Below are 55,397 nucleotides of genomic sequence, written 5' to 3'. Positions count from 1 at the left end.
ACCGTCGTCCATGGTGCTGCCGACGATGATGTTCGCATCGGCGTCCACTTCCTCGCGGATGCGGTTTGCGGCTTCGTCCAATTCGAACAGGGTCAGGTCGTGACCACCTGTGATGTTGATCAGGACACCCTTCGCACCCTTGAGGCTGATTTCGTCCAGCAGCGGGTTCGCGATGGCCTTTTCCGCGGCCTGTGTGGCGCGATCTTCGCCCTCGGCTTCGCCTGTGCCCATCATCGCCTTGCCCATTTCGTCCATGACGGCGCGAACGTCGGCAAAGTCGAGGTTGATCAGGCCCGGACGAACCATCAGGTCCGTTACACCCTTAACGCCCTGGTACAGAACGTCGTCGGCCATCGAGAAGGCCTCGGTAAAGGTGGTTTTCTCGTTGGCGAGGCGGAACAGGTTCTGGTTCGGAATAATGATCAGCGTATCAACGACCTTTTGCAGTGCCTCGACACCGTCTTCGGCCTGGCGCATGCGCTTGCCACCTTCGAACTGGAAGGGCTTGGTCACGACGCCAACAGTCAGAACGCCAAGTTCGCGTGCGGCCTGTGCGATGATTGGCGCAGCACCTGTACCGGTGCCGCCGCCCATGCCCGCGGTGATAAAGCACATGTGTGCGCCCGCGAGGTGATCAACGATCTGTTCAATGCTCTCTTCGGCAGCCGCAGCGCCGACCGTGGCCCGGGCTCCGGCGCCCAGTCCTTCGGTGACTTTCACGCCCAGCTGCACGCGGCTCTGAGCGAGGCTCTGCTGAAGGGCTTGGGCGTCCGTGTTGGCGACGACAAAGTCGACACCTTCCAACGCCTTTTCAATCATGTTGTTGACCGCGTTACCGCCAGCGCCGCCGACACCAAAAACGGTGATACGGGGCTTCAACTCTTCCTGGCCGGGCATCGAAAGGTTCAATGTCATTACTAGTTCCGCCTGTGTTGTGTCAGGCCGCGTCCCCGGCCTTTTCATACCTATCCGCTGTAATTCTTAACCAGCGCAGGCCTGATCGTCACGCAAAAAACACTAAAAAGCCCCAAAATATGGGCGATTACTTGCCAAATTCACGCTGATTTTGGTGGTTTGGCAAGATGTGGGGGAAATCATGGCCGCATGCCACAAGTGCGGTGCCAAGACAGGGGCAAGGATTCGCCAAGTCCGCCGCACCGCGCGGCTGTGCCGATCTCGGTGCAATTCAGACGGGTAGCGGGCCTGATGCGCGGTCGGTCAGTTCTGATATTGAGGATACCTGCTCGATCCTCTGCGCATGTTTTCGCGCTTTTGTATAGGGCAATACTCTACGGGATCTGCCCGGGCTTGTCACCGGGCAAATCGCGAATTTCATGGATTTGTTTGGGTTACCAGTTGTCGCGGAACCACTGCACTGCGCGCTTGAGGCTGCGCGCCGGGTAACGGTCGACCGGAATCTCGAAATCCCACCATTCGTCCTGCGGGTGCGCTGCGTGCAGGCATAGGCCAACGGCGCTTGCAAATCCGGGGCCTGTTGCCGCTTGGGGCAGGCCGTTGACGCGCAGTGGGCGCCCGAGACGAACCTGATGCCCCAGAATTTTGGAAGCCAGACCATCAAGCCCGGGGATCTGAGAGGCGCCGCCGGTCAGAACGATTTGCTGACTTGGCAGGTGTTCAAACCCTGCCGCGTCAAGGCGGGCGTGAACCTCTTCCAGGATTTCTTCGACGCGGGGGCGCATGATACCGATCAGTTCAGCCCGGCTCACAGTGCGGCGGTCATGTTCCCAATCGCCGGTTTCGCCGCCGATTTCGATCATTTCGCGGTCATCCATGCCGGTGGCATGTACGCCACCGTAAAAGGTTTTAATCCGTTCGGCTGTCGCCATGGGAACCTGCAGGCCCATCGAGATGTCCGAGGTGACGTGATCGCCGCCCATGCGCACGGCATCTGCATAGATCATGTGCTTCTTGATGAAGATGGACACACCGGTGGCGCCACCACCCATGTCGATGCAGGCTGCGCCCAGTTCTTGTTCGTCTTCAACAAGCGCCGATGCGCCTGACGCGTAAGATGAGGATGCAATGCCGGCGAGTTCGAGATCACAACGTTTGACACAGTAGGCGAGGTTTTGGATGGCCTGCGCATCGACGGTCAGCATGTGCATATCACAGGACAGTTCATTGCCGATCTGGCCGCGCGGATCGATCAGGCCGGACCGGTGATCGAGAGCAAAGTTTACGGGCTGCGCGTGCAGGACTTCGCGCCCATGTCCGAAATCGGGCACGTCGCAGGCGGACAGAACGCGCGCCACATCCTGTTCGTCGACTGTGGTGCTGTAGACTTCGGATGAGCCGGCAAGCCCGTAGCTGCGCGGCTCGGCCCCTGCAAAGCAGGCAATCACATGATCGACGCGAATGCCTGCCATCTTCTGCGCGGCCTGTACGGCGGTGCGAATGGCGCGCTCGGTTTCACCCATCGAGGAAATCTCGCCGAAACGAACCCCGCGCGACCGCGTCGTCGCGGCGCCAATGACCCGAAAGCCGGACTGCCCCGCCAGAGATCCGATCCCTTCTTCGGCCGGATCGGTGCCGTCAAACCGCAGGACAAGGCAGGCAATCTTGGAGCTGCCAACGTCCAGAATGGCAATAACGCCCCGTTGCATGGCAGCGCGTCGCATATTCCGCATTGCGCGTTGGGATTCGTAAAGCTCGATCATTGTTGTTGTTCCCCGCCGGCCTCAATTGCCTTGAATTGCCACATCGCTTGTGTGGCTTGTTCTGTCATTCTGACCGTCGGGCGCTGCGGCAATCGCAGGTCGACGGCAATCAAATCGCGATCCAGCATCTGGACCGCCTGTTGCATCGCGATGGTGCGTTCGAGCGCGCGCACAGCGCCGTCTTCGGGCAGCATGATCCGCTGGCCCCGATCCAGAACCACATCCCATCGGCGTGCGCCCATGCGCTCAAAGCCGCGAACACGCCCGCTGAGCGGCCCGGCAACGGCATGCAGGGCCAAGGCTTCGGGCACGGCGCGTTCAGCGCCATCGCCTGCAATAACGGGCAAATCCGCGTGGTGGGCGCGTGCGTGTGCGTCGGCAACCCTGTTGCCTTTGCCATCCAGCAATTCCAGCGCGTCTTCGCGCCGCCAAAGCACCTTGGGAATGCGTTCGGTCACGTCGACCTGAAGAACGCCGCCTTGTTTGATGCGAAGATGTGCCTTGCGCACGGCATCCAGACCGACCACGGATTGCTGCATCTCATCGAGATTGAGGTCAAAGGACGAAATCGGGAATTCGACTGGCAAAATGGTTCGAATATCGGCAGCCACCGCATCGCTTGCTCCGTCGATGGCCATCAGTTTGACCTGAAACTCGGGCCGGCTTTCGACCTGGGTGCGCAGATCGGCGATCATCGTGTTGAAGGCGTTGCGGTTATCATCGACCGAAAACCACCATGTTCCCAGGCCGAATGTCAGCGCCAGAGGCACACCTACGCGCAAAGCGCCGCGGAACAGCGGCGTCAGCATCAAACGTTCGATCCGGTATTTCAGCCGCGAGCCCGACGGATCGAGCCGCGCCATCTGAGGATCGTTGGCCTCTATCTGTCGCATGACGCGTCCTCCACCATCCATGCGCAGAACTGGCCAAAGCTCAGTCCGATCAATTGAGCGTGCTCGGGGGACAGCGATGTTGGTGTCATCCCCGGCTGGGTGTTGGTTTCAAGCAGGATCAGCCCGTCCAGACCCTTGTCTTCGTCCCAACGAAAATCTGTTCGTGTCACGCCGCGGCACCCCAGCGCCTGATGGGCGCGCAGCGCATAGTCGAGACAGGCCGCCGTAATTTCTCCCGGAACATCGGCAGGGCAAACATGGCGTGAGCCACCGGCCTTGTACTTGGCGTCATAGTCGTACCAGCCATCGGTCAGGATTTCCGTCACGCCTAGCGCACGATCGCCCATGACCGTGCAGGTCAGCTCGCGGCCCGGGATGAAGGCTTCGACCATGACGGTCTGCGGCATGTCCTTATTCAGGACCGGAGGACCGTTTGCAGCCTCATCCACAAGGTAGACGCCGACCGATGAGCCTTCGTTGTATGGCTTGACCACATAGGGTGGGGCCATCACGTGGCTGGCCTGAACATCGACCTTGTCCGCCAGCTGGCTGTCCGCCACCGGCAGGCCAGCTTCGCGATAAATCTCTTTGGTGCGCTCTTTGTCCATCGCCATCGACGAGGCCATCACCCCAGAGTGCGTATAGGGCAGGCGCATCCATTCCAGCAGGCCTTGAATGCAGCCATCTTCGCCCCAGCGACCATGCAGGGCGTTGAAGACCGCGTCAGGCGCGGCTTCTTGAAGGCGGGCCACCACATCGGCCCCCGCATCAATCTCGGTAACTTCAAAACCTTCGCCCCGTAGAGCGGCAGCACATTCCTGCCCGGAACTCAGCGAAACCTCTCGTTCAGCCGAGGGACCGCCTTTCAGTACCACCACTTTTCGGGATGTCCTGCTCGACATACCCAAACCGCCTATCTGCCTCTGGGGTCGTTGCCCCATGTTGTTTTTCGCGACGTTTATGCGCCGCAGAGCCTTTGTGGCCCTTTAGTCTGCCGCCGGTTCTCCGACGCGCATGATTTCCCATTGTAACTCTATTCCGCTATGCGAGGAAACCCTTTTTCGCACTTCTTCGCCCAGCCCTTCGAGGTCTGCAGCTGTCGCGCCGCCGGTGTTGACCAGAAAGTTGCTGTGCTTGGGGCTCATTTGCGCGCCGCCCCGTGTCGCACCGCGCATTCCGGCGTCGTCGATAACCTTCCATGCCTTTAATTCATGTGTGTCATCGTCTTTCCCGGTGCTGGAAAACCCTGCTGGGTTGCGAAAGGTGCTGCCTGCCGTGCGGTCCTTGGTCGGCTGGGTTTCGTCGCGCTTTGCCAGTTGGGCGGTCATCCGCGCATCCAAGGCTTCTGGATCGCCGGGAATGCCTTCAAAAGTGGCCTCGACGATCACCCAGCCTTCGGGCAGATCGCTTTGCCGGTACTGAAAGTTCAGATCGTCCGGCCCCAGTGTGACGGTCTTGCCCTCGCGGGTGATGGCGCGGGCGCTGACAAAATGATCGGCGACATAAGAGCCATAGCAGCCCGCATTCATCCGAACAGCTCCGCCGATCGCACCGGGAATTGTACGCAGGAATGTCAGATCGACGCCAGCCTGTGCGGCCCGGCGGGCTACATGAGCGTCCAGTGCTGCAACACCGGCTGTCACCCGAGTGCCGTCAACGGTGATCTGGTTAAAGCCGCGACCCATCTGGATGACGACCGCACGAATGCCCCCATCCCGCACGATCAGGTTCGATCCGACCCCCATGGGAAACACGGCAATCTCTGAGGGCAGGGCCGCCAGAAACGCAGCCAGATCGGCTTCGTCCGCCGGGCGGAAATACCAATCGGCAGGGCCGCCAACACGCAGCCATGTAAGATCATCGAGGGGGCGGTCAGCGGTCAGCGTGCCGCGTGGAGTGGGTATCATGCTCATGGCCTGCGCTTACACAGCCTAGGTCTTGGCGACAAGCCCGCGCAGCCAGCGCATCAGGTAACGCACGGGCCAGCGCAGCACGCTCATACCGGCGGCCAGCGCCAGCAATCCGATCCATGGTCCGTTCTGCCAGAACACCCAGATCAACAGAGGCAGGCCAAGCGCGATCAGGAAATATGCGCGCCGCCAGTGGTTGTCATTCGATGGCAGCATCGCCAGCACGTTGGCCAGTACCAGCCAAGCAAATGTAGCAATCAGCGAAAGTGTCATGTGTCCTTGCCCCTGAAACGACGCCAAAAATACCGAAGCGGATTGCGGTACATCGACACAAAAGCAAAGAGCCCCAGCGCCGTCCAGAGCCAACCATGTGCAAAACCGATCCATAGGATCAGAAGTGGCGCAAGTGCCAGCAAGGCCACACCGGGCGCGTATTGGCGCTGCATCGGCAACATCGCCACGATGGCCGAGGCCACCACCCACAAAGAGCCCAGAACAAGAGGGATGCTCATCCGATCACTCCCAGAGCCAAAGCGCCCAGTGGGAGAACCAGACCAATCCAGGGCACCCAGTCTGGCACGGTAAAGGGCGCGCTGCTGCCTGTCCGTTTGACTGCGATCAGCGCGGCGTTCACCAGAACGAACACGATCAGCAACACGGTCGAGGTCGCCTCGGCCAACACCGCAACGGGCAGGACCAGCGCCGCCGCGATGACTGCCAGACCGACAAGGACCGTGGCCAAGACTGGCGTGCCAAACCGAGGATGGGCATGGTGAAAGATCGCCAGAGATCCGCCGTTTTTACCCAGACCAAACAGGACGCGTGAGGCCATGACGATTTGCGCCAGTACGCCGTTCAGGGCGGCAAAGACTGCGATTGCGGATAAAAAGGCTGCGTTGCCGCCACGCGCCTGTTGCCATACCAGCGCAAGCGGTTGTTCGGATGCGGCCAGATCTGCGGCAGGCACGACCCGCACCGCAGCCCAGCTGACCAGTGCATAAAGAACCGAGGTGATGGCCAGAGAAATCAGGATCGCACGTGGCAGGGTTCGCAGCGGATTGCGCACCTCTTCTGCCATGTTCACGATGTCTTCGAACCCGATAAAGGCAAAGAACGCCAGCACTGCTGCGGCTCCGATCCCGGCGACGGGCATGATCTCGGGGGGCGGATTGACGGCAATCGCGTCGGGCTGAAGGCCGAAGCTCGCACCGGCCCAGATAATCAGGCCCAGCCCGGCAATTTCGATCACTGTAAAGACGGCGGCAAGGGCGAGGCTTTCCATTGCCCCCCAGATGGCCACGCCGGTCAGCAAGATACCCATCATGCAGGCCGTCGGGCCAAAGGGAAGATCGATGATGCCCAGCAGGTATCCGGTGCCACCACGCAGCACTGCGGCGGCAGAAATGGTCCCGGCTGCAACAATGGCCAGCCCGACCAGCGTGCCGATCCAGTCATGCCCGAACCCGCGCCGGACATATGCCGCTTCGCCCGCAGCTTCGGGCACACGGGTTGAAAACTCGGCGTAGGACAAGGCCGTGGGCGCTGCCACAAGCCCAGCCAGCAGGAAAGCAAAGGGAGCCCAGATGCCAGCCAGACCGGCCACGGCGCCAGTCAAAACGTAAATGCCTGCGCCGACCATCACGCCGACACCATAGGTGGTCAAAAGGCCGAGGCCGATCGTACGCTTCAATGGGTCAGTCATGAGAATGCTCTGCGTCTTGGGTAATTGGCGGACAGGCTAGGCCCCGTCTGTCGATCGCACAAGATGACATCCGGGCGCGGGTTCAGCCCCTGTCGATCTTGGTTGTGAGATGGATCAGGCTTTCTGAACTACGAACGCCCTTGGCTTCGCCGATCAGGTCAAGCGTTTTGTCCAGTGCTTCGGTGCTGTCGGCACTAAGCGTTACGATCAGGTCGAAACGCCCCGATGTGGTGTGGACCGCCTCGACAACGGGCAGGGTGCGCAGGCGGGCAACAACAGCGGCGCCTGCTCGCGGTTCAATGCCCACCAAGATGGTCGCCCGGATCGGGGATCGCAGGCCCGGACCGCGTCGAAGTGTGTATCCGGCAATCAATCCGCGGGATTCCAACCGCTCCATGCGCGCCTGAACTGTTGTCCGTGCAATGCCAAGCCTTCTGGCCAGATCAGCCACTGGCAAACGCGCGTTTTCAGCGAGCAATGCGATCAATTCGCGGTCTGTTTCGTCTATCTGCATCAGTGCCTCGTCATTTTGAATGAAACATAAAGACGATATGTCTATTTTGCCAATCGTATTTGATGATCTCAGCCCGCAAGCTGAGCAAGACAGGTGATTTTCAATATCAAGGCAGGTCTGATGCTTGAGCAACGCTTTCTTTCTGATCCGGTGGACTGGCTTTTGCGGAACAACCCGGACGAGCCGGTGTTCTTTTTTGATCCGCGGGTGCTGCGCCGAACCGCCGAACAGTTCCGCCGCGATTTCCCGGGGCTCGTGACCTACGCGGTCAAGGCAAACCCGGAGCCAGAAGTGCTGGCGACCTTGGTGCAGGCCGGCATGCAGACTTTTGACATCGCCTCGCCAGCAGAGATGGCTCTGGTGCGGGCGGTCTGTCCAGGTGCGGTTCTGCATTATCACAACCCGATCCGGTCTCTGGCAGAGATCGAGCAGGGACGCAGCTTTGAGGTGGCATCGTGGTCCATCGATCGCAAGAGCGAGCTGGACAAGCTTGGAAACATCACTGGCTGCGAAATCGCTGTCCGGCTCAAGCTGCCACTAAAAGGCGCGGCTTATGATTTTGGGGAAAAGTTTGGTGCCGAACCCGATAGGGTGACGGGCTTGTTGCAGGACGTGGTTGCGCGCGGTGGATTGCCGTCGGTCACCTTTCACCCCGGTACGCAATGCGAAGCACCGAAAGTCTGGGCCGCCTACATCGCCGAGGCCGCACAAGCGGCGGCGCGCGCAGGCGTGACCCTGCACCGGTTAAACGTCGGCGGCGGATTTGCGGCGCATCGCAAAGGCGCGGCGCCGGATATTCCGGCGGTGTTCCGAACGATCCAGCAGGCCACAGCCCATCACTTCGATGTTCCGCCGCCATTGGTGTGCGAGCCGGGGCGCGCCATGGTCGCTGAGGCCTTCAAGCTGGCGGTTCGCATCAAGGCCAAAGTGCCCGGGGCGGTCTATCTGAATGACGGAATCTACGGTGGTCTGTCTGAATGGCGTGATTTGCTACCCGGCTCGCGTCTGCGCGTGATTTCTGCCGATGGGGTCGAACGCACAGGCCGCTCAGAGCCGACAACGATCTTCGGGCCAACCTGTGACAGCCTCGACAAGCTGCCCAGCCCGGTTGCATTGCCCGGCGATTGCGCGGATGGCGATCATGTTCTGCTCGAGGGCATGGGCGCTTATGCGGCGGCCATTACCACAGGCTTTAACGGCTACGGCGCGCGGCGTGTCGTTACGCTGACGCACCCGACTGGCGACGGCGGATAGGCACGCCCCCACTGGACAACCCGGTGATCCCCGCTAGTGTCCGGCTAAGTCACAGAGGGGACAGCAGATGGATAAATTCGGGAAAAGTCAGCCAGTCAAACGCGTTGAAGACACGCGGTTCCTGACCGGTCAGGGCCGCTACATTGACGACATCGCACCCGAAGGCAGTTTGCGGGCCTTTGTGTTTCGCTCGCCTGTGGCGCATGCGCAGATCACCACGCTGGATGTTGAAGAGGCCCGAAATGCAGACGGGGTCGAATTGGTTCTTACCGGACAGGATTTGCTGGACGCGGGCCTGAACACCGGCATGTATGGCGCGCTTGTAAAAAACCGTGATGGCAGTGACGGCGCCGCGCCCAAGCGGCCTTTGTTGGCAGAGGGCCGTGTGCGTTATGTCGGCGAAGCGGTGGCCTTGGTGGTTGCCGAAACACTGGAGCAGGCACGCGACGCTGCCGAACTGATAGAATTCGACTACGAAGATCTGCCCGTGCATCTTGGCCTTGGGGCCGGAGGAGAGGCGATCCATCCCGAAGCGCCTGACAATCGTGCCTTTGACTTTGGCCTCGGGCTGGAAGACGAGACCGCGGCGGCATTCGAAGCAGCCGCGCGCACCGTAACGCTGGATATCGAAGACAACCGTGTGATCGTAAACTCAATGGAGCCGCGCGGCTGTTATACAGAATGGGATGGCGAACGGCTGCATCTTGCATTCAGTGGACAGGGCGTGTGGGGCATCATCCCCCAAATGGTCGAAGCTCTGAAACTGTCCGAAGACAAAATTCGTGTGACCAACCCGGATGTGGGCGGCGGTTTCGGTATGAAAGGCATGCCCTATCCCGAATATTTCGTAATGAGCCATGCCGCTATGGTTTTGGGGCGTCCTGTCCATTGGATGTCGGACCGGACCGAAGCCATGCTGTCTGATCACCATGGCCGCGATCTGGTGACCAAGGCACAGCTGGCATTTGATGAAAACAACCGGATCACCGGATACCGGGCGCATACCGTCTGCAACCTTGGCGCTTACAACAGTCAGTTCGGCCAGCCGATCCAGACCAATTTGTTCACCCGCATTCTGACGGGCGTGTATGACATTCCGGCGGCCTATTACACTTGCGAGGGCATCTATACGAACACCACACAGGTGGACGCCTACCGCGGCGCGGGCCGACCCGAAGCGATTTACGTTCTGGAACGGGTCATGGATCGGGCCGCGCGCGAGTTGGGGTTGGACCCATGGGAATTGCGCCGCATCAACTTCATCAAGCCGGATCAGTTTCCCTACAAGACCATCCCGGGCGAGACTTATGATGTCGGCGATTTTGATCGGGTTCTGGATCATGTGGCCCAGTCTGCGGATTTGACTGGCTATGCCGCGCGCAAGTCGGCGTCAGAGGCGCAAGGCAAACTGCGCGGGCAGGGGCTTTGTTACTACATCGAGAGCATTCTTGGTCAGCCACATGAAGACGTGAAGGTTGAGTTCACCGAAGACGGCGGTGCGTTGATCTATGTGGGCACACAGAGCAATGGTCAGGGCCATGAAACGGTCTTTGCGCAGTTCCTGTCGGATCAGACCGGTATCCCGGCCGATCAGATTTCGGTGGTGCAGGGCGACTCTGACCGTATCCGGACTGGTGGCGGCACTGGCGGTTCGCGCTCTGTCACGGTTCAGGCAAATGTCACATTGGTGGCTGTCGCGGATATGATTCAGGGCTTTTCCGAGTTCCTTGCCGCTGAAATGGGTGTTTCACCGGATGACGTGCGCTTTGATGACGAACGGTTCCGGGCCGAAGGTTCCAATCTGACGCCGACCATGCTCGAAGCGGCCAAACTGGCCCGCGATGCGGGGCGTGAGGATTTGCTCAGCTGGGCGGCGCAGGCGAAACTGCCGGGCCGTTCGTTCCCCAATGGTGCGCATGTGGCCGAGGTCGAAATCGACCCTGAAACTGGCAGCGTCGTTGTTGATCGCTACAACGTGGTGGATGACTTCGGCAACCTGATCAATCCGATGCTGGCAGAAGGTCAGGTCCATGGCGGCATTGCGCAGGGTATCGGGCAGGCTTTGACCGAACGGGTTGTGCATGACGAAGACGGACAGCTGCTCACGGCGACGTTCATGGACTATGCTATGCCAAGGGCCGATGATGTTCCCATGATTGGCTTCGAAACCGAAGTTGTTCCATCCACCGCCAACCCGCTCGGCATGAAAGGCTGCGGAGAGGCGGGAACCGTTGGCGCGCTCGCGGCTGTGTCGAATGCGGTTCAGGATGCGCTTTGGGATCGGGGTGTGCGGCAAGTGGATATGCCATTCACACCGCAGCGTGTGTGGGAGCTGTTAAAGGATGTTGCGATCGCTGCTGAGTGACCGGGTTGTTGGGTGGTTCCGGAGGCGTTTTGCCTCTGGCCATTCCACCTACAGTCGGCATCGCGGTCCCGTCGATCATGTCATCATTCTGGATGGAACGATGTCGTCGCTCGAGCCGGGGCGGGAAACGAATGCCGGATTGACCTACAAGCTGCTGTCCGAAAACGGCCATGCATCGCTGTTCTATGAATCCGGTGTGCAATGGCCGGACTGGCGAACCACTCCGGACGTGATGATGGGGCGGGGCATCAATCGGCAGATCCGCCGGGCCTATGGTTACCTGGCATCACGCTACCGCGAAGGCGACCGCATCTTCTTGTTGGGGTATTCGCGCGGGGCCTATGCCGTTCGATCTCTGGCGGGGGTGATCGACCGGGTCGGTCTGCTGCGGGCGGAATGCGCGACAGAGCGCAATATTCGCCAGATTTATCGCCTGTACCGCTATGATCCGGATGGAACATCAGCGCAGGAATTTGCCACGGCAAATTGCCATGATGCGTCTCCTATCGAGATGGTCGGCGTCTGGGATACGGTCAAAGCGCTGGGCCTGCGGTTTCCGGTGTTGTGGCGGATGACCGAAACGGAACATGCCTTTCACAGCCACGAATTGGGCCGGACCATCAAGCATGGTTTTCACGCCCTGGCCCATGATGAACGGCGTCTGGCCTATGCGCCGGTGCTGTGGTCTTGCCCGCCGGGTTTTGACGGCAAGGTCGAACAGGTCTGGTTTCGTGGCACGCATGGCGACGTGGGTGGACAGCTCAGCGGCTATGAAGCGGCCCGACCCTTGGCCAATATTCCACTGGTCTGGATGCTTGAGAAACTGGTGGCCTGCGGTATCGACTGCCCCGAGGACTGGCGTTCCCGATTTCCACAAGATGTCGAAGCCCCGTCGATTGGGGGCTGGGCCGGCCTGAGTAAACTGTTTCTGCTTCGAAAAGCACGGCTAGTGGGTTCAGATCGTTCAGAAAGTCTTCATCCGACCCTCGCGCAAAGCCTGCCTGACAAGGCTGTGGCGCAATTTGCGCGATAATCTGCCGATCCGGGCTTTGGATTTGTCAACTTTTTAGTTCACGAAAGCTTTAGACCCCTACAAACTGTGTCTTTCGAGCCTATCTTTTTATCAGGATCGCGGGGCCGGAACCCCCGTGAGACCTTCACTGTCCCTCGTTCCGTAACTGACGCCCGAGCCCCCCGCTCGGGCGTTTTTTCTTGTCAGTTCTGTTGTGGGTGCTGGCCCGTGGCAAAACAGGTGACGGACCGGCCCTGCGATCAGACGGCGCGTGCCAGACTGTGCAGAAGATCGGTAACCAATGCAGCGGGATCGACATTCACCGCGCGGGCATGCCGGGCCCGGTCTCCGGTCTTTTGGGCTGCTTCTGCCCAAAGGCGGGCGGACCTCTGATCCGGGGCAAGGCGAAGCAGTGTTTCCGCTTCGCCGGGCGCAATCTGTGCGGCGGGCGGCTGGCCGGTGGCCCCGGTTCTGGCAATGCGGGCAGCAAGCTGGTCCGCCAGTGTCAGCAGCAGATCCAGCCGGTCTTCGCGCCCTTTGCCTGCGCAGCTGTCCGACAAGGCCAACAGTCGCGGGCGATCCAGTCTGGGCAGGCTGCCCAAGACAGAAAGCAAATCGCGATAGAGCGCGAGACCATCCAGATTGAGCAAACGGACCGCTGCACCAACGGATCCGTTTGCAAGCGCGGCCAAAGCTTCGGTTTCGCCTTCAGGCACTTCAATGTCGGCTTGTTGCAGAGCGCTTTGCATGTCCTGCTGGCCCAGCGGATCCAGACGCAATTCGCGGCAGCGTGACCGAATGGTTGGCAACAATCCGGCAGGCTGATGAGCGATCAGCAACAAGGTGGTGCGGGCAGGGGGCTCTTCAAGCATCTTAAGGATCGCATTGGCGGCCTGAACATTCAGTTCATCGGCGGAATCCACGATCACGACCCGCCGTCCGCCATCGGCGGCCGACAATCCGAAAAAGCCCTGCAGCTTGCGCACTTCGGTGACGCGAATGTCCGTGGCCAGTTTATCGCCTTTTTCATTCGGACCACGCCGCAAAAGGAACAGCCCCGGCTCGGACAATGCCTGCATGCGCCGGGCCACCGGGTGCTCGGGGTCAACGGACAAAGTGGATGGCGGTGGCGGCGCTCCGAACAATCCGTCACCTTCGTCGTCTGGCGTCGACAGAAGGAACCGCGCAATGGACCACGCCAATGTCGCCTTTCCAACGCCGCGCGGGCCGGTCAGCAGCCAGCCGTGGTGCAGACGCCCTGAATTATAGGCTGTCAGAAAATCGGCTTCGGCCTTGGCCTGACCAAACAATTGCGCGGTCATACGGGGATGGGGTGCGCCGGGAACGCAATCCGGCTCTGGCAGCGTGTCGTCGCTCATGCTGGTGTGCGCTCCAGGTGCGGATCAAGCGTTGCGCGCACGTCGGTTGAGACAGCTTCCAGTGTCCGGTTGCCGTCAATCACCCGGAACCGGTCTGCATATTCGTTTGCCAGTTCGAGAAAACCTGCGCGCATCTTTTCCTGCAAATCCACGCCGAAATCTTCGAACCGTTCTTCTTCGGTGGCCCGGGCTTTGGCGCGGGCGAGCCCTGCGGCCGGGTCCATGTCGATCAGAAGGGTCAGATCTGGTTCAATTCCGATCATCAGTTGGTGCAATGTGTCCACCGCCCCACGCAGATCACCGCGCGACAGCCCCTGATACATGCGTGTGCTGTCTGCAAAACGATCGCAAATTACGATCTTTCCGGCGTCCAGCGCAGGCTGGATCGTGCGTTCCAGATGATCGCGGCGCGCGGCGGTAAAGAGCAGCAGTTCTGCCTCTGCAGACCAGCGATCAGGATCACCTTGCAAAACCAACGCCCGGATTTCCTCGGCGCCGGGGCTGCCGCCGGGCTCGCGGGTCAGGATCACGTCAAAGCCTTCGGCGCGCAGCTGTTCTGCCAGCATTTGCGCTTGCGTGGATTTGCCAGAGCCGTCGATGCCTTCAAAGCTGATGAAAAGCCCGCGGCCCATTACATCGCATCTCCGGAACGATCTTGCAGTCGCTTGAGCAAAACCTGACTGACCACTGTCATGCGATCCAGAAATCCGCCAGCGTCAACGGTGCTTTCGGCAAACAATGGCACGCGTGTTTCCTCCAGTCCTTCGGGCTGGATGATCAGTTCAGCAAGGCGCTGGCCTTCGGTAACTGGTGCTTCGATTGGGCCAGTGTAGACGACTTCGGCTTTCAGACCTTCGGGACGGGCCACCGGAAGCAACAGAGTCACATCGTCCTTCGCAACCAGTCCCACGCTTTCTTCTGCGCCCATGAAGACATCGGCCTGTGCCAGAGCATTGCCCGATTTCACGATGGTTTGTTCGGCGAACTGGCGGAAAGCCCAGTTCACGATGGCTTCGGACTCTTCGGCGCGCGCTGCGGAACTGTCGAGGCCGGTAATGGCAAAGATCACCCGGCGATCACCTTGCTTGGCCGAGCCGACAAGCCCGTAACCGGCTTCTCTTGTGTGACCGGTTTTCAGCCCGTCCGCACCGATGCCTAGCCCAAGCAATGGGTTCCGATTGAACCGGTTCTGGCTTTCCTTGCTGTCAAACAAGAACTCTTTTTGCGCGAACATCGGGTAGAATTCGGGGAATTCCTCGATCAGCAACCGTGCCAACAAAGCCAGATCGCGCATCGACATCACATGTCCCTGAGCAGGCCAGCCGTTGGAGTTTTTGAAAACCGAAGAGGTCATGCCCAATTGCTGCGCCCGTTGGGTCATCATGCGTGAAAAGCCTGCTTCGGTCCCGTCGGGTGACAGGGCCTCGGCGATCACGGCACAGGCATCGTTGCCTGACAGCACGATAATCCCGCGGATCAGGTCTTCGACGGACACTCGTTCGCCTGCTTTCAAAAACAGGGTCGAGCCCCCGTAATCCATTGCATGCTGAGAGACCCGCAGTTGTTCGTCCAGTCGCAGACGCCCATCGCGTACGGCCTCAAACGCCAGATAGAGCGTCATCAGCTTGGACATGGAGGCGGGCGGCAATGCATCATCAGCACGTTTGGCGAGCAGCACGGTTCCGGTTGTCTGATCCAGCACAAAGGCAGCTTTTGCCCTTGTGTCAAAAGCAAATGAACTGGTCGCCATCAGCGCCAGAGTCATGGCGCCAGCCAAAACGCGAAAGGTCTTGCGGATCATTGTGCTGCTCCTGAACTTGCCTAATGCCCGCCATGTCTGCGCGGGCCGAGTCACCGACGTATATCTATATTGCGCAATCCGGGCGAGGTGTCACCCTAGCGGGGCATGCGAACACCCGCCGTCGGCGGCGGCTTGCGTGTCGCGAAGACGAAAAAGCCGGGCACTGCATCTGTTGCAGACCCGGCTTTGTGCCTTGAACGAGGTGTCAGAAGCCTCAGCCGCTGACGGCGTAGGCGTCTTCAAAGCCTTGCGCTTTGATTTTCTTGAGCAGCGCACTCATGTCCGACTTGGTGGTCGCTGGGCCAACCACGACGCGCCAGAAGGTCTTGCCCTTCGAGTTGTGCTTTTTGACTGTTGGCACCATGCCGGCCTGACGCATGGCTGTCGCTGTGTTCTTGGCGTTCTGTTCGACGCTGAAGATACCGATCTGGATGAATGGCTTGGACAGTTTGCTAGCCGCCTGCGGCGCTGGCGGCTTGGCGGCGGCCGGGGTAGGGGATGCGGCTGGCGCTGCCGGTTTCAACGGCGCGGCAGATGCGGTTTCGATCGCAGCAGCGGCACCGGATACAACGGGATCAAGCGCGCCGGATGTGACGTCCGGTGCTGCGGGCACTGCCTCGGCCAGATTGACTGGCGCCGGCGTCTGAGGCGGCTCTGCGGCCACTTCTTCGCGCTTCAGTGCGACTACATTGAGGTTGGATGGCGCGCCTGCCAGCATACCCAGAGCGGCCGCCGCGTCGGACGACACCTGCACTCTGGGGCCGGGGCTTTGGCGTTCACGGCGGAAGAGGGCGCCAATCACGAACTGACCGTTCTGTTCGTTGCGAATAATCACGCGTCCCGGTTCGCTTACATCGGGATGTGCGACCCAAACGCCACCAAGCGATGGACGACCGTCCCAAAGGCCTGCTTCGGTTGCCTGAAAGATTTCCGGTGCTTCGATGTCGCGTTCGGTTGTCGCGCCACCACCTGTCGCAGCCCGTGCTACGATCTCTTCGCCGCCGTCTGCCTTGGCCTGAAGGAACGCTGGCATCTGGCCGTCAGCACAGGCGGACAGCACGAAATATCCGAGCAAAAGCACGGAGTTACGCAGTATCCTGCTTCTACGGGCCGGGGACTGTGCCTGGAAAACCTTGCTCATGTTCTGCCTCTTGCCTCTGTATTCCGCAATTGCGGATAACCGGGATCATTAAGCGCCCCGGTGTTTTGAAATTCTGCCTCGTGTTGGGCTCATCTCGGCCCATTACCTGTAACTGTACCCTTTTGAAGCCGTTCTGAAAAGCCTGCTGTTCTGCAATTGGCAGTTTTTCCCCGAAGCATGCTTTTAGAATCGCATTCATCGGTTTATCTGATGCCAGACGGAGGTTTGGCAGAGTGGTCGAATGCACCGGTCTTGAAAACCGGCGGGCGTGAAAGCGTCCCCAGGGTTCGAATCCCTGAGCCTCCGCCATACAGTCCAGCCTCGGACTGCCGCATCGATCCCTTTTCATTCGGCTTTTGCTCTGTCACTAATCTGTGACGATGGTTGCTTTGTTTACCCTTCCACGCCGGATTGCGGCCCGTACGGTGGGCCATGCGCTGGCCTTTGTCGCGCGGTTCATAACCGCTGTTCGTGCGGATTGGCGCGGGATCGAACCGGTCGCTGTTCAGCGGGTTTACTACGCCAACCACGTCAGCAATGCGGATATGCCGATGATCTGGACGGTGCTTCCACCGCATATGCGGCGGCAGACCCGCCCTGTGGCGGCGGCGGACTACTGGCTCAAGAACAAGCTGCGGGCATTTGTGGGGCCAGAGGTGTTCAATTGCGTCCTGATCGATCGCAGGCCGGATGCGAGAACCGAAGATCCCATGGAAAAGATCATCGAAGCCATCGATGAAGGCGCGTCGCTGATCATCTTTCCGGAAGGCAACCGGAACATGACAGAGGACCCTTTGCTGCCATTTCGTGCGGGTCTGTACAACATTGCCAAGGCACGGCCCGATGTTGATCTGGTGCCAACTTGGGTCGCAAACCTCAATGAAATCATGCCCAAGGGCGAAGTGATCCCCTTGCCTTTGATTTGCACGGTCACCTTTGGTGCGCCCGTGCATGTGCGCGATGGCGAAGACAAAGACAGCTTTTTGCGCCGTGCGGCCGACGCGCTCGTGGATCTTGCCCCCGAACGGCCCGGTGCGCGCGCATCCGGCGGGGATGGCCCATGAACAACCAGACCACATTGGATATTCTTGGGCTGTCGCTCGGGGTCTTTGGAATCCTGATCGGTTTGACCCTTGTGGGTGAGTTCCTGCGTGCCCGCCAGCCCAGCGGCAAGGCCAATCCGGTGGTCGAAGCCTTTGTCATGCGCGTGCATACGTGGTGGGGGCTGGTGATCCTGACCTCTCTGGCCGTGCTGAGCGGGCGAACGGGAGTGTTGCTGCTCTTTGCTTTTGCCAGTTTTGCAGCGCTGCGTGAGTTTCTGACGTTTGCGCGCAAGCACCGGGCGGACCATCTATCGCTGGCTTTGGGCTGTTTCGTGATCCTGCCGTTGCAGTATCTGTTTGTTGCCTTTGACTGGACGGCCCTGTTTACCGTTTTCATTCCGGTCTACGCGTTTTTGCTGCTGCCGATAGTCAGCGCACTGCGTGGGGACCCCAGCAACTTTCTCACACGCGTCGCTGAAATGCAGTGGGGCCTGATGATATGCGTTTTTTGCATCAGCCATGTTCCGGCTCTGATCACCTATGACATGCCCGACGGGTCGGACAGATCAATCCTGCTGATCGTCTTCTTTGCCATGGTGGTGCAATTTGGGGATCTGTTCGAATATTACGCCGGCAGGCGGTTCGGGCGCCGCCGTATCGCGCCCAGCCTGTCGCCCAAGACAATCGAAGGCATGATTGTGGGCGTCCTGTGTGCGATGGCCATCGGGGCCGGGCTGGCATGGGCCACGCCCTTTGGACTTGTCGGGGCAACTTTGATGGCCGGGCTGGCATCCGTGACCGGGATGTTCGGCAGTCTGGTTTTCGCGGCGATCAAACGCGACAAGGGCGTGAAAGACTGGTCACATCTGATCCCGGGGCAGGGCGGGTTCCTCGACCAGTTGGACAGCGTTATTTTTGCCGCTCCGGTTTTCTATCATATGACCCATCTGATTTGGGGATAGGGACTTGGCGGCTGGATATCTGGCCCCTAGGGTGCTGGAATGAATGACATCGACCGCCGCCTCAGAGACATCCTGAAACGCACCCGCGAGATTGCGGTGGTGGGCGTTTCGACAAACCCCGTCAGAGCCAGCTATTTCGTGGCGCGTTATCTCAGTCTTCGTGGCTTTACGGTCTATCCGGTCAATCCCGGGCATGCCGGTAAGGAGCTCTTTGGCCAGACGATTCTGGCTGATCTGTCCGAATGCCCGGACACGGTGGACATGGTGGATATTTTCCGGCGCTCGGAACATGTGCCACCGATCGTCGGGCAGGCGCTGGAGGTGTTTCCCGATCTGAAAACGGTCTGGATGCAGATTGGCGTGGAAAACCATGAAGCCGCCGCCGCGGCTGAGGCGCGCGGTGTGGACGTGGTGCAGAATCGCTGCCCCAAGATCGAGTATCAGCGGCTCTTTGGTGAGTTGCGCATGGGCGGTTTCAACACCGGCGTCATTTCATCCAAACTGTGACGGCCTGCGGCGCTGTTTGCGCGAGGCGCAAAGGCGCCCCGCCCGCCGTCCCATCCGCCAGCCGAGCCTTAACGAGCCGGATTTCAGTCGCCGCGAGCGGCTTTTTCAGCCAAGCCGGATTGGGTTTGCCTGCGCTCCAGCTCGGCCATCACCGCGCTGATCTCGACGTTGCGGGCGCGTAGCATGACCAGCAGGTGAAAGAGCACATCAGCCGCTTCACTGGTCAAGCGGGCCTTGTCGCCTTTGACCGCTTCGATCACGGCTTCGATGGCCTCTTCGCCGAATTTCTCGGCGCATTTCTCCGGGCCCTTGGCCAGCAGCTTGGCTGTCCAGCTTTCGTCCGGTGATGCATTGGCGCGGCGTGCGACGATGGTTTCCAGTTCTTCAAGGGTCATAGTCTTACCGGGATGCCTGCGGCGGCCATATGCGCCTTGGCCTGCGCAATGGTGTATTCGCCAAAGTGAAAGATCGAGGCGGCCAGAACCGCGCTGGCGTGGCCCTCTGTGACGCCTTCGACGAGGTGATCGAGCGTGCCAACGCCGCCCGAAGCAATCACGGGGATGTCCACCGCGTCCGCGATTGCACGGGTCAGCGGCAGATTGAAGCCGGATTTGGTGCCGTCGCGGTCCATGGACGTCAGCAGGATTTCACCAGCGCCTTTCGCCGCGATCATGCGTGCGAATTCAACCGCATCAATGCCGGTCGGTTTCCGTCCGCCATGTGTAAAGAGTTCCCAACGTCCAGGCTCGACGGTTTTGGCATCGATGGCGCAGACAATACACTGGCTGCCAAACTGATCGGCGGCCTGCGCAACCACATCGGGATTGGCAACCGCAGCGGAATTGAAGCTGACCTTGTCGGCCCCGGCCAGCAGCAGGGCGCGCACATCGGCAACGGTCCGCACCCCGCCACCGACGGTCAGCGGGATAAAGCATTGCTCGGCGGTGCGTGTCACCACGTCGAACATGGTGCCGCGGTTTTCATGCGTTGCGTGGATGTCCAGAAAACAAATTTCGTCTGCGCCCGCGGCATCATAGGCGCGGGCTGCATCGACCGGATCGCCTGCATCGCGCAGATCGACAAAATTCACGCCTTTGACGACGCGGCCGTCGGCGACATCGAGGCAGGGGATGATACGTGTCTTGAGCATGGGTTCTGCCCTAGCGCGAAGCCTTGCCCTTGTGAAGGGGCGCTGTGCCGGGTTAGGCGTATTTACCAACACAAAATCATGAGGCTTTGGCAATGACACAATGGGCGCAATACCCCAGCCTGCAAGGAAAAACTGTCGTAATCACCGGTGGTGCATCCGGCATCGGGGCCGATATGGTGCGTGCCTTTGCAGCGCAGGGCAGCCGGGTGGGCGTGATTGATATGGACGAAGCGGGCGCACGGGCCGTTCTGGACGAGGTGCCAGGTGAACACGCCTTTGCCAAGGCTGATCTGCGTGACATTGAACAGCTGCGGGCTGCGGTTGCTTCGCTCCGCGAAGCCTTGGGCGGTGCGCATGTTCTGGTGAACAATGCGGCGCGTGATGACCGCCACGGATGGCAAGACGTGACACCCGAGTATTGGGACGAACGGCAGGCCACCAACCTGCGCCACATGTTTTTCGCGATCCAGGCCGTGGCGCCCGACATGATCGAAGCGGGAGGCGGGTCGATCATCAACATGGGGTCCAACAGCTGGTGGGAAGCAGGGGGGAACATGCCATCCTACACAACCGCCAAAGCCGCCGTGCATGGAATGACCCGGACGATGGCCCGCGATTTAGGGGATCACCGCATTCGGGTGAACACGGTCGTGCCGGGCTGGATCATGACACAGCGCCAAAAAGATCTGTGGGTGACCGAAGACGCTATTGAAAAGCACCGCGCACGTCAGTGCCTTCCTGATCTGATCGAGCCGCACTACGTGGCGCGGATGGTGCTGTTTCTGGCGTCCGACGATTCAGCGATGTGCACGGCCAACAACTATATGGTGGAAGCTGGTTCAATCTGAGCCAGCTTCGCTCGTCTGGTCAGCTGTGCAGGACGGCGATCGCCTCTTCGAGGTTGATCGCCCCGTCATAAAGCGCGCGACCCGAAATTGCGCCGTTCAACTGCGCACCGCAATCCCGAAGGGCGATCAGGTCCTTTATGGACGAAACGCCGCCTGATGCGATGACAGGAATGGTGACGGAAGCCGCCAGTTCAGCCGTGGCCTGAACATTGGGTCCCTGCATAGCACCGTCGCGATTGATATCAGTGTAGATGATTGCGGCGACACCGGCATCTTCAAAGCTTTTCGCGAGCTCTGTGGCCTGAACATCGGTGACCTCGGCCCAGCCTTTCGTTGCGACTCGGCCATCCTTGGCGTCGATCCCGACGGCAATCTTGCCCGGAAATGCCCGGGCGGCCTCACGGACCAGATCCGGGTTCTCAACCGCAACTGTTCCGAGGATCACGCGCGCGAGCCCCTTGGACAGCCATGCTTCGATCGTGGCCATGTCGCGAATGCCGCCACCGAGCTGCGCCGGCGTGCCGGTTTGCGCAAGGATTGCCTCAACAGCAGCCGCATTGACCGGCTCGCCAGCGAAAGCGCCATTGAGATCAACGAGATGCAGCCATTCGCAACCTGCCGCCACGAATTCCAACGCCTGTGCTGCCGGATCGTCATTGAACACAGTTGCCTTGTCCATGTCGCCGCGCAGAAGGCGAACCGCTTTGCCATCTTTCAGGTCGATCGCTGGATAGAGGATCATCGCAGATTTCCTTTGAAATGTTGCCCGTCGCTTAATGTGACGTGAGGACATATGCAAGCGGACCGAACGTCAATCTTGATTGACAGGGGGTGTGGCGGGCAGTCTGTAGGCACGATTTCGGGAGGAGATGAAAAAATGAAAACTTTGGCATTGGCAGCAGCCTTTGTTCTGGGCGCGGGGGCTGCAATGGCCGATCCCGTTCAGGGTGTGTGGAAAACTCAGGTGGATGATGGCGCCTATGCGCATGTCACGATGTCTGCCTGCGGTTCGAAAATCTGCGGCGTGATCAGCCGCACGTTCAATTCCAGCGGTGAGTACAAATCGGCCAACCTCGGCAAGCGCCTTGTGTGGGACATGGTTCCCTCGGGCAGCGGCAGCTACAAGTCGGGCAAAATCTGGCAGCCTTCGACAGGCAAGACCTACAAATCCAAAATGGCGCTTTCGGGCAATACACTCAAAGTGTCCGGCTGCGTTGGTCCGATCTGCAAAAAGCAGACCTGGAGCCGCGTCAAATAAAACAAAAAACCTTGGGGATTTGGGTCGTGCACAGTGGCCTGATCTGGTTTTCTATGCCGCGCCTGACACAGGCGCGGCATTTTTGTGTGCGCAGACTAACCGCAAATCCAGCGCGTCAGGGCATCCAACGCAGGAAGTTGGCAATCATGCGCAGGCCGGTGGCGGCACTTTTTTCCGGGTGGAATTGCAGGCCAATTCGGGTGCCCGTTCCGACAATTGCCGTGACATCGCCGCCATAGTCCACATGGGCCAACCGCTGTTCCGGACTGTGCATGCGCATCTGGTAGGAATGAACAAAATAGGCGTGATCACCGGTCTCGATGCCTTCGAGCACTGGATGCGGGGTGTCGATAACCAGATCATTCCAGCCCATATGCGGCACTTTGAGCGAAGCGTTGTCCGGTTCGATCCGACCCACTGTTCCGTTGATCCAGCCCAGCCCGTCGGTCTGTTGGTATTCCAGCCCTTCATCCGCCATCAGCTGCATGCCGACGCAGATGCCCAGAAACGGGCGGCCCCGCTCTTCGACGGCCTCGACCATTGCGGCAAAGCAACCGGAACCGCGCAGAGCTTCGGCGCAGGCCGGGAATGCCCCGTCGCCGGGCAGAACCAGACGATCAGCTTTGCTGACCACATCCGGATCTGAGGTCACAACGACGCTGCCGCCAACCTCGGCAGCCATCTTCTGAAAGGCTTTTTCCGCCGAATGCAGGTTCCCGCTTTCGTAGTCGATGATGGCTGTCAGCATGGTCGCCCGCGGCCTTGTCTAGGTGGTTAACTATCTTGAATCATTTCAGAATACCGTGCAGGCATCTGCAGGGCGCGTATCACAGCGCCCCTTTGGTTGATGGAATCGTATCGCTTTTTCGCGGATCGTGTTCCAGAGCATCGCGCAGCGACCGGGCTACGGCCTTGAAGGCGGCTTCTGCGATGTGGTGGCTGTTAAAGCCATGGATCTGGTCGACGTGCAGCGTTATGCCCCCATGCGTGCTGAAGGCCTGAAAGAATTCCCGCACCAGTTCGGTATCAAAGCTGCCGATCTTCTGGGTTGGCATTTCGACATTCCAGATCAGGTAGGGGCGGCCAGACAGGTCCAGCGCACAGGAAACCTGTGCGTCGTCCATCGGCAACTGGCAGGCACCGTAACGGCGGATGCCGCGTTTGTCGCCCATGGCCTGGCTCAGGGCCTGTCCCAGCGTGATACCGGTATCCTCGACCGTGTGGTGATCGTCGATGTGCAGATCGCCTTTGGCGGTGATGCGCATGTCGATCAGCGCGTGGCGCGCCAGTTGATCCAGCATATGATCAAAGAACCCGACACCGGTCTGGTTGTCATACTGGCCTGTTCCGTCAAGGTCGATGTCGACCGTGATCTCGGTTTCTGCCGTTTTTCTGGATACTTGCGCGCGGCGCATGGCACACTCCTCAGTCGCTTGACGGCCTTATAGGCAGCCGGTGGGTCTGCGCCAAGAGTACAAAAACACTTGCGCACGCTGCGTGGCGGCCATGCGTCATTCCGGTGTCTGGATCAAGTGGACTGTTGGAGCGGGCGAGGCGATTCGAACGCCCGACCCTAACCTTGGCAAGGTTATGCTCTACCCCTGAGCTACGCCCGCAAACCAACCAGTCAGACCATCCTGGAGCGGGCGAGGCGATTCGAACGCCCGACCCTAACCTTGGCAAGGTTATGCTCTACCCCTGAGCTACGCCCGCACCTGAATGGTGCGCTGGATTTAAAAGGAAGAGCGGCGCCGTGCAAGGGGTAAATTGCAAATTTTCCAAGGGTTCGCGCAATGGGACGAACATATCGGTCAGGACCCGTCCGGGTGTTTGCGCCCCAGCCCGCGCACCAGCCCGACAAAGGGATCATCCGGAAAGCGGGTCTTCCTGCGTTGCGCCTGCGATGGCAAAGTCTTCGGTGTGGATTACAAGGCCGGCATTCGTGGCCAAAGCGATCCCATAGGCGCCCGGTTCATCGACCGAAAGGGCGCTGCTGCCCGGGCCCAATATCATCGGCATCTGGTGACAGGGACTTTTGAGGGTAGTGAAGGCAACGCCGCCCGCATGCCCCGAGATCGTTCGATGAATGTGGCCACAGAGCAAATGCAGTGGCCCCGGATAGTCCCGCAATCGCATCAGCAGAGCATCGCCATTGATCAGATTGATGGCATCCATGCCATCAAACCCCGTTGCAAAGGGTGGGTGATGACAGGCCACCAACAGCGGTCTTTGACCGGCGAGAGCCAGCTGTATGTCCAGCCACCGCAACCGGCGCTCGCACAGCCAGCCTGCGTGCTGCTGAACTGCGCCTTGGTGATCGTGGGTGTCCAGGATCAGCACACGCAGCGGCCCCAGATCAAAGGCATGCTGAGCAAATCCATCTGTATCCACCTGATCGGGAAAGGTCTGAACAAAGTTCTTGGCCGAGTCGTGATTGCCAAGGGTGGCATAAAGGGGCAGGCGGTTACTGCTCAGAGCCTTTTGTAGCCGCGCATATTGGTCACGCTTCCCGTGGTGGGTGAGATCCCCCAGCAAGACCAGCGCTTGCGCATCTTCGTGATGGGCCAAAGCGTGCGTCAGGCCTTCTTCAAATCGCGCCAAGGGGTCCAGCCCGATGATGGACCGTCCGTCGCTTTCAATGTGCAGGTCGGTAAAAATCAGCAGTTTGTCTGGCATGTCGGAACGCCGGCCGGGGCCCAATCGTCGTTGTGTCGCGGAGTGTCTTCGGGCAGGGCGGCCTGTTTGGCCATTGCATACCAGAGATCGGGAACCGCCTTTGGTACCAGAATGGCTTCGACCTCACGTGCCTCGGCATCCGACATGTATTTAAGCGAAACGCGCGTGGTAAAATAGCCGTAGTACCGCCCGTCTTCCGCCTGCACGGCCCAATCGGCGATCTGCGGGTGCAGGAACGTGACCTTGGAGCCCATGCGCTTGCCCGGCATTTTCTGAGGATGACTGGCGAGCCGACCCTCAAACCCATTGCCCCGCCGCCTGAGATTGTCGACCCAGACCAATTCCACGTCGGTGGGATCGTCGCTGACATGAAGCGCAACACGGAATGACAGCGAAGGACTGAACCAACCCCGCCGCTTTTGCATCGCGCCGATAACCGTATTCAGGGTGCCGCGCGCTTCGGCAAAAGCCTCTGCCAATGCATGATCATAGGTCACCACCTTGATCACCCGCATCTCCGCCTGAACGCTTGGCACGGCCAGCAGGGCCAGATGGCCCGCCAGAACGGCACAAGACAACAGACGCAGCACGGACATCGGCAGGATCCTTCCCCCAAAGGACGCAATACACTTGCTAAGTCTCTACCCTAGGCAGGAAAACCCGTCGCGACAATGCCTTGATCGCCGGTTGCCTTGCATCTTTGTGCCAGAAATATCCCGGGGGGTCTGGGGGGCTGGCCCCCCAGGCGGGGGGGGGGGGGGCCCCCCCCCCCCCGCATCGGTCGGCTTGCCGCAGGCAAGTCGAAACCCGCAGGAGAGAAACATGCAGATTCATCGCGCAGGCGCCCGCCCCTCCGTTGATCCGAATCCGGATTACTTCACAGGCAAGGTTCGTTTTGACCCGGTCATCTCCGCCCCTGAGCCCGCGCGCACGCACGCCCTGATCGTGACCTTTGAACCGGCTGCGCGCACGGCATGGCACACGCATCCCTATGGCCAGACGATCCATATCCTGTCCGGGCTGTGCCTTGCCCAGAAAGACGGGGAGCCAGTGCAGGAATTGCGGCCCGGTGACACCTGTTGGTTCGAGCCCGGTGAAAAACACTGGCACGGCGCAGCGCCGGACGTCGGCATGGCGCATCTGGCCATTCAGGAAATGAAAGACGGGTCCGCCGCGGACTGGCTCGAAAAGGTATCAGACGAGGATTATTCAGGCCCGCGTACCGGATAAAACGAAAAGCCCGGGCATCCAACCCGGGCTTTTTTGTTGCCTGTTTTCCAGAACGATCAGTCGTCCCCTTTCAGCGCATCTTCCAACAGTTTTTCGTTTCTCGCCTCTTCGATGCGGCGCAGACGATCTTCAGAGAATTTGAAGTCGAAGCGGTATTTGACAACGTTAATCAAAGACAGCGTCAGCAAGACGATCCCCATGCCCCAATAGCCCTTGGTGGACAAAGGCACATCCGGCGAAAGATACAGCGACAGCGCCAGTAACCCGTAGGCCAGCAGCACACCGCAAAAATTCACAAAGATAATCAATCCGTTTTCATTCTGGTCGTTAAACATCGGTTTCTCCTCTCGGGGTAAGTGGTGGTCTGCCTGTTTCTTCAGGACTGTGCTTTCAAACGTATCAGCACGTCTGAAGCGGTGGATTTGGTTGCGGGCCCGAAACCGGCCTCTGCCATGCGATCGGCAATGTCGGACTTGTCCAAGCCTTGCTCGATCTCGCTCAGGATTTGGGATTGCTCGAACGGATCATCGCGATTCAGAACGCGCCGGATCAAATCATCGGCCTCTTCAAATGCGCCGTTTTGCGCGGCCTGCTGGCCGAGCCGCTTTTGAATGTCCTGCTCGCGTTTGACTGCCCGTGCGGCCACCGCGCCCTGTTTCAGATCAATGATCCGGGCATTGGCCGTTTCAACAGATTGGCGCAGCTGCAGAACGCGGGTTTCGAGCCGTTGCAGGGTCTCCCGGCGCAATGTCTGTTCGTTTTCCATCTGAGCAATCGCATGTGCAGCTTCCTGCGCAAGATCCTCTCGCTGTTGCTCCAACGCCTTGTGCGCCCGGACAGACAGATCATTGATCCGTTTTTCCAAAGTTTCCAACTGACGGGCTTCGGCACGTTGGCGCTGGATCAATCCTGCCAGTGCAAACTTCGCTGACTTCAGACTGGCATCTGCCTCACGGATTTTCTGATCAATCAGTTCAATGGCATAAACATCCCGGACGCGCGTCTCATTCTGAGCGCTGGCTCCGAGCATCAAAGTTTTTAGTGTTCCAAACATCTTCTCTCCTCATGAACGACGTTCAAGTGAAGATGTGACAATCACCGGGCTGGATATCAAGAAGAGATTTGAACGACGTTCAGAAACGTAACGTCAACCGATTTGTGTCAGAACTTGTCCGATCATCTTTTCGATCTGATCGTCCGGTACACCTGAAATTCGGCGTTCCAGCCCCAGCAGAACAATGCCGTGCACCGACGAAAACAACGCGCGGGTCATCAAATCGAGTTCATGTTCGTGCATGTCGGGGAAGATTTCTGAAAGCGGCTCGGCGATGTTGGAAAACAGCCCACCCAGCGCATCCAGATACCATTGGGGCACCGGACCATCTGCCGACATCTCGACATCAAAAAGCGCGCGCCACAGATTCGTGTTTTCCGAGGCAAAATGCAGATAGGCATGGCTCATCGCGATCAGCCGTTGGGTCGGCGTGTCCTGCCGCGCGGTTTCAACCGCTTTGGTGACGGCCGCGCCCAACCGTTGAAAGGTGCGCCCATTCACCTGCAAGACCAAAGCAGTCATATCGTCGTAGACGTTGTAGATTGCGCCGACGGCACATCCGGCGTCTTGGGCCAACGGCCGGGCCTTGAGCGACGCCAAACCACCCAACTGGATTTGCCGCTCTGCCAGTTCCACCAGCTTTTCTGCCAGCGCCGCTTTACGTGCCTTTGTCTTTTCGGACATCTTCAACCCCTGAACACCGTTCAGTTCGGTAAACCACAACCCTATCCAAAGGAAAAGTGCCCGCTTGGCATCAGTAGAAAAAAGCCTTCGAAAACAGGATCAAAGGCAACAGTTTGTGCAGACGCAAGTTGCGTTCTACTTGAACGGTTTCATGCCTTCGCGCGCCAGTTCGTCCGCGCGTTCGTTTTCAGGATGGCCTGCGTGCCCTTTGACCCATTCCCAGGTCACATCATGACGCGCTTGCGCCTCTTCGAGACGTTGCCAAAGCTCGACATTTTTGACGGGCTTTTTCGCAGCGGTTTTCCAACCATTGCGCTTCCAGCCAAATATCCAGCTGGTCACGCCATTTTTCACATAGGCGCTGTCTGTGACAACAGTGATCGATGACGCCCGGGACAAGGATTCCAACGCGCTGATGGCTGCCATCAATTCCATACGATTGTTTGTTGTTTCAGCCTCGCCACCATTCAGTGTGCGTTCTTTCACAACGGTGTCGCCATCCATTGCGCGCAGCAGCACGCCCCATCCGCCTGGTCCGGGATTCCCGGAACACGCTCCGTCGGTGTAGGCAAACAGGTCAGGCATGGGCAAGTGTCGCAATCCAGGGGTCAATTTTTCCGCTCAGACCTTTGTCACGACCTGATTTCCAGGGACCGGGCGTCAGACCGGCCTGGTTCAGCAAATCGGACAGGCTGTCACGCGTGAAATAGCTGTAACGGCGACCGATTGCATCCCGGTTTTCGCCCTCGCCCTCCTTGACGGCGATGTGAAAAAGACCCCCCGATTTCAGCGCTCGTTTGATGGCAGTCAAGTGCGATGGGATCTCGGCCAGAGGAGCGTGCAGAAGCGAAAAATTTGCCCAGACTGCATCGTATTCACCGATCGCATCCAGATCATCAAATCGTGCCTGCCGCGCGGAGACCCCAGGAATTTTTGAGGCGAGTTCGACCATGGCTGCTGACGCATCCCATGCATCGACCTGAAAACCGGCCTTCGCCATATGTGCAGAGGCACCACCCGGCCCGCAGCCCAAATCAAGAACCCTTGCGGCATCCGGCAGCGCTGCCATGAATGCCCTAAGAGTTTCGTCCGGCTCTTCGGTTCCAGTCAACGTGGCATAGTCCTGCGCACGCGCGTCATAGACGCCAATTGTTTTTGGATCGCTCATGCCAAAGGCTTGGCCCGATTGAGCTGCAGGTTCAAGGGCCGCGGTTGGATTTTACGGGAAATGAACGGCATTTGCTCTGGTCGTTCATGAGCATCCGGCCCGGCAACGGGACTGACCTGCTTCAGACGACAATACCCACGACCAGACAGAGCATGACCAAACTGGTCAGCAAGATCCTGAGCTGCATCCACCACAACGGAGTCAGACCCCAGCGCGAAAACTGCCAATCCAGAACCAGCAGTCCCACAAAGCCGAGCGCCAGCGAAATCAGGCCCCCTGTCTGAACCTGACCGCCAGTAAAAAAGACCCAAAGGGCGGGCACAACGGACAGGGAATAGGCCAGTGTCGCACGATCGCTCGGGGCTTTTGTCGCAAAGCCCCACAGCACGCCAGACATGAACGCCAGAATGATCGTTCCGTATCGCAAGAGCAGGTCTTGCCCATCTTTTGCGATCACAAGCGGATAGCTGTTCACATCATCGGGTTGCCCCATATGCGCAGAAAATATCCCACTCGCGATCAGCGCTCCAAAGACGAAAGGCAAAACGCCGGCAAGGCCAAGGATGAGTGCTGAGCGTGGTATTTTCATTCCGGGCCTTACAGGTTCCTTGTTAGTGCGCCCATACTTAGCGCAAGGATGACGGCAGCCAAGCCAAAACAAACCTGTACCCTTGGTTGGATCACAAATCGTACGTGCGGGCCAAAGACTGCAAATGATCAGGAAAATCCCGGGCGCTGACTTCGGCTTCTTTAACCAGATGATCACAATGATCGGTAAAGCTGCGCACACGTTCGGTATCGCGAAAGGCCAAAAAACTTTGCCCGATATAGAGAACAGCCAGCAATGGTCCATAAACCGTCAATGGCGCGGAATAGAGCCGTCTTGCATCAAAAAGACATATCCTCAAACGTGGATACAGCGCTTGGCTGAGGGCAATAAGATCATGGATCTGGCGCGACCGCACCTCTTTGGGCAGCGTCGCATAATATCCCGTTCCGGCCGCGAAACTGTCGAGTTCATACAGCGGCATGGCAATTTCATAGTCCGAGCGTCCACCCTTTAGCCATTCCAAACGGTCATGCGCCGCACCAATGGCCTGTTCGATCGTGCGCCCGAGATGCGGCTCATATTCCCATTCGAGTACGGCCCTTGTCTTGAGCATATCCGGCAGCAGGGCCGGAACATGCCTGATTTTGAAACCCTCGGATTCGCGGTGCCATTCGTAAATCTGTTCGTCCGCTGTTGCCCGCTCGGCATGACTTTGGCGCATGGCCCCTGCCAACAAGTCGGCTGCCGGTTCCGGACGATCTGACAGGCCCAGCAGCCAGTCGCATGAAACGCCCAAAGCCTGTGCGCAAGATCCGACAAGATGCGCATTGGGCAGCCGGGTCGTCGCGGGACGCAGCAGTTGCGAAATCGTGGACCGATCCGTGCCGATCTGGCGCGCCAAAGCCGATTGATTGCTGCCCGCATTTTGCATGGCCGTCGCCAGCCGGTCGCGGAATAAATCTGCACGGGCACGTTTGTCGTGAATATCCATCATATGTTGCATAAAATCACAAACCGTCATTTTTGTGAACCATTCCCAGAATGTTCGCTGCCGGTGCGCGGCGCTATTCAGGCATTGGGGACAATGAAATCAAAACCACGATGACAACCAAGACAATCGACAAGGACAACCAGACAGCCTGCCCGCCGTCGGGCGCAATTGAATGGCCCACGGTCGGGCTGGCACTGCTTTGCTATGGCTTGTGGGCCTTCGGAACCACTTCAGCCAGTCAGACATGGCTGCCACTTGGCGTTGCTCTCGCCACTCTGAGTGCCGCCCTGCATTCATCGCTGACCCACGAGGCGCTGCATGGCCACCCTTTTCGATCGCGCTTCTGGAACGCGGCTTTGGTCTTTCCGGCCTTGTCGGTTCTGGTTCCCTACCTGCGTTTCAAGGACACACATCTGGCGCATCATCGCGACACCAGACTGACCGACCCCTATGATGATCCTGAAACCAACTTTCTTGACCCGGCCCAATGGGAAAAATATTCGACGCTGCAACGGCGCATTCTGAATGCCAACAACACATTGGCCGGAAGAATGCTGCTGGGCCCTGCACTGGGCACCTGGGCCTTTGTTGCAGGCGACCTTCGCCTGATCCAACAAGGCGACAAACGGGTCCTGTGGGGCTGGGTTCTGCATGTGCCTGCTGTGGCGCTGGTTGTGATCTGGATGGTCTACGTCGCCCAAATGCCTCTCTGGGCCTGGCTGCTCAGCATCTATTTGGCGCATTCCATCCTGAAGATCCGAACGTTCCTTGAGCACCGCGCGCATAAAGACGCCTGTGGCCGTACAGTTGTCATCGAAGACCGAGGATTGCTTGCCCTTTTGTTCCTGAACAACAACCTGCACGTCGTTCATCACATGCACGCCACCGTGCCATGGTACAAACTGCCCGCGCTCTACCGCGCACGAAAACAACAGTTTCTAACGCGGAATGACGGATACAAATACCGGTCTTACGGCGAAGTGTTCCGCCGCTATTTCTGGCGCGCCAAAGATCCGGTGCCGCATCCGCTCTGGCCAAAACACTAAAGCCCGTTCATAGCAGACGGCATGGAATTATGGATCATCGCCACCGTCGCCGCCGCGCTGTTTCAAACGGTACGGTTCATGGTGCAAAAGGTGCTGGCAACCGGCACGCTGAGCGCAACGGGCAGTACCTTTGCACGATTTGCCTATGCTCAACCGGGCGCGTGGCTCTTGTTGATCGTCTACCTTTGGTGGACCGGCGCGACCTTCCCATCGTTGGAATGGAAATTCTGGCTCTGGGGACTTGCGGGCGGTGTCGGGCAAATTCTGGCCACTGTTCTGGTCATGCTGCTCTTCCGACAGCGCAACTTTGCAGTTGGGATCACCCTAAAGAAAACCGAAGTCATCCAAACCGCCTTTGTCGGTATGGTTTTGCTGGGCGAAAACACTTCGTTTGGCGGATGGGCGGCCATCAGCATTGGCCTGATCGCCGTTCTGCTGCTGTCCAAGACCCCCGGATCGGGCGGTACACAGTGGCAACAGATCGGATCAAAAGCCGTCGTGCTTGGGCTGGCATCGGGTTTCTTCTTTGCCATTTCGGGTGTCGGATACCGCGCGGCTTCGCTGAGTGTCGACAGCGCAGACCCGCTATTGCGGGCTGTGGTCACGCTTGGGTTCGTGAACCTGATGCAAAGTCTGATCATGATCCCATGGCTGCGCTGGCGAGAGCCGGGTCAGCTGGGCGCGGTCTGGGGTGCGCGTCGCACGGCGATCTGGCTGGGCATCACGTCGATGCTGGGATCACTGGGCTGGTTTACCGCCTTTACCCTGCAAAAGGCCGCCTATGTGTTCGCGCTTGGACAGGTTGAGCTGATCTTTTCGCTCATGGCTTCGGTTCTGTTCTTCAAGGAAAGCGTGTCGAGACGGGAACTCGCCGGGATCGGACTGTTGACCGCTTCGATCCTTCTGCTCGTGCTGGCGGCCTAGGACCTGTCAATCACTGCACCAAAAGAAAACGCCGCCCTATCGGACGGCGTTTCCAGCGTTCTTACAACAACCGGTCAGTTGGGAACTTCGGCTGTGATGCCTTCGACGTAGAAGTTCATGCCCAGCAGATCGCCGTCCGATGCTGTTTCACCTTCGGCCAGCCAAGGCGTGCCATCGGCTTTGTTAATCGGACCGGTGAAGGCGTGGTATTCGCCCGACGCCAGAGCGTCTTTCATGGCCAGAGCCTCGGCCTTTACATCGGCAGGAACCGCATCGGTGATCTCACCAATGCCGACCATGCCTTTGCCGATACCATCCCATGTGTCCTGTGATTCCCATGTGCCGTCGATCACAGCCTGAACACGCTCGATGTAGTACGGTGCCCAGTCATCGATGATCGACGAAACCCGCGGCATCGGTGCATAGTCATACATGTCAGACGCCTGACCAAAGGTGATCACGCCACCCGCTTCCTGGGCCGCTGCCTGTGGAGCGGTCGAGTCTGTGTGCTGCAGAACAACGTCGGCGCCGTTCTCGATCAAAGCACGGGCCGCATCGGCTTCTTTCGCCGGATCAAACCATGTGTACAGCCAGACGATCGAGAACTCGACATCAGGGTTAACGCGCTTTGCATGGATGTAGGCAGAGTTGATGCCGCGGATGACTTCAGGGATCGGGATCGAAGCGATGTAGCCGATCTTGTTGGTCTTGGTCATCTTGCCCGCGATGTGACCCTGAATCGCACGGCCTTCGTAGAAGCGTGCGGAATAGGTTGTCACATTCGGATGCTCACGCTTGTAGCCGGTGGCATGTTCGAACTTCACGTTCGGGAATTTGGCCGCGACCGCGTTGGTCGGGTCCATATAGCCAAAGGACGTGGTAAAGATGATGTCTGCACCGGACAGCGCCATCTGGGTGATCGCGCGTTCGGCGTCAGCCGATTCAGGCACGTTTTCCTGATAGACGGTTTTCACCTTGCCATCGAAATGCGCTTCCATTTTCTGGCGCGCCTGATCGTGTTCATAGGTCCAGCCGCCATCGCCCGGAGGTCCGATGTAGATAAAGCCTGCGGTGACTTCGGCCTCGGCCAAAGCGGCCGAGCCCAAGCTCAGTGCCATTGCAGTCGCGGCAGCGGTGGTGGTGAGAAGCGTTCTTCTTTTCATAGGTATCCCCTGTTGGTGGTCTCAGCTTCGGATTTGATCCCCATCATGATGAGGCGTGGAACGGGCGGCCCAGAGAGGCAGGTGCGCCATGGACGCCCCGGGCCGATATGGTGACAAGCACCAGAATGGTTATCAGATAAGGCGACGCGGACAAGAGTGCCACGGGCACAGCGGCTCCTGCGGCCTGCAAGTTCAACTGCAGAACGGTGACACCGCCGAACAAATAAGCGCCGATCATCACCCGGCCAGCCCGCCAGCTGGCAAAGACAACAATGGCCAGCGCGATCCAACCGGCACCTGCGGTCATGCCTTCGGTCCATTGCGGGACGCGCACCAGACTGAGGTAAGCGCCGCCAAGGCCCGCACAGGCACCGCCGAACAAGATGGCCAGAACACGCACGCGTACCACCTTGTAGCCAAGGGCATGGGCACTGTCGTGCGACTCGCCCACGGCGCGCAGGATCAGGCCCGCGCGTGTATATTTCAGGAACGCCCAGACCACAGCCACGAGCAGCAGGCTGACATAGACCATAATGTCATGCCGAAACAGCATCGTGCCGAGGATCGGCAGATCGCTGAGTATCGGGATGTCCAGCTTAGGCAGAGTGACTGCCTTCATGCCCTCATAGGGTTTGCCGATCAGGCTGGACAGGCCTAGCCCGACCAGAGTCAATCCCAAACCGGTCGCAACCTGATTGGACAGCAGGTATTGGGTCAGAACAGCAAAGCTCAGGCTGAGTGCCGCAGCCGCAAGAGCCGCAGCCGCGAAACCGAGCAACGGCGATGTAAAGGTCACCGCAACGGCAAAGCCCACAACGGCGCCAGTGATCATCATTCCTTCGACGCCAAGGTTCAGCACGCCCGATTTCTCGACAACCATCTCTCCGATCGCGGCAAGCAGGATTGGCGTTGCCGAGATCATGATCGACGCGACCAGAAGGGCGGGATTGATACTGCTCAGGTCCATGCCGGGCCTCCGTGAACAACATGGATCAACGTTGCCGTCGTCACTGCGATAATCAAAACGAACGCCAGATGCTTTTTGTCGGGACGGTGCATGGCAATTTTTTGGATCATCGGAACGCGCCGATGTAAGCCAAAGGCCACTGCCGCCGCTGCAAGCACAACGACACCGGCATGGCCAAGCACAAACCAAAGCCAAGCCAGCCCGCCTTCACCGGTCAGAACGCCGTGCATCATCATTATTGCCATGACGCCCATCATCAGTCCCATTGCGACCGGCATTATTTGTGCCCGGATCATGACAGCACCTCTCTTTTGCCAAACCGCAGGCGATAGTTGGTGAACACGTCCGTCGCGAGAAGGAAGAACAGCAGCATCCCCTGAAACAACTGGATCGCAGCACCCGGCAATCCCAGCATCAGTTGCGCCAGTTCTCCGCCGATGTAGGTCAGCGCCATCAGCAAACCGGCCAGCAGTATACCGATCGGATGCAGGCGGCCCAAAAAGGCAACGATGATCGCAGTAAAGCCGTAGCCAGCATTGAATTGCCCACTGACCTGTCCGGCGGGCCCCGTCACTTCGAACAGTCCCGCGAGCCCCGCCAATAGCCCGGCAAGCCCAAGGCACAGGAACACCACCCGGCCGGGGTTTACACCGGCAAAGCGCGCCGCGCGCGGTGCCTCGCCGCTTAGACGAATGTTAAAGCCCTGAATGTGCCGCGCCATCATCACATAGGCCCCGATCACAGCAATGAAGGCTGCAACGACCCCCCAGTGCATTCCAGTATTGGCAATGATTTCTGCATTGTGGGCAGCATCCCACTGTTTGAAGTTCCGACTGCCCGGAAAGCCCATACCTTCGGGATTGCGCAACAGACCCGTGGACACCGAAATCAGGATGTTTTGCGCCACATAGACCAGCATGAGCGAAACAAGGATTTCATTGGTTCCAAACCGCACCTTGAGGAACGCGGGGATCATGGCCCAGGCCAAGCCACCCAAAGCGCCACACAGGATCATGAGCGGAAAAATCAATGGGCTTTCCGAGGGGTAGAACGCGAGCCCAGCACCGGCACCACAAATCGCGCCGACGATGTATTGGCCTTCGGCTCCGATGTTCCAGATGCCGGCCCGGAACCCGATAGACAGCCCGATCGCAATCAGGATCAGTGGCCCGGCCTTGACCAAGAGCTGCGGGCGCGTGAACCCGGCAAACTGCTGATTGAACATCGGATCCCAAAAGATAACCCGAATGGATTCAACGGGGTCTGCCCCGTAAAACGAAAACAGGATGCCACCGACAATCATGGTCAGTGCGACCGCGATCAGCGGCGTAATGGCAGTGATTACCTGCGAAGGTTGCTGACGCTTTTCAAGAGAGATCATGTCGTGCTCTCCTTCGCGAGCCCAGAAACCAACTGTGTGGGGCCCGCATCTGCAACCCAAAACCCAAGGCCAACCGCAGCTCTTGGCCGTCTTGCAGTCTTGAACCCTTGCAGGTCAGTCTCATGCATCGGCATGGGCCACCTCCATGTCATGCGCGCCGCCCATCATCAGGCCGATCTGTTCCATATCCAGAGACGAGACCGCGCGCAGATCGGACAAACGGCCTTCGTTCACAGCGCCGAACCGGTCGGCAATTTCCATCAGTTCATCCAGATCCTGACTGATCACGACAATTGCAGCGCCCTGCGCCGCAAGGTCGAGCAATGCCTGACGGATCGCGGCGGCTGCGGCCGCATCCACACCCCAAGTCGGCTGATTAACCACCAGCACTTCGGGGCTTTGAAGAATTTCGCGTCCAACGACAAACTTCTGCAGATTGCCACCCGACAACGCACGGGCCGCCGTTCCCGGCCCCGGTGTGCGCACATCGAAACGCTCGATGACTTCGGCGGCAAAGTCCTTGGCTTTTGGCCAGCTTATGAACCCGCCAGACACCAGCCCCCGCCTGCGTCCCGCGGTCAGAACGCCGTTTTCGATCAGGCTCATGTTCGGTGCCGCCGCATGACCCAGTCGTTCCTCGGGTGCTGACAAAAGGCCCGATCCTCGGCGTTCCGTCGGCCCCATGGCCGAAACATCATTGCCTTTCAGCAGAACGCTGCCAGGCTTGGACGTGCGTTCGCCCGACAGGGCGGCCAACAATTCGTCCTGCCCATTCCCAGCGACCCCGCCGATGCCCAGCACTTCGCCGGCACGCACTTCGAATCCTATGTCACGCAATGGGGTTCCGAAACCGCCCGGCGACGGCAAGCTTAGCCCGCGCACTTCAAGCAGCACCTCACCAGTTTCCACCGTCCGGGCCTGCGGCGTGGCAAAGCTGCTGCCGACCATCATCTCTGCCAATTCGCGGGCACTGGTTTCAGCAGGCGTACAGGTCGCAACCTTTTTTCCCAACCGCAGGATTGTGGCGTGATCGCAAAGCGCACGTATTTCCTCGAGCTTATGAGAAATATACAGGATCGAGGTTCCCTCGGATTTCAGCTTGCGCAGCGTTTCGAACAGGATCTCGACTTCTTGCGGAGTAAGAACCGAGGTTGGCTCGTCCATGATCAGCAGCCGCGGATCCTGCAAAAGACAGCGGATAATCTCGACGCGTTGGCGTTCGCCGGCCGACAGTGTTCCAACGGTTCTGTAGGGGTCCAGCGGCAATCCATAGGTTTCCGAAACTTCCTGGATCTGCTTGGCCAGATCGCGGGGCTTGGGCGGGTTCTCCATGCCCAGCGCGACGTTTTCCGCAACATTCAAAGCGTCAAAAAGCGAAAAATGCTGAAACACCATTGCAACGCCGGATTGCCGCGCTTGGCTGGGTTGGGTTGGTGCAAATGCAGCACCATCCAATTCCATCTGTCCCCGGTCAGGCTGAACCAGACCGTAAATCATTTTGACCAGCGTGGATTTCCCAGCACCGTTTTCACCAAGCAACGCATGAATCTCGCCCTTGCCGATGTCGAACGCAACATCGTCATTGGCAACCACGCCGGGATAGGCCTTGGTCAGACCACGGATGGATAAGAGTGTATTGGCCACTCGGATTTGTCCCCCATTTGCTTTTCAAGTAGCCGCGCGGCAACACCAATGGCAATTGCCTGCGGATGCTTTCCCAAGCCTTTTTGCCCAATTGGGCAGCATATGCGCGAAATTTGTGCTTCGGAATGACCCAATGCTGACAGTCTTTTTCGGAACCGCACCCATTTGGTGTCTGACCCGATCAGGCCGCAGAATCCAAACCCATGACCAAGCAACGCGTGGCACAGTGCAAAATCGATTTCGTGGCTGTAGGTCAGAATCAGATGCTCGGCATTGGCCGGTGCATGAACAGCCAGACGTTGCGGATGCGCAGCCGGCAAAACGCGAACATTTTCCGGGACATCATCCGGGAACCGTTCGGCACTGGTGTCAACCCAAGTCAGGGTAATGTCTGACAGCGGACAGAGAACCGAGACCAAAGCACGTCCAACGTGCCCGGCGCCCCAAATCCAAATGTCGCGGGATGGTTGGCTTACCGGTTCTACGAACCATTCACCGATCAATTGGGCCGCAGGCCGTTCACCGCGGGCACGGCCCCGGTCGATGATCCGCTGCACGGCCAGAGGTTTGTCACCGGGCCCGCGTGCGATAACGGCCTGACCTTCGAGATCAGACAAATGTTCAGCCTCAAACACTTCGGTCAAAAGGGTTACGGCACCACCGCAACACTGGCCAAGATCTGGGCCCAGCGCATGACGGCTAAGCCCCTCTTGGTGAAGCGCTTTTTCAGCTGCCTCGAACTCCAGCTGACCGCCGCCTATGGTTCCGGACTGTCCGCCTTCCCAAACCAGCATCGCGGCGCCAACCTCGCGCGGGGTGGAGCCCCGAACATCAGCCACGACGACCCGGGCAACCCGGTCATGGGCTTTGACAGCCGCTTGCAATTCCTGAAGATCAAAGCTCATTTTGCACCCGTCGTACCGCAGCAAGAACCCGCTCTGGGGTGGCCGGTGCATTGAGGTCTGGATAGCCGTGCCCACAGGACGCCACCGCGTCAGAAAGAGCCATCAGTACCGAAATTCCGTGCATAAACGGCGGCTCACCCACAGCCTTTGAGCGGTAGATCGTATCCTCTTGGTTAGCCCCATCCCAGAGCGCGACATTGAACACGTCGGGCCGATCCGAGCAGGCCGGGATCTTGTAAGTTGATGGCGCATGCGTGCGCAGGCGTCCCTTGTCGTCCCAAACCAGTTCTTCTGTCGTCAGCCAGCCTGCACCCTGAACGAAACCCCCTTCGATTTGGCCAACGTCCAAAGCCGGATTCAACGATGCCCCACAATCGTGCAGAATATCCGCTCTCAGAATGCGGTATTCCCCACTCAGTGTATCGACCACTACCTCTGATGCACTGACGCCGTAGGCAAAGTAGAAAAACGGACGCCCCTGTCCGCGCAACCGATCCCACTCCAGCTTGGGCGTGCGATAAAAACCGGTAGAGGACAGACTGATCCGGCCTTCGTAGCAAAGCTTGGCAGCTTCGGCGAAGCTGATTGTTCGGTTTCCGTCAGTGACAGAGGCGTCTCCAAAAGCAATCTTATCCGATGACACTTGCCAAAGCTGTGCAAGGTGGTCGGCCATGCGGTTACGAATGGTGTCACAGGCCGCCAAAACAGCCATTCCATTCAGATCCGAGCCGGACGACGCTGCGGTGGCCGATGTGTTTGGCACCTTCGCAGTGTCCGTTGCGGTAATCTTGATGGTCTCCAGCCCAACGCCAAAACGGCTTGCCGCGACCTGTGCAACCTTCTGGAACAGGCCCTGCCCCATCTCGGTGCCGCCATGGTTCAGGTGAATCGATCCATCCTGATAAACATGCACAAGCGCACCTGCCTGATTGAGATGCGTAAGCGTGAACGAGATGCCAAACATGACAGGGGTCAGCGCCAATCCTTTTTTCAGAACGGGCTGCGTTTCATTCCATGCGCGCACGGCGTCTTGCCGCGCTTTAAAGTCGCTGCTTTCGATCAGGGCTTTTGTCATTTCACCCAAGGCGAACTCTTCGACGGGTTGCCCATAAGGCGTGGTCTGAACCGCCGCGGGAACGGCGTTCTGGTCAGAGCCAAAGTAGTTGGCCTGCCTGACCGCTGTGGGGTCCAAATCCAGATGGTGGGCCACGTGGTCCATGACCCGTTCCATCCCGAGCATACCCTGCGGACCACCAAAGCCGCGAAACGCCGTGGCGCTCTGCGTGTTGGTTTTCAAACGATGACTTTCGATCCGAACGTTCGGCACAAAATAGGCGTTCGTGGCGTGCAGCATTGCGCGATCTGCAACAGGCAGTGACAAGTCCTGCGCCCACCCACACCGTGCGTATTGTTTGAAGGCAAGCCCCTGCAGGCGCCCCTTGGCATCGAACCCGGCAGAATAGTGAATACGGAAATCATGGCGTTTGCCCGTAACCATGAAATCGTCGTCACGGTCATAGCGCATCTTCGCCGGTTTACCGGTCTGCAATGCAACCACCGCACATGCTATGGCCAGCGCGTTGCCCTGACTTTCCTTGCCTCCGAAACCGCCGCCCATGCGGCGGGTTTCGACGCGCACAGCGTGCATCGGGATATCCAGCGCGTGGGCCACTTTGTGCTGAATTTCGGTTGGATGCTGCGTCGAGCTATGCACGAGCATGTCACCGCCTTCTTGCGGAACCGCCAGCGCTGCTTGACCTTCGAGGTAGAAATGCTCTTGTCCGCCGATCTCGATTTCACCATCCAGACGATGCGGCGCACTCTGGATCGCTTGTTCTGCATCTCCCTTTTGCCAGATGCGCGGGCCTTCTTCGAAGTGGCTGCCCGCTTCCAGCGCTTCATCGATCGACAGGATCGGCTTTCGTTCCTCATAGGTAATGCTTGCAAGCGCCACAGCCTTGCGCGCCGCCAAATGCGAAGTGGCGGCGACCAGAAATACAGGCTGACCAAGATAGTGAATGCTGTCGTCCGACAGCAGCGGTTCATCATGCGCCGAAGGTGAACAATCACAATCCGCCGGCAGATCCTTCGCGCACCATACGCCGACGACACCGGGGGCACTGCGCGTCTGATCGAGGTCTATACGCGCAATGGTGCCAGAAGCGATCTCGGCCAGTCCAAAGGCCAGATGCAGGCATCCCGCAGGCGTCGGGATATCGTCCACGTATCGCGCAGAACCCGTGACATGCAATCGCGCCGCGTCATGCGGAAGAGGCTTTGCCACGCTCATGCCTGCACCTCCAGCACCGATGTTTGTGCGCCCAGATCGTTCAGCAGATACCGTGAAAGCATGTTGCGGGCGGCAAAAATCCGGTATTCCGCGCTTGCCCGCATATCAGACAATGGTGCGAAATCCTGTTCCCATGCATCCCATGCCCGTACCAGCGCATCATCCGTCCAGGGATGCCCCAGCAAGGCCGCCTCGACAGCTTCGGCCCGTTTCGGGACACCCGCCATACCGCCAAAGGCAATCCGCGCCTGTGAAACGACACCATCCTCGACTGCGATGTTGAACGCGCCACACACCGCCGAGATATCCTGATCGAACCGTTTGGATAGTTTGTAGACCTGCATCCTGTCAGGTTGATCCGGTATCGTAACCGCCTCGACAAATTCACCCGGATGCCGGTCCTGTTTGCCATACTCGATGAAGAATGCCTCAAGCGGCATTTCCCGCCGCGTTTCGCGATACCGTAGGTGCAGTGTTGCCCCCAATGCAATCAGCGGCGGCGGATTGTCCCCGATGGGTGAGCCATTGGCAATGTTGCCCCCAATTGTTGCCGCCGCCCGTACCTGTGCGGATCCATAGCGGCGGATCATTTCTGCATAGGACGTGTATTTGCCCTGCACCGCTTTCAGAACGCGATCCATGGTCACCCCGGCGCCGATCCGCAAGCCATCTGGCGTTTGCTCGATCCGGGCCATGTCTTCGCATTGGTTCAGGAAAATAACTTCGTCCAGCTGCCGCAGTTGTTTGGTCACCCAAAGACCAACATCGGTCGCTCCGGCAATCAGGGTTGCCTCGGGCCGGCGCGCGTAAAGATCAGCCAGTTCATCAGTGCTTTGCGGCACATGTACCGGGCCAGACAGCGACAACGCGGGTGCTTTCAATGTGGCCACGTCATCTTTGATCCATGCTGGCACATCGTGTTCAAACGCAGCCTGCGCCGCCCTAACGATCGGAGCATAGCCGGTGCAGCGGCACAGATTGCCCGCCAGGGCATCGTCGTGGTTCTGATCCCGGTTTACATGGGCGGTTGCCATCGAAACAACAAAACCGGGGGTGCAGAACCCGCATTGCGATCCGTGGTGTTCGATCATCGCCTCTTGCACCGGATGCAGCGTGCCATCCGGGCTGCTCATGCCTTCGACGGTGCGCACCGCTTTGCCGTGCAACTGAGGCAGGAACAAAATGCAGGCGTTCAGGGCACGGGCCCCTTGTCCATCGGTGACCATGACAGTGCACGCACCGCAGTCGCCTTCGTTACAGCCTTCTTTGGTTCCGGTCAGTCCCCGCACTTCGCGCAACCAGTCCAACAACGTGACCGTTGGTCCCACCCCAGTGAGGGTGACGCTCTCTCCGTTCAGAAGAAAGGTGGTGTCCATTGTGAATTGCCTGCCGCCTTACCAGATTGCCTGTCGGACTGATCCGAAGGTGCGGCCCTCGATGCGGCGTAGAAGGCGCGCGGTTCTACGCCAACAGGCTAGGCGGCGAAGCAAAGATTTTGCAAGCAAAAAACCACAGAGGGATAGAGCACACCTCTAACACGCTGAAAATTATCGCAGTTCCGTCAGGACAGTTGCTTGTCGGCAATCAATTTGGCCAACCGATCCAGACCACTGGTCCAACCGTTTTGGAAGTCATCCCGCATATCTTCGTCGGTTAGCGCGGCGACCGCGACATCGACAACCAAGTCCGTTCCACTATCCGTTTCCGCAAGGTGATACCGCACCAGCGAAACCGCAAACCGGAACCCCTGCGCGCTCACAGTCTCTGAAAAACACGCCAACTGAGGCGCTTCGATATGATACCAATGCGTGTCGATTGAATACTGGGGCTCTTCTGCTGGTCCACAGCGATGTCTTTCCTGCCCACCTTCGCGAAAGTCTGCTTTCTCAAGCGTTAGCGTGTCTTCATCCGACGGAGCCCCCCAGATTTCGCGCGCGTGTGGGTCCGTCAGCAGATGCCATAAACGATCCTTGGTGATGGTGAAATGACGGTTCATTTGAAAAACGACGGTCGGCTGGGTCATTGGGATACCTCCTCATTGGCTTCGGCAAGCGCCTGCAATCTGTCCAGACGCCTGCTCCATTGGCCACGCTGCCGATTCAGCCATGCTTCGGCATCGGCCAAGGGCGCAGCTTCGATATGCAGTGTGCGGACGCGACCTGATTTTACAGAACGCACCAATCCGGCCTCTTCGAGTTTGCCCAGATGCTTCATGAAAGAGGGTAGCGCCATCTGATGAGGCGCATGCAATTCGCTAACGCTGGCCGGGCCTTCGACAAGCCTTTCGACAACGGCGCGCCGTGTTGGGTCAGCGATAGCGGCAAAAAAGAGATCAAGATTGTTATCCATTTGGCTAAGTTATGCCAGTAGCAAGGCCGGCGCAATAAAAACTTAGCCAAATAGATAACAAATATTCCAGTGCTCAGAACGGTAGGAAACCGTCGTCCAGTTCATAGCTCTTCACCGCCAGCAGCGGCTGATCTCCGTCAAAGCTGAAGGCAAAGACATGCGCCAGATCGGAGGCTAGTGTCATGCGACAGAAGACAACGTCAGGGTCAAACTGAGCAGGGCAACCGGCAAGATCGACGTGTTCAATGGATGCCTCGAAAACCTCATACGTAAGAGCGCCATCCACAAGAAATGAGACACCTTCGGCTTTGGTTTCTCCAGCGCCCGAGGAAAGAGCAGCGGTTGCGCAAACCATCATGGAGGCCGCGAGGAAAGTGGTGCGTGTCATATTAACTGATTCCTTTTGTCAGGTATTAGTGACGCCGAAATACAACGTCAGACTCCATAGGTAAATCCTTATTAATTTAGTCAGTTAAATTTCATCTTCATTTTGGGGTTCCGGAAACAAGCCCCCCTGCATACTGTGTTGCAATGACTGATCCCCGATTCATCCATCTTCGCGTCCACACGGAATATTCGCTTCTAGAAGGCGCCGTTCGGCTGAAAAAGCTGCCCGGCCTTTGTGCGGATATGGATATGCCCGCGGTCGCAGTAACCGACACCAACAACCTGTTTTCTGCTTTGGAATTCAGTGTCAGCGCGGCAGGCGTGGGTGTGCAACCGATCATGGGCTGTCAGGTTGATCTTCGCTATGTCACCCCTGCCCCCGGCGAGCGGCCCAAACCGCCCGCGCCCTTAGTACTGCTGGCGCAAACCGAAACGGGCTACGAGCATCTGATGAAGCTCAATTCCTGCCTGTATCTGCGCGAAGGCTCAGAGCTGCCACATGTCACGCTTGAGGAATTGGCCCAGCACAGCGAAGACGTGATCTGCTTAACGGGCGGGCCGGACGGACCTGTCGGACGCCTGCTGCAGGCGGGCCAAACGCCTGCAGCAAAGTCCCTGATGACACAGCTTGCGCAACTGTTTGGTGATAGGCTCTACGTGGAATTGCAGCGACATCCACGCGAAGATGGCAGCCCGCCAGAGGCCGAGCGATTGACGGAGCGCGGCTTTGTCGAAATGGCCTATGAAATGGGTCTGCCGTTGGTCGCAACCAATGATGTCTATTTCCCCAAGGAAAGCATGTACGAAGCGCATGACGCGCTGATCTGCATTGCCGAAGGGGCCTATGTGGACCAGCAGGAACCCAGACGCCGACTAACCCCACAGCACTATCTGAAAACGCCTCAGGAAATGGCAGTTCTGTTCGCTGATTTACCTGAAGCGCTGGAAAACACGATTGAAATTGCAAAGCGCTGTGCCTTCATGGCCTATCGCCGCGATCCGATCCTGCCCAAATTTGCCGATGACGAAGTCGAAGAACTGCGCCGTCAGGCTGTCGAGGGTCTCAAGGCGCGACTGGCCGTCATTCCGCATGCAGCCCCGGTCGAGGACTATGAAAAACGGCTAGAGTTTGAGCTGGGCATCATCGAAGGCATGGGTTTCCCCGGTTACTTCCTGATCGTTGCCGACTTTATCAAATGGGCCAAAGATCACCACATTCCGGTTGGTCCGGGCCGTGGTTCCGGGGCCGGATCACTGGTCGCCTATGCCTTGACGATCACCGATCTCGATCCGCTGCGCTATTCGCTTCTGTTCGAACGCTTCCTGAATCCCGAACGGGTATCGATGCCCGATTTCGACATCGACTTCTGCATGGACCGTCGCGAAGAAGTCATCCAGTATGTTCAGGAAAAATATGGCCGCGACAAGGTGGGGCAGATCATCACCTTTGGTGCCTTGCTGTCCAAGGCTGCCGTGCGCGACGTGGGCCGCGTGTTGCAGATGCCCTACGGCCAGGTGGATCGCCTGTCGAAAATGATCCCAGTCGAAGGCGTAAAGCCCGTCAGCATCGAAAAGGCCCTCAAGGATGAACCGCGTCTGGCAGAAGAAGCCAAGAGCGAAGAGGTTGTCGACCGGCTGCTGACTTATGGGCAGCAGGTCGAAGGCCTGCTGCGGAATGCCTCAACGCACGCGGCGGGCGTGGTTATCGGTGACCGTCCACTGGATGCGCTGGTTCCGCTCTATCGCGATCCGCGATCCGACATGCCGGCCACGCAATTCAACATGAAATGGGTGGAGCAGGCAGGATTGGTCAAGTTTGACTTTCTGGGCCTCAAAACCCTGACCGTCATTCAGAACGCTGTTGATCTGATCCTGAAATCGGACCGTTCTTTGCATGTGGCCGCCGATGGCACCGAATTGTACGAACCTGCCGATGGGATGACCAACGATATAGGCGGCATCCCCCTTGACGACGAAGCCTCCTACAAACTGTATGCGGCGGCCAAAACGGTCGCGGTGTTCCAGGTTGAAAGCTCGGGCATGATGGATGCGCTCAAGCGCATGAAACCCACATGTATCGAAGACATCGTTGCACTTGTGGCGCTGTACCGCCCCGGTCCGATGGAAAACATTCCAACCTATTGCGAGGTGAAAAACGGGCTCAAGGAACGCGCCTCGGTTCATCCGCTCATCGACCACATCCTGGAAGAAACCCAAGGCATCATCGTCTATCAGGAACAGGTGATGCAGATCGCACAGGTGATGGCAGGCTACAGCCTTGGTGGCGCTGACCTGCTTCGCCGCGCCATGGGTAAAAAGATCAAAGAGGCGATGGACGCCGAGCGCCCCAAGTTCGAAACAGGTGCGGCGGAAAACGGTGTCGACAAGAAAAAAGCCTCGGAAGTCTTTGACCTGCTTGAGAAGTTCGCAAACTACGGCTTCAACAAATCCCATGCGGCTGCCTACGCTGTGGTCAGCTATCAAACCGCTTGGCTAAAGGCGAACCACCCTGTCGAATTCATGGCCGGGGTCATGAATTGCGATATCCATCTGACCGATAAACTGGCTGTCTATTTTGAAGAAGTCCGCAAAGGGCTGAGCCTGCCTTGGGTCCCCCCCTGCGTGAATCGGTCTCTGGCCACCTTTGATGTTGTAGACGGGGCATTGGTCTATGCCTTGGGCGCTTTGAAAAATGTGGGCGTGGATGCGATGAAACTGGTCGTGGACGGGCGCGGCGACCGCCCGTTTGCAACCTTGTTTGATCTGGCACGGCGGGTCGATCTGAAACGGGTTGGAAAACGGCCTCTTGAGATGATGGCCCGCGCCGGAGCGTTCGATATACTGGACCCCAACCGGCGACGCGTTTTCGACAGTCTGGATGCTTTGGTGGCTTATTCGTCAGCCATTCATGAACAAAAAGCCAGCGCGCAGGTATCGCTGTTTGGAGAAGCGGGAGATGATCTTCAGGAACCGCGCCTCAGCCCTGTCCCCGACTGGCTGCCTGCAGAACGATTGGCCGAGGAATTCAAGGCAGTCGGTTTCTATCTGTCTGGCCATCCACTTGATGACTATATGCCCGCGCTGAAACGGCAAGGCTGCATGACATTGGACGAGGTGACCGCCAAGGCGGAACGCGGACCCCATCTGGCAAAACTGGCTGGCGTAGTTGCCGGAAGGCAAGAACGGAAATCTGCGCGCGGCAATCGTTTTGCCTTTTGCCAATTGTCCGATCCAACCGGCGCGTTCGAAGTCACCTTGTTCTCCGAGTCACTGGAAAAAAGCCGCGAATATCTGGAAACCGGGGCAAAGGTGATCGTCACAGTCGAGGCAACGATGGAAAGCGACCAGTTGAAACTGCTGGGCCGCTCGGTCGCACCGGCCGATACCGTTGCGGCTGGTGCCGGGACTTCTGGCCTGAGGATATTTGTCGAAACAGACAGCGCAATTCCACAGATCGCAACCGTTTTGGGGCGCGCCGCCGAACAGCTGCCCAATGCGCCGCGTGGGCCAGTGCACTTGTGTCTGGCCGGCTCAGGCCTGCCCGGTGAGGTCGAACTGGACCTGCAGCAGCAATTTCCGGTGAACCCAGAAATCAAAGGGGCGGTGAAGTCGCTTGATGGCGTGATGCTGGTCGAAGAATTCTGACCCAAAAAGCCCGATTTAGAGGATTGGCGCGGCAACAGAACGCGCCAATCCGCGCATCGCAACCAATCTGGTGGACGCCCCACAGTGCGGGGCGCTAAAAGACTTCTGATTGGGTTGGAGGGAAAGAATGCGGCACATCGCTCTTTGCGCTGTAATTGGCATGACGCTTACTGCGTGCAGCGATCCCCTGCGGGACGTGCCCCGTCTTGCAGACGTTGAAGTCGCCAAAGAAGCGGGACAGGCCGAAGCGCTGGCAAGTCCCCAGCCCGAGGCCATTGCCGATGGCACGGTTGCGCCCGATTCCGTTCTCGAAGCCGAAAAAGAAACACCCAAGCGCGGTTTGCTTGGTTTCCTGCGAGGCAGGGCTGACGCTGCGAAAGTGGAAGAACCCGGCTCAGAGGCGGACGTCGCCGATGATATCGTCCAGCAAGACGTTGAGGCCGCAGTCGCGACTCAAACAGAAGATGGGCCGCCAGCCGAAGTCATCGCTGCAGCCGCGCCGCCCCAAGCCGCGGCAGATACAGAGACGAAACCGCGCGGCGGGCTGCTGGGCGGGCTCTTTGCGGGCGGCGGCACATCTGGTGATCGCGACGCCCCGGCGCGCCGGAATACCCGCGCGCCCAAACCCGGTGATCCGGACTATGAACAAGTTGGTCCCGGGGTGACGCTGCCTTATGGAAAGATTGCACGTCTGTGCGGTGTGTCCGCCGCACGGCTTGGCAAAAAGACCGATAGCTATCCGGCACGTGGCCGCGGATACACTGTGTATGACAGCAAGCCCGGATCAACCGGTTTGCGGAACTTCTATATCACTGGGTTTGACGATGGCTGTGCGCGCCAGTTCAGTGCTGCGCTGGTGGTCTTTGGAGCGCCCCAAACCTACGAACAATTGCGCTATAGCCCAGCAGGCAAGACAATGCCTGTGGCCGAAACTGACCGGGCCTATGAACGGGTCAAAAGCAAGGTCTGCCGTGTCGGCAGTGGAAAGCCTTGCGGCAGCCGGATGGACCGGCTTGCGAAAACCACCGTATTCGTCAGCGTCTACGAACGCTTTGGTGGCGCGGCACGATGGAAAAACCTGTTGTTGCATGACGGTGGTGTCGAAGCATTGGATGTGAAATCCAACTAGCGGTCAGCAGTGCCATCTGCGCCGGCACGCAGGCGTTTACTTGCAGGTCCCGCGCTCAAATCAGTAATGCGGGGGCCGCTCATCCGCCAGCACAATGCCGCCCGACCCTTCAGCCTCGCGTGATGCTTCTCGTTGCATCAACATGGCCACCCGTCTGGTCAGATCCGCAATTTCCCGATCTTGGCGCGCGACCGTGTCCGATAAATCATCCACCGTTCGCTCAAGATAGGCGAGGCGTTCTTCGATCTTGTCCTGCGACTCGGCCATGTCCTGCCTCCCTTGGTGCTGCACCCCCGACATAGGCAGGCCGCGCACAAAGGTCAAAGCCCCCGCATCGCTTGCCCCCAAGCAGGTGGCGCGGTAGAGGGGTCGCAACAGATTTTTAAGGCGGTGAAAGCCATGGCCAAACAGAAAAAAGCCCCGCGCCCCAAGGCGGTCACACCAAAGGGTTTTCGCGACTATTTCGGCGTCGAGGTGACGCAGCGCACCGAAATGCTTCGCACAATTGCCGAGGTTTATCACCAATACGGTTTTGATGCGCTGGAAAGCAGTGCGGTTGAAACGGTTGAAGCGCTTGGAAAGTTCCTGCCAGATGTTGATCGCCCGAACGAAGGCGTGTTTGCCTGGCAGGACGAAGACGACGCATGGATGGCCCTTCGCTATGACCTGACAGCGCCCCTCGCGCGCGTGTACGCCCAGCACCGCAACGACCTGCCAACGCCCTACCGGCGCTATGCAATGGGGCCGGTCTGGCGCAATGAAAAACCGGGCCCCGGTCGCTATCGCCAATTCTACCAGTGTGATGCAGACACTGTCGGCGCCCCTTCTGTTGCGGCAGACGCCGAGATTTGTGCGATGCTGTCCGACACGCTGGAACGCGTGGGCATTCCGCACGGCGACTACCTTGTCCGGGTCAACAACCGCAAAGTGCTCAATGGTGTTCTGGAAACCATGGGGCTGGATGATGATACGCAACGCGATGCCGTGCTGCGCACGATCGACAAATTCGACAAGGTCGGCGAATCCGGTGTGCGTGAATTGCTCGGCAAAGGCCGCCTCGATGCCTCTGGCGCCTATATCGATGGCGTCGGACTAAGCGATGACCAGGCCGGACCCGTGCTGGCCTTTCTGACATCCAAAGGCGCAGATGCTGCCAAAACCCTGGCGAACCTGCGTGATGCCATTGGCAGCAGTGCGATCGGTGCTGCCGGGGTGGACGAGCTTGAAACCATGGCCACTTTGCTCGACGCACAAGGCTATGGTCCCGACCGAATTGACATTGATCCGTCGGTGGTACGTGGGCTGGGGTACTATACGGGCCCAGTCTACGAAGCAGAGCTGACCTTTGAAATTCTGGATGAAAAGGGTCGCAAGCGGCAATTCGGATCAGTGTCCGGCGGCGGACGCTATGATGATCTGGTCAAACGGTTCACAGGTCAGGAAGTTCCGGCAACCGGTGTTTCCATTGGTGTTGACCGGCTGTTGGCCGCTTTGCGTGAAAAAGGGCGCATGTCAGAGGTCGCACAGGGCCCTGTGGTGGTGACCGTCATGGATCGTGCCCGGATGGCCGACTATCAGGCCATGGTCGCTGAGCTTCGCAATGCCGGGATCCGTGCCGAAGTCTATCTTGGGAACCCGAAGAACTTCGGCAATCAGCTCAAATACGCAGACAAGCGGCAGAGCCCGGTTGCCGTTATTGAAGGCGGGGATGAAAAAGACGCTGGCGTCGTGCAGATCAAGGATCTGGTTCTGGGTGCGAAGATCGCCGAGAATGCGACGCTGGAAGAATGGAAAGACCGGCCAAGCCAGTACGAGGTTCCGCGCGATCAGCTGGTGTCCAAGGTGCGCGAGATACTGGACAGTCAGGCATGAACCAGCGCGCACGGCAAATGGCGCACGATTTGCGCAGCCGTTTCGAAGCGGCAGGTGCGGCGGTTGTCGATCCGGCCATCCTGCAGTCGGCTGAAACGCTTCTCGACCTTTACGGCGAAGACATGCGGGCACGCGCCTATGTCACCGCGGATCCTGCACGCGGCGAAATGATGTTGCGGCCTGATTTCACCGTTCCCGTGGTTCAGATGCACATGAAAGGCGGCGCTGAACCAGCGCGCTACACCTATGCCGGAGAGGTGTTTCGCCGACAGGAAGACGATCTGGAACGCGCGTCGGAATATCTGCAAGTCGGCTATGAATTGTTCGATCGCGCCGATCCCGCAGCCTCGGATGCCGAGGTCTTTGCCAAGATCGGCGAGCTTCTGAAACCGTATGGTCTGCGCGCCATAACCGGGGATATCGGTATTCTCACCGCGGCGGTGTCGGGTCTGAAAACTTCTGAAGCCAGACGCGCTGCATTGATGCGGCATATCTGGCGGCCACGCCGTTTTCGCGCCCTTCTGGATCGGTTCTCTGGCAAAAGCCCGATCCCCGAAAGCCGCGCGGCATTGTTGGCTCAATCCGACCCGATGGCATCAGCCGGGCCAATGATTGGTCGGCGCAGCCGCGCTGAGATCGAAACACGGATCGCGGCACTTCGGGCCGACGCCAAAGAGCCACCGCTGTCAGAAGAACAGGTCGCGTTGATTGATGCGGTGCTATCCGTCAAGGCATCCTGCGCCGCCGCGCTGGGGCAATTGCGCGCCCTGTCCAGCGACATGCCCGCATTGTCACCGGCACTGGACCGGTTCGAGACGCGCTGCAGCGCACTGTCTGCGCTTGGCGTGAATGTGGATGCGCTTGCCTTCGAAGGCAGCTTTGGCCGGACCTCGATGGAATATTACGACGGGTTCGTCTTTGGCTTTATCGCCGAGGCGCAGCCTGATTTGCCCCCTGTGGCAACCGGCGGCCGCTATGACGCCCTGACCCATCGCTTGGGCAATGGCGCTGAAATTCCTGCGGTCGGTGGCGTGATCCGCCCTGACCTGCTTATCGCGTTGGAGGATCGGTCATGAGCATCAAGCTTGGCGTTCCCTCCAAGGGCCGATTGATGGAAAAGACGTTCGAATGGTTCGGATCTCGTGGCGTGGCCCTGTCGCGCACGGGATCAGACCGGGAATACGCTGGCGCGGTCGAAGGGATTGATGGGGTCAGCCTCGTGCTCCTGTCGGCAGGCGAAATCCCACGCGAACTTGCAGCCGGGCGCATCCATCTGGGTGTAACAGGCACCGATCTGATCCGCGAAAAACTGGTGCGATGGGATCAAAAGGTCGAGCCATTGGCCGAACTGGGATTTGGGCATGCCGACCTGATCCTCGCCGTGCCTAGTGCCTGGGTCGATGTCGACACCTTGGATGATCTGGATGCTGCGGCCGCCGCGTTTCGCTCGGTGCATGGGATGCGAATGCGCATCGCAACCAAGTATCACCGACTGGTGCGCGACTATCTGCGCGCCGGGGGCGTCGCAGATTACCGGCTGGTCGACAGTCAGGGCGCGACAGAGGGCACCGTCGCGAACCTGACGGCCGAAGCTGTTGCCGACATCACATCAACGGGTGAAACCCTGCGCGCAAACCACCTGAAGGTTTTGACCGACGCGCCAATTCTGCGCAGTCAGGCAACCTTGTTCCGGTCACGCGTGGCCGAAGTCTCGGCGCAGGAAGACGAGACCATGGCTACACTGTGCCGGATGCTGGACCTCTGAACAATCAGCCGCCTGGCTGCCACGCGGGCTGATCAGGGATGTGAAGCCGAAGAGTATCGCCGATTTTCAGCATGCCCGGACGTTCGACCCAAGCTGTCACGCCGCGCCGTCCTTTGGCCGCAGATTTGAACCGCGCGCCAAATCCCGGCTTGTCCACTTCGATTTCCCGGCCGGGCAATACGCAGGGTCTGTTTTCCATGTCGATCACGATGGTGGCCCCATCCGGTGCCTGCAAACGAGACGATGGTGGGACATGGGTGAAATCGGGTATCCCCTTTAGCAGAAGACTGACGCCAAGATATCGCGGATCCAGCGTATCCAGCCCCATCTCGGCTGCGATGGCGTCCATCTCTTCGGCGGACAGAACAGACAACTGGCGCGCGTTCGCAATCTCAGTGCCGCGCGTGTGCTGCGAGGTGACCCGGGAACACGAAGGCCTTGTCAATCCGGCGTGGCGTTCACCCACAGGGCCCGCCCAATCCAATTCGAGGCTTTGACACTCTTCCGCTTGCAGGCCATCGCCTTGCTTTGGAACGCAGCCCAGCCAGACAATGGTGGCGCGGAAATCAGTCGGTTTCAGGGCTGGCATGGTCGGCTCCGGTCAGGGTTGGATTTGGTTTTTCTTGGCGACAACGGATTGCAGAAAAACACCCTCGCTGGCCAAGGTCCATCCACAAAAGAAAATAACCCGGACCAGAGGCCCGGGGTATTTGCGTGTCTGGCAGATCGCCTTTAGGCGGACGGTTCGGGCTCCATGCCACCGTCATCTGCGGGCTTTGCCTTGGCCTTGGTTTTCGGAATGGCCGTGATGCTTGGCTTTTTCTCAAGCTCAGCGCTGCCACCGTCACCATCGTCGGAATGCGGTGGTTCACCGTTCATCACGCGTTTGATTTCGTCACCGGTCAGGGTTTCATATTCCAAAAGCCCCTGCGCGAGACGTTCCCATTCCGCGTTCTTGTCGGTCAGGATCTGAAAGGCACGATCATAGGCCTCAGTGATGAAGCGGCGCACTTCGTCTTCGATCAGTTCCTTGGTGTGGGCCGAAACAGACAGGCCAGCGGTGTTGCCGGAATAGCCTTCGGCTGCTTCACGATAGTCGATATTTCCGACCTTGTCGGACATCCCCCACTGCAGAACCATGGCACGTGCAAGTGCGGATGCCTGCTGGATATCGCCAGCCGGACCGTTGGACACATTCTCTTCGCCATACTTGATGATTTCGGCCGCCTTGCCCGCCATGGTCATGGCCAGCTTTTCCTCACACTCGGACTTGTGCCAGTTCAGGCGATCAATCTCGGGCAGGGAAACGACCATACCCAACGCACCGCCGCGCGGAATGATCGTGGCCTTGTAGACCGGATCACACTGCGGAAGCGCCAGACCAACAACAGCGTGGCCCGCTTCGTGGTAGGCGGTTTTTTCCTTTTGCTCATCGGTCAGGACCATCGACCGGCGCTCAGCGCCCATCATGACCTTGTCCTTGGCGCTTTCGAAATCTTCCATCGTGACAAACCTGCGGCCCACACGGGCTGCGCCAAGCGCAGCTTCGTTCACGAGGTTCGCCAGATCAGCACCGGAGAAGCCGGGCGTGCCGCGTGCGATGATCCGCAGATCCACATCGGGGCCAAGCGGCGTCTTGCGCGCATGAACACCAAGGATCTTCTCACGGCCTTTGATATCGGGATTTCCAACCGTCACCTGACGGTCGAAACGGCCCGGCCGCAACAGCGCTGGGTCAAGAACATCGCGGCGGTTTGTGGCTGCGATGATGATAACACCCTCGTTGGCCTCAAAGCCGTCCATTTCAACCAGCAACTGGTTCAACGTCTGTTCACGTTCGTCGTTGCCGCCGCCATAGCCTTGACCACGGGCCCGGCCTACAGCGTCGATTTCATCGATAAAGACGATGCAAGGGGCGTTCTTCTTGGCCTGCTCGAACATGTCGCGCACACGGGATGCACCCACACCGACGAACATTTCCACAAAGTCAGAACCAGAAATGGTGAAGAAAGGCACGCCAGCTTCGCCTGCGACAGAGCGTGCAAGCAGCGTTTTACCGGTGCCCGGAGGGCCGACAAGCAGAGCGCCTTTTGGGATCTTGCCGCCCAGACGGCTGAACTTCTGCGGGTTGCGCAGAAATTCCACGATCTCTTCAAGCTCTTCCTTGGCCTCGTCGATGCCTGCCACGTCATCAAAGGTGACGCGACCATGCTTTTCGGTCAGCAACTTGGCCTTGGACTTTCCAAAGCCCATGGCCCCACCTTTGCCGCCGCCCTGCATACGGTTCATGAAGTAGATCCAAACCCCGATCAGCAGCAGGAAGGGCAAGAGCGACAACAAGAAGGACTGGAAGCCCGACTGCTCTTGTTGCTCGGCCCGGACCGGCACGTTGTTGTCGATCAGCAAATTGGTGATTTCGGCGTCTTCGGGTTTGATGACCACAAAGTCCTGCCCACCGTTGGTGCGGTAGCGAACCTTTTCGCCGTCGATCACAGCCGAGGCGACTTGCTTGTCCTCAACTGCGCGCACGAATTCCGAATAGCTAGCCGCTTCGGCGTTCTGAACACTGCCACTACCGTCCGAGAACAGGTTGAAGAGTGACAAGATCAGAAGAAACAGGACGACCCAGAAGGCGATATTACGAGCGTTGCCCAAGGGAAAACTCCTTTGAATGGGTGAAAAGCGCGGGAGTGGCGCTGTTGGCAGTTAACATAGACAGTCCCGAGCGTGGTTCAATGCGAAACGCTACGATTGGCCTGACAGAAAAGCCTTAAAACTGAACAATTCGCGGCCCATTGGCCAAAGTGATGCTGTGAACCCACTCCCGACGCCCAATGCATCGCAGGCCATTACCTGATCATCCTGCCAAATTGCGGGAAGGCTGCGGGCGGCGTGAAAGGGCGGCGCGGCCTTAGGCTTTTCCTTGATCTGTGCCCAGCCGTCTTCGCCCAAGGCGCGTACCGATGCACCGCGCAGCGCACTGTCAAAAACGCGCCAGCGACCATCCCAAAGCGTACCATCCCCCACTTCGGTCGTCAGATCACGCACGGCCGCATATTCACGCCAGACGCGGATCACATCGCGCTCGGCCCGTGCCTCGCAGCCATGCAGAGTCCCGCCGCCGCCTGCCAGAACTCGGTCCAACAGGTCCTCCAAGGGA

The 55,397-nt window shown here is 58.8% G+C and carries 58 protein-coding genes and 3 tRNA genes (2 of these 61 cut by a window edge); 17 read left to right on the top strand and 44 right to left on the bottom strand.

The genetic code is table 11. From position 1 onward, the window contains the following. From ftsZ to PFY00_RS10945, 9 genes are all read right to left on the bottom strand, one after another. A protein-coding gene (gene ftsZ / locus PFY00_RS10985) for a cell division protein FtsZ (RefSeq protein ID WP_271432598.1) crosses the window boundary here: on the bottom strand, nt 1–915 show its 5' portion. It extends 696 nt beyond the left edge of the window; 915 of the gene's 1,611 nt are visible here — the first part of the coding sequence; its start codon is at nt 913–915; the stop codon falls past the left edge of the window. Between the two features lie 434 nt (nt 916–1,349). Then, on the bottom strand, nt 1,350–2,678 hold the full coding sequence (gene ftsA, locus PFY00_RS10980; RefSeq protein WP_271432597.1) for a cell division protein FtsA: 1,329 nt from the start codon (nt 2,676–2,678) through the stop codon (nt 1,350–1,352). Then, nucleotides 2,675–3,571: a cell division protein FtsQ/DivIB gene (locus tag PFY00_RS10975; protein WP_271432596.1), complete on the bottom strand. Its 897-nt coding sequence runs from the start codon at nt 3,569–3,571 to the stop codon at nt 2,675–2,677. The genes ftsA and PFY00_RS10975 overlap by 4 nt, the downstream gene beginning before the upstream one ends. Beyond that, complete coding sequence (locus PFY00_RS10970; protein ID WP_271432948.1) at nt 3,559–4,479, bottom strand: D-alanine--D-alanine ligase; 921 nt, start codon at nt 4,477–4,479, stop codon at nt 3,559–3,561. Before PFY00_RS10970 ends, PFY00_RS10975 begins: the two co-directional genes overlap by 13 nt. Nucleotides 4,480–4,557: 78 nt before the next feature. Next, entirely contained in the window at nt 4,558–5,484 is a 927-nt protein-coding gene (murB, locus tag PFY00_RS10965; protein ID WP_271432595.1) for a UDP-N-acetylmuramate dehydrogenase, read from the bottom strand. 18 nt (nt 5,485–5,502) lie between these two features. Next, on the bottom strand, nt 5,503–5,754 hold the full coding sequence (locus PFY00_RS10960; protein ID WP_271432594.1) for a DUF2484 family protein: 252 nt from the start codon (nt 5,752–5,754) through the stop codon (nt 5,503–5,505). Then, nucleotides 5,751–5,993, bottom strand: coding sequence for a DUF2484 family protein (locus PFY00_RS10955; protein WP_271432593.1), 243 nt, complete (start codon nt 5,991–5,993; stop codon nt 5,751–5,753). Before PFY00_RS10955 ends, PFY00_RS10960 begins: the two co-directional genes overlap by 4 nt. Then, nucleotides 5,990–7,183 carry an APC family permease gene (locus PFY00_RS10950; RefSeq protein WP_271432592.1) on the bottom strand — a complete coding sequence of 398 codons (1,194 nt, stop codon included), beginning with the start codon at nt 7,181–7,183 and terminating at the stop codon, nt 5,990–5,992. The genes PFY00_RS10955 and PFY00_RS10950 overlap by 4 nt, the downstream gene beginning before the upstream one ends. 82 nt (nt 7,184–7,265) lie before the next feature. Continuing rightward, nucleotides 7,266–7,697: an Lrp/AsnC family transcriptional regulator gene (locus tag PFY00_RS10945; RefSeq protein WP_271432591.1), complete on the bottom strand. Its 432-nt coding sequence runs from the start codon at nt 7,695–7,697 to the stop codon at nt 7,266–7,268. Between the two features lie 93 nt (nt 7,698–7,790). Between PFY00_RS10945 and PFY00_RS10940 the strand changes: the two genes are divergently transcribed. The 3 genes from PFY00_RS10940 to PFY00_RS10930 all read left to right on the top strand — a co-directional run bounded on the left by PFY00_RS10940 (nt 7,791) and on the right by PFY00_RS10930 (nt 12,349). Then, nucleotides 7,791–8,951, top strand: coding sequence for a type III PLP-dependent enzyme domain-containing protein (locus PFY00_RS10940; protein ID WP_333908208.1), 1,161 nt, complete (start codon nt 7,791–7,793; stop codon nt 8,949–8,951). A gap of 67 nt (nt 8,952–9,018) precedes the next feature. Beyond that, on the top strand, nt 9,019–11,316 hold the full coding sequence (locus PFY00_RS10935) for a xanthine dehydrogenase family protein molybdopterin-binding subunit (protein ID WP_271432590.1): 2,298 nt from the start codon (nt 9,019–9,021) through the stop codon (nt 11,314–11,316). After that, nucleotides 11,294–12,349: a DUF2235 domain-containing protein gene (locus tag PFY00_RS10930; RefSeq protein WP_271432589.1), complete on the top strand. Its 1,056-nt coding sequence runs from the start codon at nt 11,294–11,296 to the stop codon at nt 12,347–12,349. The genes PFY00_RS10935 and PFY00_RS10930 overlap by 23 nt, the downstream gene beginning before the upstream one ends. A gap of 239 nt (nt 12,350–12,588) precedes the next feature. Here PFY00_RS10930 and PFY00_RS10925 read toward each other — a convergent pair whose 3' ends face one another. The 4 genes from PFY00_RS10925 to PFY00_RS10910 all read right to left on the bottom strand — a co-directional run bounded on the left by PFY00_RS10925 (nt 12,589) and on the right by PFY00_RS10910 (nt 16,649). Beyond that, on the bottom strand, nt 12,589–13,707 hold the full coding sequence (locus PFY00_RS10925; protein WP_271432588.1) for a DNA polymerase III subunit delta': 1,119 nt from the start codon (nt 13,705–13,707) through the stop codon (nt 12,589–12,591). Then, complete coding sequence (tmk, locus tag PFY00_RS10920; protein ID WP_271432587.1) at nt 13,704–14,339, bottom strand: dTMP kinase; 636 nt, start codon at nt 14,337–14,339, stop codon at nt 13,704–13,706. The genes PFY00_RS10925 and tmk overlap by 4 nt, the downstream gene beginning before the upstream one ends. Further along, nucleotides 14,339–15,508: a D-alanyl-D-alanine carboxypeptidase family protein gene (locus PFY00_RS10915; RefSeq protein WP_271432586.1), complete on the bottom strand. Its 1,170-nt coding sequence runs from the start codon at nt 15,506–15,508 to the stop codon at nt 14,339–14,341. Before PFY00_RS10915 ends, tmk begins: the two co-directional genes overlap by 1 nt. A 214-nt stretch (nt 15,509–15,722) precedes the next feature. Continuing rightward, a complete protein-coding gene (locus PFY00_RS10910) occupies nt 15,723–16,649 on the bottom strand; it encodes an SPOR domain-containing protein (RefSeq protein ID WP_271432585.1) in 927 nt (308 codons plus the stop codon). A 219-nt stretch (nt 16,650–16,868) separates the two neighbouring features. On the opposite strand from PFY00_RS10910, the gene PFY00_RS10905 reads away from it, so the two are divergent. The 4 genes from PFY00_RS10905 (at nt 16,869) to PFY00_RS10890 (ending at nt 19,161) form a co-directional block, all read left to right on the top strand. Further along, nucleotides 16,869–16,958: transfer RNA gene (locus tag PFY00_RS10905), tRNA-Ser, on the top strand. Between the two features lie 71 nt (nt 16,959–17,029). Continuing rightward, nucleotides 17,030–17,713, top strand: coding sequence for a lysophospholipid acyltransferase family protein (locus PFY00_RS10900; RefSeq protein WP_271432946.1), 684 nt, complete (start codon nt 17,030–17,032; stop codon nt 17,711–17,713). Beyond that, a complete protein-coding gene (locus PFY00_RS10895; RefSeq protein ID WP_271432584.1) occupies nt 17,710–18,654 on the top strand; it encodes a phosphatidate cytidylyltransferase in 945 nt (314 codons plus the stop codon). The genes PFY00_RS10900 and PFY00_RS10895 overlap by 4 nt, the downstream gene beginning before the upstream one ends. Before the next feature lie 39 nt (nt 18,655–18,693). Beyond that, the gene (locus PFY00_RS10890) at nt 18,694–19,161 is read left to right on the top strand and encodes a CoA-binding protein (protein WP_271432583.1); all 468 of its coding nucleotides are present in this window, start codon (nt 18,694–18,696) and stop codon (nt 19,159–19,161) included. A gap of 83 nt (nt 19,162–19,244) precedes the next feature. Here the strand turns inward: PFY00_RS10890 and PFY00_RS10885 are convergent, their stop codons facing one another. Then, nucleotides 19,245–19,556, bottom strand: coding sequence for a phosphoribosyl-ATP diphosphatase (locus tag PFY00_RS10885; RefSeq protein WP_271432582.1), 312 nt, complete (start codon nt 19,554–19,556; stop codon nt 19,245–19,247). Next, nucleotides 19,553–20,311, bottom strand: a complete 759-nt coding sequence (gene hisF, locus PFY00_RS10880) for an imidazole glycerol phosphate synthase subunit HisF (protein ID WP_271432581.1) — start codon at nt 20,309–20,311, stop codon at nt 19,553–19,555. Before hisF ends, PFY00_RS10885 begins: the two co-directional genes overlap by 4 nt. A gap of 92 nt (nt 20,312–20,403) precedes the next feature. On the opposite strand from hisF, the gene PFY00_RS10875 reads away from it, so the two are divergent. Then, nucleotides 20,404–21,159 carry an SDR family NAD(P)-dependent oxidoreductase gene (locus PFY00_RS10875; RefSeq protein WP_271432580.1) on the top strand — a complete coding sequence of 252 codons (756 nt, stop codon included), beginning with the start codon at nt 20,404–20,406 and terminating at the stop codon, nt 21,157–21,159. Nucleotides 21,160–21,178: 19 nt separating this feature from the next. On the opposite strand, the gene hisA is transcribed toward PFY00_RS10875, so the two are convergent. Then, nucleotides 21,179–21,901 (bottom strand): 1-(5-phosphoribosyl)-5-[(5-phosphoribosylamino)methylideneamino]imidazole-4-carboxamide isomerase, encoded by a 723-nt coding sequence (gene hisA / locus PFY00_RS10870; protein WP_271432579.1) that lies wholly within the window; start codon nt 21,899–21,901, stop codon nt 21,179–21,181. A 135-nt stretch (nt 21,902–22,036) separates the two neighbouring features. On the opposite strand from hisA, the gene PFY00_RS10865 reads away from it, so the two are divergent. Beyond that, a complete protein-coding gene (locus PFY00_RS10865; RefSeq protein ID WP_271432578.1) occupies nt 22,037–22,417 on the top strand; it encodes a DUF2147 domain-containing protein in 381 nt (126 codons plus the stop codon). Nucleotides 22,418–22,532: 115 nt separating this feature from the next. On the opposite strand, the gene hisH is transcribed toward PFY00_RS10865, so the two are convergent. The 6 genes from hisH to PFY00_RS10835 form a co-directional block, all read right to left on the bottom strand. Beyond that, nucleotides 22,533–23,165: an imidazole glycerol phosphate synthase subunit HisH gene (gene hisH, locus PFY00_RS10860; protein ID WP_271432577.1), complete on the bottom strand. Its 633-nt coding sequence runs from the start codon at nt 23,163–23,165 to the stop codon at nt 22,533–22,535. Nucleotides 23,166–23,244: 79 nt separating this feature from the next. Continuing rightward, a complete protein-coding gene (gene hisB / locus PFY00_RS10855) occupies nt 23,245–23,832 on the bottom strand; it encodes an imidazoleglycerol-phosphate dehydratase HisB (RefSeq protein ID WP_271432576.1) in 588 nt (195 codons plus the stop codon). A 126-nt stretch (nt 23,833–23,958) separates the two neighbouring features. Beyond that, a tRNA-Gly gene (locus PFY00_RS10850) sits at nt 23,959–24,033 on the bottom strand. Between the two features lie 22 nt (nt 24,034–24,055). Further along, nucleotides 24,056–24,130, bottom strand: a tRNA-Gly gene (locus PFY00_RS10845). 153 nt (nt 24,131–24,283) lie between these two features. After that, on the bottom strand, nt 24,284–25,093 hold the full coding sequence (locus tag PFY00_RS10840) for a metallophosphoesterase (protein WP_271432575.1): 810 nt from the start codon (nt 25,091–25,093) through the stop codon (nt 24,284–24,286). Next, nucleotides 25,075–25,689, bottom strand: a complete 615-nt coding sequence (locus PFY00_RS10835; protein WP_271432574.1) for a DUF2314 domain-containing protein — start codon at nt 25,687–25,689, stop codon at nt 25,075–25,077. The genes PFY00_RS10840 and PFY00_RS10835 overlap by 19 nt, the downstream gene beginning before the upstream one ends. A gap of 226 nt (nt 25,690–25,915) precedes the next feature. Here PFY00_RS10835 and PFY00_RS10830 point away from each other — a divergent pair, with 226 nt between their 5' ends. Continuing rightward, nucleotides 25,916–26,323, top strand: coding sequence for a (R)-mandelonitrile lyase (locus PFY00_RS10830; protein WP_271432573.1), 408 nt, complete (start codon nt 25,916–25,918; stop codon nt 26,321–26,323). 56 nt (nt 26,324–26,379) lie between these two features. Here the strand turns inward: PFY00_RS10830 and PFY00_RS10825 are convergent, their stop codons facing one another. From PFY00_RS10825 to PFY00_RS10795, 7 genes are all read right to left on the bottom strand, one after another. Continuing rightward, nucleotides 26,380–26,658: a hypothetical protein gene (locus PFY00_RS10825; protein WP_271432572.1), complete on the bottom strand. Its 279-nt coding sequence runs from the start codon at nt 26,656–26,658 to the stop codon at nt 26,380–26,382. A gap of 41 nt (nt 26,659–26,699) precedes the next feature. After that, entirely contained in the window at nt 26,700–27,377 is a 678-nt protein-coding gene (locus tag PFY00_RS10820) for a PspA/IM30 family protein (protein WP_271432571.1), read from the bottom strand. A 93-nt stretch (nt 27,378–27,470) separates the two neighbouring features. Beyond that, complete coding sequence (locus tag PFY00_RS10815; RefSeq protein ID WP_271432570.1) at nt 27,471–28,061, bottom strand: TetR/AcrR family transcriptional regulator; 591 nt, start codon at nt 28,059–28,061, stop codon at nt 27,471–27,473. Nucleotides 28,062–28,196: 135 nt separating this feature from the next. Next, a complete protein-coding gene (gene rnhA / locus PFY00_RS10810) occupies nt 28,197–28,646 on the bottom strand; it encodes a ribonuclease HI (RefSeq protein ID WP_271432569.1) in 450 nt (149 codons plus the stop codon). After that, nucleotides 28,639–29,229 carry a class I SAM-dependent DNA methyltransferase gene (locus tag PFY00_RS10805; protein ID WP_271432568.1) on the bottom strand — a complete coding sequence of 197 codons (591 nt, stop codon included), beginning with the start codon at nt 29,227–29,229 and terminating at the stop codon, nt 28,639–28,641. Before PFY00_RS10805 ends, rnhA begins: the two co-directional genes overlap by 8 nt. Before the next feature lie 121 nt (nt 29,230–29,350). Beyond that, nucleotides 29,351–29,818 (bottom strand): DUF3429 domain-containing protein, encoded by a 468-nt coding sequence (locus tag PFY00_RS10800; RefSeq protein ID WP_271432567.1) that lies wholly within the window; start codon nt 29,816–29,818, stop codon nt 29,351–29,353. A 91-nt stretch (nt 29,819–29,909) separates the two neighbouring features. After that, nucleotides 29,910–30,773, bottom strand: coding sequence for a helix-turn-helix domain-containing protein (locus PFY00_RS10795; RefSeq protein WP_271432566.1), 864 nt, complete (start codon nt 30,771–30,773; stop codon nt 29,910–29,912). A 47-nt stretch (nt 30,774–30,820) separates the two neighbouring features. Here PFY00_RS10795 and PFY00_RS10790 point away from each other — a divergent pair, with 47 nt between their 5' ends. Together PFY00_RS10790 and PFY00_RS10785 are read left to right on the top strand one after the other, a co-directional pair. Further along, the gene (locus PFY00_RS10790) at nt 30,821–31,816 is read left to right on the top strand and encodes a fatty acid desaturase (RefSeq protein WP_271432565.1); all 996 of its coding nucleotides are present in this window, start codon (nt 30,821–30,823) and stop codon (nt 31,814–31,816) included. A 21-nt stretch (nt 31,817–31,837) separates the two neighbouring features. Next, nucleotides 31,838–32,740, top strand: coding sequence for a DMT family transporter (locus PFY00_RS10785; RefSeq protein WP_271432564.1), 903 nt, complete (start codon nt 31,838–31,840; stop codon nt 32,738–32,740). 74 nt (nt 32,741–32,814) lie between these two features. Here the strand turns inward: PFY00_RS10785 and PFY00_RS10780 are convergent, their stop codons facing one another. From PFY00_RS10780 to PFY00_RS10730, 11 genes are all read right to left on the bottom strand, one after another. Then, complete coding sequence (locus tag PFY00_RS10780; RefSeq protein ID WP_271432563.1) at nt 32,815–33,903, bottom strand: BMP family ABC transporter substrate-binding protein; 1,089 nt, start codon at nt 33,901–33,903, stop codon at nt 32,815–32,817. Nucleotides 33,904–33,946: 43 nt separating this feature from the next. Continuing rightward, nucleotides 33,947–34,870, bottom strand: coding sequence for an ABC transporter permease (locus PFY00_RS10775; RefSeq protein WP_271432562.1), 924 nt, complete (start codon nt 34,868–34,870; stop codon nt 33,947–33,949). Continuing rightward, nucleotides 34,861–35,166 (bottom strand): hypothetical protein, encoded by a 306-nt coding sequence (locus PFY00_RS10770; protein ID WP_271432561.1) that lies wholly within the window; start codon nt 35,164–35,166, stop codon nt 34,861–34,863. Before PFY00_RS10770 ends, PFY00_RS10775 begins: the two co-directional genes overlap by 10 nt. Then, complete coding sequence (locus PFY00_RS10765; RefSeq protein ID WP_271432560.1) at nt 35,163–36,251, bottom strand: ABC transporter permease; 1,089 nt, start codon at nt 36,249–36,251, stop codon at nt 35,163–35,165. The genes PFY00_RS10770 and PFY00_RS10765 overlap by 4 nt, the downstream gene beginning before the upstream one ends. A 120-nt stretch (nt 36,252–36,371) precedes the next feature. Then, nucleotides 36,372–37,895 carry an ABC transporter ATP-binding protein gene (locus PFY00_RS10760; RefSeq protein ID WP_271432559.1) on the bottom strand — a complete coding sequence of 508 codons (1,524 nt, stop codon included), beginning with the start codon at nt 37,893–37,895 and terminating at the stop codon, nt 36,372–36,374. Beyond that, entirely contained in the window at nt 37,862–38,800 is a 939-nt protein-coding gene (gene xdhC / locus PFY00_RS10755) for a xanthine dehydrogenase accessory protein XdhC (protein WP_271432558.1), read from the bottom strand. Before xdhC ends, PFY00_RS10760 begins: the two co-directional genes overlap by 34 nt. Continuing rightward, nucleotides 38,790–41,090 carry a xanthine dehydrogenase molybdopterin binding subunit gene (gene xdhB / locus PFY00_RS10750; protein WP_271432557.1) on the bottom strand — a complete coding sequence of 767 codons (2,301 nt, stop codon included), beginning with the start codon at nt 41,088–41,090 and terminating at the stop codon, nt 38,790–38,792. The genes xdhC and xdhB overlap by 11 nt, the downstream gene beginning before the upstream one ends. Then, nucleotides 41,087–42,466, bottom strand: coding sequence for a xanthine dehydrogenase small subunit (gene xdhA / locus PFY00_RS10745; protein WP_271432556.1), 1,380 nt, complete (start codon nt 42,464–42,466; stop codon nt 41,087–41,089). The genes xdhB and xdhA overlap by 4 nt, the downstream gene beginning before the upstream one ends. A gap of 185 nt (nt 42,467–42,651) precedes the next feature. Next, a complete protein-coding gene (locus PFY00_RS10740; protein WP_271432555.1) occupies nt 42,652–43,113 on the bottom strand; it encodes an SRPBCC domain-containing protein in 462 nt (153 codons plus the stop codon). Next, the gene (locus PFY00_RS10735) at nt 43,110–43,439 is read right to left on the bottom strand and encodes an ArsR/SmtB family transcription factor (protein WP_271432554.1); all 330 of its coding nucleotides are present in this window, start codon (nt 43,437–43,439) and stop codon (nt 43,110–43,112) included. The genes PFY00_RS10740 and PFY00_RS10735 overlap by 4 nt, the downstream gene beginning before the upstream one ends. A 73-nt stretch (nt 43,440–43,512) precedes the next feature. Beyond that, the gene (locus PFY00_RS10730; protein WP_271432553.1) at nt 43,513–43,827 is read right to left on the bottom strand and encodes a hypothetical protein; all 315 of its coding nucleotides are present in this window, start codon (nt 43,825–43,827) and stop codon (nt 43,513–43,515) included. A gap of 143 nt (nt 43,828–43,970) precedes the next feature. Here PFY00_RS10730 and dnaE point away from each other — a divergent pair, with 143 nt between their 5' ends. Then, on the top strand, nt 43,971–47,471 hold the full coding sequence (gene dnaE, locus PFY00_RS10725; RefSeq protein ID WP_271432552.1) for a DNA polymerase III subunit alpha: 3,501 nt from the start codon (nt 43,971–43,973) through the stop codon (nt 47,469–47,471). A 160-nt stretch (nt 47,472–47,631) separates the two neighbouring features. Continuing rightward, complete coding sequence (locus tag PFY00_RS10720; protein WP_271432551.1) at nt 47,632–48,600, top strand: hypothetical protein; 969 nt, start codon at nt 47,632–47,634, stop codon at nt 48,598–48,600. 60 nt (nt 48,601–48,660) lie between these two features. Here PFY00_RS10720 and PFY00_RS10715 read toward each other — a convergent pair whose 3' ends face one another. Continuing rightward, the gene (locus tag PFY00_RS10715; protein ID WP_271432550.1) at nt 48,661–48,867 is read right to left on the bottom strand and encodes a SlyX family protein; all 207 of its coding nucleotides are present in this window, start codon (nt 48,865–48,867) and stop codon (nt 48,661–48,663) included. Nucleotides 48,868–48,999: 132 nt separating this feature from the next. On the opposite strand from PFY00_RS10715, the gene hisS reads away from it, so the two are divergent. From hisS to hisG, 3 genes are read left to right on the top strand one after another with little or no spacing between them, the layout of a single operon-like run. Next, complete coding sequence (hisS, locus tag PFY00_RS10710) at nt 49,000–50,472, top strand: histidine--tRNA ligase (protein WP_271432549.1); 1,473 nt, start codon at nt 49,000–49,002, stop codon at nt 50,470–50,472. Continuing rightward, nucleotides 50,469–51,548 (top strand): ATP phosphoribosyltransferase regulatory subunit, encoded by a 1,080-nt coding sequence (locus PFY00_RS10705; RefSeq protein WP_271432548.1) that lies wholly within the window; start codon nt 50,469–50,471, stop codon nt 51,546–51,548. Before hisS ends, PFY00_RS10705 begins: the two co-directional genes overlap by 4 nt. Continuing rightward, nucleotides 51,545–52,237 (top strand): ATP phosphoribosyltransferase, encoded by a 693-nt coding sequence (gene hisG, locus PFY00_RS10700; protein WP_271432547.1) that lies wholly within the window; start codon nt 51,545–51,547, stop codon nt 52,235–52,237. Before PFY00_RS10705 ends, hisG begins: the two co-directional genes overlap by 4 nt. Nucleotides 52,238–52,241: 4 nt before the next feature. On the opposite strand, the gene PFY00_RS10695 is transcribed toward hisG, so the two are convergent. The 3 genes from PFY00_RS10695 to tilS form a co-directional block, all read right to left on the bottom strand. Then, entirely contained in the window at nt 52,242–52,826 is a 585-nt protein-coding gene (locus PFY00_RS10695; RefSeq protein ID WP_271432546.1) for an MOSC domain-containing protein, read from the bottom strand. Between the two features lie 143 nt (nt 52,827–52,969). Further along, complete coding sequence (gene ftsH, locus PFY00_RS10690) at nt 52,970–54,892, bottom strand: ATP-dependent zinc metalloprotease FtsH (RefSeq protein WP_271432545.1); 1,923 nt, start codon at nt 54,890–54,892, stop codon at nt 52,970–52,972. Nucleotides 54,893–54,982: 90 nt separating this feature from the next. After that, nucleotides 54,983–55,397 carry the final stretch of a tRNA lysidine(34) synthetase TilS gene (gene tilS, locus PFY00_RS10685; RefSeq protein ID WP_271432544.1) on the bottom strand. Its footprint extends 950 nt past the window's final position, so 415 of the gene's 1,365 nt are visible here — the last part of the coding sequence; its start codon lies off the right edge, out of view; the stop codon is at nt 54,983–54,985.

This window comes from Thalassococcus lentus, from assembly GCF_028023555.1.
Taxonomy (GTDB): Bacteria; Pseudomonadota; Alphaproteobacteria; order Rhodobacterales; family Rhodobacteraceae; genus Thalassococcus_A; species Thalassococcus_A lentus.
Note: the sequence above shows the minus strand (reverse complement) of the source record. Positions and strands in the feature narration are given on the sequence as shown.

Coding starts and splice junctions, on each gene's coding strand:
- ftsA (WP_271432597.1), bottom strand. CDS start 2,678: ATGATCGAGCTTTACGAATCCCAACGCGCAATGCGGAATATGCGACGC.
- PFY00_RS10975 (WP_271432596.1), bottom strand. CDS start 3,571: ATGCGACAGATAGAGGCCAACGATCCTCAGATGGCGCGGCTCGATCCG.
- murB (WP_271432595.1), bottom strand. CDS start 5,484: ATGAGCATGATACCCACTCCACGCGGCACGCTGACCGCTGACCGCCCC.
- PFY00_RS10960 (WP_271432594.1), bottom strand. CDS start 5,754: ATGACACTTTCGCTGATTGCTACATTTGCTTGGCTGGTACTGGCCAAC.
- PFY00_RS10955 (WP_271432593.1), bottom strand. CDS start 5,993: ATGAGCATCCCTCTTGTTCTGGGCTCTTTGTGGGTGGTGGCCTCGGCC.
- PFY00_RS10950 (WP_271432592.1), bottom strand. CDS start 7,183: ATGACTGACCCATTGAAGCGTACGATCGGCCTCGGCCTTTTGACCACC.
- PFY00_RS10945 (WP_271432591.1), bottom strand. CDS start 7,697: ATGCAGATAGACGAAACAGACCGCGAATTGATCGCATTGCTCGCTGAA.
- PFY00_RS10935 (WP_271432590.1), top strand. CDS start 9,019: ATGGATAAATTCGGGAAAAGTCAGCCAGTCAAACGCGTTGAAGACACG.
- PFY00_RS10930 (WP_271432589.1), top strand. CDS start 11,294: ATGTTGCGATCGCTGCTGAGTGACCGGGTTGTTGGGTGGTTCCGGAGG.
- PFY00_RS10925 (WP_271432588.1), bottom strand. CDS start 13,707: ATGAGCGACGACACGCTGCCAGAGCCGGATTGCGTTCCCGGCGCACCC.
- tmk (WP_271432587.1), bottom strand. CDS start 14,339: ATGGGCCGCGGGCTTTTCATCAGCTTTGAAGGCATCGACGGCTCTGGC.
- PFY00_RS10915 (WP_271432586.1), bottom strand. CDS start 15,508: ATGATCCGCAAGACCTTTCGCGTTTTGGCTGGCGCCATGACTCTGGCG.
- PFY00_RS10910 (WP_271432585.1), bottom strand. CDS start 16,649: ATGAGCAAGGTTTTCCAGGCACAGTCCCCGGCCCGTAGAAGCAGGATA.
- PFY00_RS10900 (WP_271432946.1), top strand. CDS start 17,030: ATGGTTGCTTTGTTTACCCTTCCACGCCGGATTGCGGCCCGTACGGTG.
- PFY00_RS10895 (WP_271432584.1), top strand. CDS start 17,710: ATGAACAACCAGACCACATTGGATATTCTTGGGCTGTCGCTCGGGGTC.
- PFY00_RS10890 (WP_271432583.1), top strand. CDS start 18,694: ATGAATGACATCGACCGCCGCCTCAGAGACATCCTGAAACGCACCCGC.
- PFY00_RS10885 (WP_271432582.1), bottom strand. CDS start 19,556: ATGACCCTTGAAGAACTGGAAACCATCGTCGCACGCCGCGCCAATGCA.
- hisF (WP_271432581.1), bottom strand. CDS start 20,311: ATGCTCAAGACACGTATCATCCCCTGCCTCGATGTCGCCGACGGCCGC.
- PFY00_RS10875 (WP_271432580.1), top strand. CDS start 20,404: ATGACACAATGGGCGCAATACCCCAGCCTGCAAGGAAAAACTGTCGTA.
- hisA (WP_271432579.1), bottom strand. CDS start 21,901: ATGATCCTCTATCCAGCGATCGACCTGAAAGATGGCAAAGCGGTTCGC.
- PFY00_RS10865 (WP_271432578.1), top strand. CDS start 22,037: ATGAAAACTTTGGCATTGGCAGCAGCCTTTGTTCTGGGCGCGGGGGCT.
- hisH (WP_271432577.1), bottom strand. CDS start 23,165: ATGCTGACAGCCATCATCGACTACGAAAGCGGGAACCTGCATTCGGCG.
- hisB (WP_271432576.1), bottom strand. CDS start 23,832: ATGCGCCGCGCGCAAGTATCCAGAAAAACGGCAGAAACCGAGATCACG.
- PFY00_RS10840 (WP_271432575.1), bottom strand. CDS start 25,093: ATGCCAGACAAACTGCTGATTTTTACCGACCTGCACATTGAAAGCGAC.
- PFY00_RS10835 (WP_271432574.1), bottom strand. CDS start 25,689: ATGTCCGTGCTGCGTCTGTTGTCTTGTGCCGTTCTGGCGGGCCATCTG.
- PFY00_RS10830 (WP_271432573.1), top strand. CDS start 25,916: ATGCAGATTCATCGCGCAGGCGCCCGCCCCTCCGTTGATCCGAATCCG.
- PFY00_RS10825 (WP_271432572.1), bottom strand. CDS start 26,658: ATGTTTAACGACCAGAATGAAAACGGATTGATTATCTTTGTGAATTTT.
- PFY00_RS10820 (WP_271432571.1), bottom strand. CDS start 27,377: ATGTTTGGAACACTAAAAACTTTGATGCTCGGAGCCAGCGCTCAGAAT.
- PFY00_RS10815 (WP_271432570.1), bottom strand. CDS start 28,061: ATGTCCGAAAAGACAAAGGCACGTAAAGCGGCGCTGGCAGAAAAGCTG.
- rnhA (WP_271432569.1), bottom strand. CDS start 28,646: ATGCCTGACCTGTTTGCCTACACCGACGGAGCGTGTTCCGGGAATCCC.
- PFY00_RS10805 (WP_271432568.1), bottom strand. CDS start 29,229: ATGAGCGATCCAAAAACAATTGGCGTCTATGACGCGCGTGCGCAGGAC.
- PFY00_RS10800 (WP_271432567.1), bottom strand. CDS start 29,818: ATGAAAATACCACGCTCAGCACTCATCCTTGGCCTTGCCGGCGTTTTG.
- PFY00_RS10795 (WP_271432566.1), bottom strand. CDS start 30,773: ATGATGGATATTCACGACAAACGTGCCCGTGCAGATTTATTCCGCGAC.
- PFY00_RS10790 (WP_271432565.1), top strand. CDS start 30,821: ATGTTCGCTGCCGGTGCGCGGCGCTATTCAGGCATTGGGGACAATGAA.
- PFY00_RS10785 (WP_271432564.1), top strand. CDS start 31,838: ATGGAATTATGGATCATCGCCACCGTCGCCGCCGCGCTGTTTCAAACG.
- PFY00_RS10780 (WP_271432563.1), bottom strand. CDS start 33,903: ATGAAAAGAAGAACGCTTCTCACCACCACCGCTGCCGCGACTGCAATG.
- PFY00_RS10775 (WP_271432562.1), bottom strand. CDS start 34,870: ATGGACCTGAGCAGTATCAATCCCGCCCTTCTGGTCGCGTCGATCATG.
- PFY00_RS10770 (WP_271432561.1), bottom strand. CDS start 35,166: ATGATCCGGGCACAAATAATGCCGGTCGCAATGGGACTGATGATGGGC.
- PFY00_RS10765 (WP_271432560.1), bottom strand. CDS start 36,251: ATGATCTCTCTTGAAAAGCGTCAGCAACCTTCGCAGGTAATCACTGCC.
- xdhC (WP_271432558.1), bottom strand. CDS start 38,800: ATGAGCTTTGATCTTCAGGAATTGCAAGCGGCTGTCAAAGCCCATGAC.
- xdhB (WP_271432557.1), bottom strand. CDS start 41,090: ATGAGCGTGGCAAAGCCTCTTCCGCATGACGCGGCGCGATTGCATGTC.
- xdhA (WP_271432556.1), bottom strand. CDS start 42,466: ATGGACACCACCTTTCTTCTGAACGGAGAGAGCGTCACCCTCACTGGG.
- PFY00_RS10740 (WP_271432555.1), bottom strand. CDS start 43,113: ATGACCCAGCCGACCGTCGTTTTTCAAATGAACCGTCATTTCACCATC.
- PFY00_RS10735 (WP_271432554.1), bottom strand. CDS start 43,439: ATGGATAACAATCTTGATCTCTTTTTTGCCGCTATCGCTGACCCAACA.
- PFY00_RS10730 (WP_271432553.1), bottom strand. CDS start 43,827: ATGACACGCACCACTTTCCTCGCGGCCTCCATGATGGTTTGCGCAACC.
- dnaE (WP_271432552.1), top strand. CDS start 43,971: ATGACTGATCCCCGATTCATCCATCTTCGCGTCCACACGGAATATTCG.
- PFY00_RS10720 (WP_271432551.1), top strand. CDS start 47,632: ATGACGCTTACTGCGTGCAGCGATCCCCTGCGGGACGTGCCCCGTCTT.
- PFY00_RS10715 (WP_271432550.1), bottom strand. CDS start 48,867: ATGGCCGAGTCGCAGGACAAGATCGAAGAACGCCTCGCCTATCTTGAG.
- hisS (WP_271432549.1), top strand. CDS start 49,000: ATGGCCAAACAGAAAAAAGCCCCGCGCCCCAAGGCGGTCACACCAAAG.
- PFY00_RS10705 (WP_271432548.1), top strand. CDS start 50,469: ATGAACCAGCGCGCACGGCAAATGGCGCACGATTTGCGCAGCCGTTTC.
- hisG (WP_271432547.1), top strand. CDS start 51,545: ATGAGCATCAAGCTTGGCGTTCCCTCCAAGGGCCGATTGATGGAAAAG.
- PFY00_RS10695 (WP_271432546.1), bottom strand. CDS start 52,826: ATGCCAGCCCTGAAACCGACTGATTTCCGCGCCACCATTGTCTGGCTG.